General features: G+C 38.7%; 25 protein-coding genes. 16 read left to right on the top strand and 9 right to left on the bottom strand.

Annotated elements, in window-relative coordinates; translation table 11 throughout:
• From ACT8YW_RS09870 to ACT8YW_RS09795, 16 genes are all read left to right on the top strand, one after another.
• Positions 1-381 (top strand): AGE family epimerase/isomerase (locus ACT8YW_RS09870; protein ID WP_444104799.1); only part of this gene is annotated, 381 nt, incomplete at its 5' end.
• 31 nt (positions 382-412) lie between these two features.
• Positions 413-3,535 carry a SusC/RagA family TonB-linked outer membrane protein gene (locus tag ACT8YW_RS09865; RefSeq protein ID WP_444104798.1) on the top strand — a complete coding sequence of 1,041 codons (3,123 nt, stop codon included), beginning with the start codon at positions 413-415 and terminating at the stop codon, positions 3,533-3,535.
• A 14-nt stretch (positions 3,536-3,549) separates the two neighbouring features.
• On the top strand, positions 3,550-5,190 hold the full coding sequence (locus tag ACT8YW_RS09860) for a RagB/SusD family nutrient uptake outer membrane protein (RefSeq protein WP_444104797.1): 1,641 nt from the start codon (positions 3,550-3,552) through the stop codon (positions 5,188-5,190).
• 141 nt (positions 5,191-5,331) lie between these two features.
• Complete coding sequence (locus ACT8YW_RS09855; protein WP_227236087.1) at positions 5,332-5,589, top strand: hypothetical protein; 258 nt, start codon at positions 5,332-5,334, stop codon at positions 5,587-5,589.
• A gap of 13 nt (positions 5,590-5,602) precedes the next feature.
• The gene (locus tag ACT8YW_RS09850; RefSeq protein ID WP_347471612.1) at positions 5,603-6,901 is read left to right on the top strand and encodes a DUF5018 domain-containing protein; all 1,299 of its coding nucleotides are present in this window, start codon (positions 5,603-5,605) and stop codon (positions 6,899-6,901) included.
• Between the two features lie 32 nt (positions 6,902-6,933).
• Entirely contained in the window at positions 6,934-8,178 is a 1,245-nt protein-coding gene (locus tag ACT8YW_RS09845; protein WP_444104796.1) for an alpha amylase family protein, read from the top strand.
• A 33-nt stretch (positions 8,179-8,211) separates the two neighbouring features.
• Positions 8,212-9,195 carry a phosphodiester glycosidase family protein gene (locus ACT8YW_RS09840; protein WP_444104795.1) on the top strand — a complete coding sequence of 328 codons (984 nt, stop codon included), beginning with the start codon at positions 8,212-8,214 and terminating at the stop codon, positions 9,193-9,195.
• Positions 9,196-9,311: 116 nt separating this feature from the next.
• Complete coding sequence (locus ACT8YW_RS09835; RefSeq protein WP_444104794.1) at positions 9,312-10,610, top strand: family 10 glycosylhydrolase; 1,299 nt, start codon at positions 9,312-9,314, stop codon at positions 10,608-10,610.
• A 33-nt stretch (positions 10,611-10,643) separates the two neighbouring features.
• Entirely contained in the window at positions 10,644-12,617 is a 1,974-nt protein-coding gene (locus ACT8YW_RS09830) for a glycoside hydrolase family 97 protein (RefSeq protein WP_444104793.1), read from the top strand.
• A gap of 12 nt (positions 12,618-12,629) precedes the next feature.
• Positions 12,630-14,018, top strand: coding sequence for an SGNH/GDSL hydrolase family protein (locus ACT8YW_RS09825; RefSeq protein WP_444104792.1), 1,389 nt, complete (start codon positions 12,630-12,632; stop codon positions 14,016-14,018).
• On the top strand, positions 14,015-15,487 hold the full coding sequence (locus ACT8YW_RS09820; RefSeq protein ID WP_004308403.1) for a calcineurin-like phosphoesterase C-terminal domain-containing protein: 1,473 nt from the start codon (positions 14,015-14,017) through the stop codon (positions 15,485-15,487). Before ACT8YW_RS09825 ends, ACT8YW_RS09820 begins: the two co-directional genes overlap by 4 nt.
• 25 nt (positions 15,488-15,512) lie before the next feature.
• Positions 15,513-17,516 (top strand): glycoside hydrolase family 97 protein, encoded by a 2,004-nt coding sequence (locus ACT8YW_RS09815; protein ID WP_444104791.1) that lies wholly within the window; start codon positions 15,513-15,515, stop codon positions 17,514-17,516.
• A gap of 7 nt (positions 17,517-17,523) precedes the next feature.
• The gene (locus ACT8YW_RS09810) at positions 17,524-19,707 is read left to right on the top strand and encodes an alpha-N-acetylglucosaminidase (RefSeq protein ID WP_444104790.1); all 2,184 of its coding nucleotides are present in this window, start codon (positions 17,524-17,526) and stop codon (positions 19,705-19,707) included.
• 21 nt (positions 19,708-19,728) lie between these two features.
• A complete protein-coding gene (locus ACT8YW_RS09805; protein ID WP_444104789.1) occupies positions 19,729-21,180 on the top strand; it encodes a calcineurin-like phosphoesterase C-terminal domain-containing protein in 1,452 nt (483 codons plus the stop codon).
• 4 nt (positions 21,181-21,184) lie between these two features.
• Positions 21,185-22,585, top strand: coding sequence for a DUF5009 domain-containing protein (locus ACT8YW_RS09800; protein WP_444104788.1), 1,401 nt, complete (start codon positions 21,185-21,187; stop codon positions 22,583-22,585).
• Between the two features lie 18 nt (positions 22,586-22,603).
• A complete protein-coding gene (locus tag ACT8YW_RS09795) occupies positions 22,604-23,674 on the top strand; it encodes an SGNH/GDSL hydrolase family protein (protein WP_444104787.1) in 1,071 nt (356 codons plus the stop codon).
• A gap of 699 nt (positions 23,675-24,373) precedes the next feature.
• Here ACT8YW_RS09795 and ACT8YW_RS09790 read toward each other — a convergent pair.
• The 9 genes from ACT8YW_RS09790 to ACT8YW_RS09750 form a co-directional block, all read right to left on the bottom strand.
• Positions 24,374-25,786 (bottom strand): DUF5009 domain-containing protein, encoded by a 1,413-nt coding sequence (locus ACT8YW_RS09790; RefSeq protein WP_444104786.1) that lies wholly within the window; start codon positions 25,784-25,786, stop codon positions 24,374-24,376.
• Positions 25,783-28,437 (bottom strand): alpha amylase family protein, encoded by a 2,655-nt coding sequence (locus ACT8YW_RS09785; protein WP_444104785.1) that lies wholly within the window; start codon positions 28,435-28,437, stop codon positions 25,783-25,785. Before ACT8YW_RS09785 ends, ACT8YW_RS09790 begins: the two co-directional genes overlap by 4 nt.
• A gap of 7 nt (positions 28,438-28,444) precedes the next feature.
• Positions 28,445-29,878, bottom strand: a complete 1,434-nt coding sequence (locus ACT8YW_RS09780; protein WP_444104784.1) for a calcineurin-like phosphoesterase C-terminal domain-containing protein — start codon at positions 29,876-29,878, stop codon at positions 28,445-28,447.
• A 22-nt stretch (positions 29,879-29,900) separates the two neighbouring features.
• Entirely contained in the window at positions 29,901-31,304 is a 1,404-nt protein-coding gene (locus ACT8YW_RS09775) for an alpha amylase family protein (protein ID WP_444104783.1), read from the bottom strand.
• A gap of 53 nt (positions 31,305-31,357) precedes the next feature.
• On the bottom strand, positions 31,358-32,356 hold the full coding sequence (locus ACT8YW_RS09770) for a phosphodiester glycosidase family protein (RefSeq protein WP_004297565.1): 999 nt from the start codon (positions 32,354-32,356) through the stop codon (positions 31,358-31,360).
• Between the two features lie 90 nt (positions 32,357-32,446).
• On the bottom strand, positions 32,447-34,150 hold the full coding sequence (locus tag ACT8YW_RS09765; RefSeq protein ID WP_444104782.1) for a DUF5018 domain-containing protein: 1,704 nt from the start codon (positions 34,148-34,150) through the stop codon (positions 32,447-32,449).
• Positions 34,151-34,168: 18 nt separating this feature from the next.
• Positions 34,169-35,830, bottom strand: a complete 1,662-nt coding sequence (locus ACT8YW_RS09760) for a RagB/SusD family nutrient uptake outer membrane protein (RefSeq protein ID WP_444104781.1) — start codon at positions 35,828-35,830, stop codon at positions 34,169-34,171.
• Positions 35,831-35,848: 18 nt separating this feature from the next.
• The gene (locus ACT8YW_RS09755; protein WP_444104780.1) at positions 35,849-39,073 is read right to left on the bottom strand and encodes a SusC/RagA family TonB-linked outer membrane protein; all 3,225 of its coding nucleotides are present in this window, start codon (positions 39,071-39,073) and stop codon (positions 35,849-35,851) included.
• Positions 39,074-39,125: 52 nt separating this feature from the next.
• The gene (locus ACT8YW_RS09750) at positions 39,126-40,289 is read right to left on the bottom strand and encodes an AGE family epimerase/isomerase (RefSeq protein ID WP_444104779.1); all 1,164 of its coding nucleotides are present in this window, start codon (positions 40,287-40,289) and stop codon (positions 39,126-39,128) included.
• Positions 40,290-40,385: the final 96 nt, after the last annotated feature.

The following is a 40,385-nucleotide window of genomic DNA, read 5'->3' as shown; positions in this document are numbered from 1 at the left end:
ACCACCCTTACAATGCTTAATTATGGCTGGGATAAGGAGTATGGCGGCATTTATTACTTTATGGATCGTAATGGCTGTCCACCTCAACAACTGGAATGGGATCAGAAGCTCTGGTGGGTACATATTGAGACGCTTATTTCCCTATTGAAAGGTTATCAATTGACGGGAGACAAACAATGCCTGAAATGGTTTGAAAAAGTACATGACTACACATGGGAGTATTTCAAGGATAAAGAACATCCCGAATGGTATGGGTACCTGAACCGCAGAGGGGAAGTCTTACTCCCACTCAAAGGAGGAAAATGGAAAGGATGCTTCCATGTGCCAAGAGGACTGTATCAGTGCTGGAAAACATTAGAAGACTTGATGAATTATAAATAACTATCTTGTTTTATTAACATTAATATTTAATATGGAGAAACAAATCACATGGAGTATAAGGTTTATAGCCTTATTCATCTGTTCGCTTTCTTTTTTAAACGCTCATGCTCAAAAAAACACGAACGTGAAAGGGACAGTGTATGACTCAAACAATGAACCGCTTGTCGGTGCTACTGTTAGTGTAAAAGAGAATTTGTCCAATGGTACTATTACCAATATTGACGGGCAGTTTAACTTAAATGTACAAGACTTAAAATCAACTTTAGTCGTTTCATTTGTTGGATATCAGACTCAAGAAGTTGCTTTACAGGGTCGTTCAGAGATTACTATCAGATTACAAGAAGATGCAAAAGCATTGGATGAAGTTGTGGTAGTAGGGTATGGAACTCAAAAAAAGAAATTCTTAATAGGTTCCGTTTCTCAAGTTGGCTCTAAAGAGTTGATGATGGCTCCTCAAGCCAACTTGTCTAATATGATGACTGGTAAATTACCGGGGGTAACAAGTGTTCAACGTTCCGGTCTTCCCGGAAACGATCAAACATCTATCAACATTCGCGGTTTGGGTACTTTTTTAGATTCAAGTCCCCTCATATTAGTGGATGGTGTTGAACGTATGTTGAATACAGTAAATCCGAATGATGTAGAAAACATATCTATTCTAAAAGATGCCGCCACAGCATCTGTTTATGGTTTGGCAGCGGCAAATGGAGTAATCTTGGTAACAACCAAGAAAGGTACTGAAGGTAAAGTTACACTTTCATATGACGGTTCTGTAACTTTCCAAAAAAACACAGCTATGCCTGAAATGTTAAATGGTCCTGACTATATCTATTGGTATAATAAAGCTAGTGAACTTGATGGTAATGGTCCATATTATGGAGCTGATATTCAGACAAAAGTAGCTAATAACTATGATCCGGAAGGTAAATATGGAAATACAAACTGGATGAAAGAAGTTTTTAAAAATTATGGCTTCACACACCAACATAACATTTCGGCTTCTGGTGGTAACAAAAACATCCGCTTCTTTACTAGTATAGGTATGTTGGATCAATCTGGTATCATCGAAAATGTAAATTATGATCGTTATAATGTCCGCTCTAATGTAGAAGGTAATATCACCAAGGATTTAACGTTCGAACTTAATATCTCCGGCTTCTATGAAGAAAAGAATTGGCCTGGAATTAGTACAAGTGCACAAGCTGAACAAAATCCAATCCAGCAGGCTGTTTATGCAGCTCCTATTATCCCTATTTATTATCAAGGAGAATACACTGCTTGGATTGGTCCTGGTAGTTCCACCACACAAAGTCCCCTTGCTACATTGAGAAATAGTGGATTCCAGAAAAATCAAAGACATGAGTTTGATGGTACAATGAAAGTTAGTTATGCTTTCCCATGGGTGAAAGGGCTGAAAGCTTCTTTGGGTTTAGTTTACGATACTAGCTATACAGAAGATAATGGTTTTTTAGTAGGATATAACGTCAATGCATACAGTGCAGATTCAAAATCATATAATTTAATGCGTGCATCTTCTACAAGTGAGAAAGGTAATTATACAAAATCGGCCTCTTCTTTCAGAAGATTTATGGTCCGCCCAACTGTTGAATATGCAAATACTTTTGGCAAGCATGCAGTTTCTGCTTTATTCTTATATGAACAGACACAACTGAAAGGTTCTACAATGACAGGAAAGATGGGCGGTTATAACTTCAATGATCCGGTTGACCTTTCATTAGGTACTGAATTTATATCCAATCCTACAGGTAGCCACAGCGATAAAGCTACCATTGGTTATGTAGGACGTTTCAATTATATTTTCGATAAAAGATACCTTGCAGAATTTGCTTTCCGTGTAGATGGATCCTATAAATTCGCTAAAGATAAAAGATGGGGCTTCTTCCCTTCTGTATCTCTTGGATGGGTAATCTCTGAAGAAAACTTTATAAAAAATAACATCTCTTCTATCAACTTACTAAAACTTCGCGCTTCTGTTGGTGAATTAGGTAGTGATAATACAGATGCTTTTTTGCATAGAAGTATTTTTAAGGTAGAGAAGAATGCGTATATATTCGGAGGAGTTCCTTATGCGGGATTAGGTGCATCCAACTCTATTACTTCCAGCTTAACCTGGTCTACCACCCGCAGTTACAATATTGGTGCTGACCTGACAATGTGGAATGGATTACTAGGAGTAGAATTCGATTTATTTTATAAGTTAACAAAAGACATACAAGAAAGCCGGAGCGGTGGTTTCCCTCCTTCACTAGGTGGAAATTATGCTCAAAAAGGAAATACTGGCAAGATCGATAATCGCGGTTTTGAGTTGGTGTTGAAGCATCAGAACCATATTAATGACTTCTATTATAACATAACCGGTAGTGTGGCATGGGCTAGAAATAAAGTTTTATCGCGAATAGAGAGTGAAAGTACTCCTTGGTACCGGACTAACATAGGTGAACCTTTAGGACAAATTTATGGCTATAAAGCTATAGGATTATATCAAACACAAGAGCAATTGGATAACCGTCCTTTCGTTGGCAATGGAGTTCAACGTTTTGGTGATATCATGTATGAAGATATTAATGGAGACGGTAAAATTACACTGGATGGAGACAGAGTTAAAATTGGTCACAGTACTTTACCAGAGCTAAACTACTCTCTGTCTATGGATTTCAATTGGAAAGGCTTTAACTTGAGTGCGTTATGGCAAGGAGCCGCTATTGTAAGTTATACACTGAATGGTACTTATAGCCATGGTTCAATGGATAATACAGTTTATACACGACCATTCTACTCTGGAGGTAATGCTCCTTATTATCTGGTAGAAGATTCATGGACACCGGAGAATGTTAATGCCCGTTATCCCAGATTAAGTGCCATTCATAATGGAAACAATGCATATACCTCTTCCTGGTGGTTGGTAAATGGTAATTTCCTACGTTTGAAGAACTTGCAGTTTGGTTACACCATTCCTAAAAAAATACTTGCTAAAGCCAATATCGGATTATCCAACGTTCGTGTATACGTAGCAGGTACCAATCTGTTAACTTTTACGGAGTTCAAATATTGCGATCCTGAAATGGCTATTATAAATAATGGTTATTATCCCCAACAAAAGAATTATAGTGTTGGACTAAATATCACATTCTAATTAAATCAATAATTATGAAAATAAAAAGATTATATCTATTAGGGATAGGACTGATGTTTACGTCACAGTTTCTAATCTCATGTCATGATTTGCTGGAGAAAGATCCCACAGACTCATATTCAGAAACAGTAGCCTGGAGTTCGGAATCTTCTTTAGATATGTATGTGACTTACTTATATAAGCCTCTTAATGGCTTATCCAACTTTTCTTCTTTATCCTTAACCGATGGATATACAGATTTAGTAAAGTATGGGAATGGAGTTCCACAGACATGGAGTGCTCATAATAAGATTCTGTTACAGCAAAATACAATAACATCAGATAACAACCCGATGTCATCATGGGGACTTTATACTGATATATTTAGAGAAAATGTATTTCTACGTGATGCCGGTATTTATGGAAATAAATTTAGTGAAGATTTTCTCAATATTCGTATTGCCGAAATTCGTTTTATCCGGGCTGTGAATTATGCACGTATGATTAGAATTTTCGGAGGTGTTATACTTCGTGATGAAACCAATGGAGTCGATTCAGAAGGGCAAAAAGATAAAGCGAGAGCAACTGAAGCTGAATCGTGGGATTTTGTTCTGAAAGATTTAGAATTTGCGGCAAGACATCTTCCGAAAGAATGGGATAGTAAATGGGATGGACGTCTAACTAAAGGAGCTGCATATGCTTATATGTGTCGTACAGCACTTTTCGCAAAACGTTGGGATGTTGCTATTACCGCAGCTGATGAGATTAAAAAGCTCAATAAGTATGACTTAATGGACAATTATGAAGATGTATTCAAAGTGGCAGGCAATAAAGAAATTATTTTCTCTATAGCATATAAGATACCAGATATGCCTCATTATTTTGATCGTTACTTTGCTCCTGACGGTAAACAGGGAATAAGAAGAGCTGTCCCGACGAGTGAATTAGTCGATTCTTATGATATGGCCGACGGAACTCCTTTCTCATGGAGTGGCTCTATGGCTAATGATCCTTATGTAGGTCGCGAACCTCGTTTCTATGCATCCATTATATACAATGGAGCTACCTGGAAAGAAAAGAAAATCTATACTTATGTGGATGCTGAAAATGGTTTCGCTGCTTATAGAGATAACATGAATCCGGGAGAAAAACAAACAGTTACCGGATACTTTATCAGAAAATATCTACAAGAAAACAATGCTGATTTTGATGACAAAGGAAGCGATCAATTTTGGATTGAAATGCGCTATGCGGAGGTTTTGTTAAATCTGGCCGAAGCCTTGGCAGAACAGGATTATAGCAAAAATCAGGATGATGCTTTAGAAGCTCTCAACGAAGTCAGAGAACGTGTTAATTTACCCAAACGCACTACAGAGGAAGCTCCGGATAAAGATTCATTTATGAAACTATTACGTAAAGAGCGTATCTGCGAATTAGCGTTTGAAGGATTCCGTTATTGGGATTTACGCAGATGGCGTTTGGCAGGAGAAGTCATTGATGGTAAGCAGGCACATGGGACAAAAATCACCAAAAAAGACGACAATACTTATACCTATGAACAAGTGTCATGTGATGACAATATAAACCGCTTCTTCCCAGAACGCTATTACTTACTGCCTATTCCTGTAGATGAATTACAGAATAATCCGTTATGTGAGAATAATGCTCCTTGGTAATATCAAAAGATTATTATAGTTATGAAAAATTTCAAAGTAATTACATACATCATATTAATGATAACATTTAGCTTTTCCTTTTTTTCTTGTGAAAAGCATGATGATATCCATTATCACTCTGATTGTAATATTGTATCTATTATGGTTCGTGCTAATTCTCCGGAAGATGGTACTACTTACGATGGAGTCATATCAGAGAATGGAAATATAACTTTCGAACTCCCGGCAAAAGTAAAATTGAGTGAATTGTATGTAACGGCAAATTTGCCTGTAGCAGCGTTTGCTTATCCTTCATTGACGGGTGCTAAAGATTTATCTACTCCATTTAAACTAACTATTGTAGCAGGTGATGGAACGCAAAAAGAATATACTCTGGTTGCCAAACACCCGAATAACTAAAAAAGTAGATGTCATGAAAATAAAATATCATAATTGGCTTCAAGTTGCTATAATGGCAACAATGGTTGCATTTTCCGCATGCTCGGACGATCCAACATTATACTCTGATACTGATATAACCGGATTCAAAGTAAGATTGGGGGAGGGAAATTATAAACAAGGTACCGTTAAGGATGGTAATATAATTGAATTCAAGATTACTCCAGACTTAGATTTAAGCAAACTAAATGGAATTACTTGTTCGTTCTTTATTTCTCCATATGCAACAGTTACTCCTACCCCTGATGTACCTCAAGATTTTTCAAAAGATGTACATTATACAGTGAAGGCGCAAGATGGCACAACCACTGACTGGACCGTGAAATGGACTTATGGCGGAAAATTAAACGATGGAGAAGGTTTTGAATATTTCTTCAAGAAATGGGAAATTAGTGTACCTACCCCATCTAACAAAGACAAAGATGGTTTTGGTGCAGTGTTTGGTAATTATATAATAGATACCCAGTTTAACTTCTATGATAAATATACAGGGCAGAAAGTTGATAAAACGCTAAACGTGACAGGAATAGATGCTTCTTTATGCCAGTTAGTAAATGATGATGCCGGTAATCTGATAGGTGTAGTAAAGAATGTAGGATTATACAGATGGACTACTGTTGAAGGAGCTCCTCAAAAAGTTGCTAATGTAACTCCCGGAGCAAATAAAGTTTCTGCAACCGGTGATATTGATAAAGTGGGATATGTCTATGATTCTAAACCTGATGGTGTAGGTACACATGCTGTTTACAAATTTGAAAACGGTTCATATACAAGCACTTTATCCTTAGTTACCGGCCGTCCAAGCAATGATAGTAACTGGCGACAGATTGTAGCTGTACTCGGAGTGTCAGATAACCCACCATTTTATGTTATAGACGCAGTGAATGCAGGAGGTGTAATGGGACCGGAAATCGGTTACAAAGCAAATACGGCAGGGGCATTTAACAACATCACAGGTCCATATATTGATATGTGGAATAAGAAAGGATATGCTGGCTGGGGTAATCATGTGCTTATTTCCGGTAGAGGAATTCCATTCAATGGCAGATGGTATGGTTCAACTATTACTTGTGGTTGGGGCTGGGTTGGACTACACTTGTTAGATCCATCCAATAATAACTCATTACCCATCACTGAAACAATCGAGCCTTGGACTACCAACTCTTGTATCTGGACTACTTGTTCACCAAGTGATGATGGGGAATCATTATACCTCTATTATGGTTATGGTGTAGGTATTCGTTGTTATGAACTTACCAAATACGAAAAATAGACATAATACTCCTAATTATATAGAATTGAAATATGTTGAATAAAAGCATTATATCGTTTTTTCTATTGTTATTTGCTACCTGTTCCTTTGCCGGGAACAGGGGCAAAGAACAACCTAAATATCTTTGGTTTGATGCAGAAGCCAATTTTGAGCGTTTTGCTTCTAAAGATTCTATTTCTTACTATCTGGAAAAAGCTAAATCTGTAGGCTTCAATCAAGTAGTAGTAGACGTCAAACCTATATATGGGGAAGTACTATATAAAAGTAAAATTCTCCCTCCGCTTACAACAGTAAATGGCAAGGTGATTCATCGAGCTTGGGATTACCTGCAGTATTTTATCAGTGAAGCTCGTCGGTTAGGATTAAAGGTTACAGTTTCTACTGCAATGTTTCCCTCCGGACATCCTGCTACTCGTGAAGGCTTAGTCTATGATGAACCACGTTGGGATGGAAAAACATGCTTGGAGTACACACCCGGTGGAAAGATGCTTGACATCAGGGAGGATAAGAAAAAGGTAGGAGCTTTCTTGAATCCGGTTCGTAAGGATGTTCGCAAATTTGCTTTGAGTATTGTTCGTGAAATAGTGAAAAACTATGATGTGGATGCTTATGCATTAGATTATTGCCGATATCCCGGAGATGACAGCGACTTCTCTATTGATAGTCAGAAAGCTTTTGAACGCTACCTGGGCAAGAAAATTCAGAACTTTCCAGATGATATTTTCACATGGAATACAGATGGAACGAAAAATCCAGGCATTTATTATAAAGAATGGTGGGCATTTCGGGCTAATGTTATTACAAGCTTTGTGAAAGAAGTACGTAAAGAAATTCATTCCATTAATAAGAAAGTAGAACTAGAGTATTGGGCTGCTTCCTGGATTCATGGTATTTATGGACAAGGACAAAATTGGGCTAGTCCAAAATCTGATTTCTCATTAAATTATCCATGGGGATCGGAAGCTTATAATGAATCAGGATTTGCACCTTATCTGGATACTTTCTTATGTGGAACGTACTTGGAGCGTATTTACGGAATGAATGATCCGGAATCTATAGAGTATGGCATTGACCGTGCACAGAGGTTGGTCGGTAATGATTGCAAAGTATTTGGAACGATATACGCTTTAAATCATAAAGCTAATATAGCGGATGCTGTTAGTCTTTGTCTTGAAAAATCGGAAGGTTTGATGGTGTTCGACATAGTACAGGTTATTGAGATGAATCTATGGGATGGTATCCGAAAAGGCATAGAACGTGCGGAAGCACAAAAATAAAAAATAAACATTTACGATTAAATCAATATGATAATGAAAAATATATCAAAATATTGGCTTCTTTTCATGATTGCCGCTATGTCAGCGACAAGTTGTTCAGATGATGATAATGAAAAGGTAGTAATGCCGGATCCTGATCCGACAACATTAGGCTGGGTTAAACAGGCAACAGAGTTTGGCACGTTACCTGAGTACATAAGTGTATATAAATCTCCAACAGAACTGGAAGGTATGAAAGCTATTGCTTTTATTGCTGTTGCAGATATGTCAAAAGCTAATTTTGCAACTATAGGAGATCAGATATATTCTAAGACTCCCAATCAAATTTGGCAAGCAGAACAACAAAAATATCCGATAATTATGAATGGCGGATATTTTGTTATGGGAGCTGGAAAGTCTGTTAGTCTGCTATGTCGTGAAGGAGAGGTATTAGCAGTAAATTCACAGGAAGAGATACGCTCTCAAAAAAGTTATTACCCGACACGAGGTATCTTTCAGTTGTCAAAGAATGGTAGTTTCTCCACAGATTGGGCTTATACGACAGCTGATGGCGTGACATATACCTATGAAGAACCTTCTCCTAATAAATCCGGTTATGAACCTCAACCTATACCTTCAGCTTATTTTCCGACTAGAGGCGTAAAACTAAATGCGGAAACAGCTATTGGAGGAGGTCCGATCTTGTTGAAAGACGGAAATGTGAGAAATACTTTTACTGAAGAGCTTTTTGATGAAGAAAGTGGAGTTGCTCCTGAAAATTATCATCCAAGAACAGCTATTGGAGTAACAGCCAATAATAAGGTGGTATTTTTCGTTTGCGAAGGTCGTAGTGTGACGGAGGGTGTAAAGGGTATGAATATGGCTATGATAGCTAATGTTTTGAAAAGCTTGGGTTGTGTAGATGCGATGAATCTTGATGGTGGTGGTTCAACTTGTATGTTGGTCAACGGACAACCGGTGATAAAACCAAGTGCAGGTGCCCAACGTGCTATAACTACGGCAGTAGCTTTAAAATAACGGTCGAAAGATCTTTAGGATAACAGATTTATTTTATTTAGCTTTCTTATTATTCTCGGTTTCAGGCTGTATTTTTTTAATGTCAGCCTGAAATCGGGAAATAAAAACAATAAAGTATGAAATTCATTCCAAGCATTTTATTATTCTTTTTTCTTCTATCATTTAGTAGTTGTTCCACAAAGACTGTAGAACCAGAACTTCCTGATGCAAATCCTCCCGCTCCTGTTATTCCGGAAGAACCGATTCCTGAAAAAGAAAAAATGCTTTGGTTTGATGCAGAAGCTAATTTTGAACGTTTCTCAAAGAAAGAGAACATCACCTATTATCTTGATCTTGCCAAATCAACAGGTTTTAATAAAATTGTAGTTGATGTCCGTCCTGTACAAGGGGATGCCCTGTTTAAAAGTTCTTATTTAACCCCATTGACTGATCTTGCCGGTATACATATTGAAAGAGATTGGGATTATCTTCAATTTTTTATTGATGAGGCCCATAAACGTGAACTTAAAGTTACAGTATCCACCACCATATTTACAGCAGGCCTGCCTTCTTCTAAAAATGGGATGGCATATCGTGATGATACATGGAATGGAAAAACTTGTCTGGAATACACCAAAGATCAAGGGTTGATAGATATAAAGAACGATAAAACGAAAGTTTCCGCCTTTTTGAATCCTGTTTTACCGGAAGTACAAGACTTTTGTTTGAATTTCATAAAAGAATTAGTTACAAATTACGATTTTGATGGCTGTGCTTTAGACTATTGTCGTTATCCGGGAGATGAAAGTGACTTTTCGGAGACTACAAAAGTAGCTTTTGAACAATACATTGGAAAACAACTAGATCGATTCCCGGATGATATTTTCACTTGGAATACGGATGGGACTAAGCGTACAGGGGCTTATTATAAAAAATGGTGGGAATTCCGTTCTATGGTTGTACGCAATTTTGTGGAACAGGTACGTACAGAAATTAAAAATATTAAACCGGATATTCAATTAGAATATTGGGCCGCCTCATGGATTCATGCCATTTATGGGCAAGGACAAAATTGGGCATCCACCGAATATGATTTCTCAAAAGAATACAGTTGGGCTTCATCTGAATATAAAAATGCAGGTTTTGCTGGATTATTGGATACTTTTCTATGTGGAACTTATTTAACCAAAATATTTGGATTAAATGATCCCGAATCCATAGAATATGGTATAGCGCGTGCACAACGCATTGTTCATGGAGCATGTAAAGTCTATGGCACTTTGTATGCTTTAAATCATAAAGACAATATAGCGGATGCTGTTTATGTCTGTCTTTCCCAATCCGAAGGATTAATGGTGTTTGACATTGTGCAAGTAATAGAATTCAATCAGTGGGCGGCCATTAAAGAAGGAATTCAACGAGCAGAGAGTCTTTAAATAGCGAATATTCAATAAAATATAATATATAAAATGAAACGAGTACTTATATTATTACACATTATTTTATGCACATGCATAGTAACTCAAGCCAATAACTACACTGTAAGTTCACCGGATGGAAAAATCAAGGTGACGGTAACAGCCGGAAAACTATTAAGTTGGAGTATTGATTACAATGGTGAACGTATACTAAATCCCAGTCTGATGCAGATGGATATTGAAGGGCAGACTGAACAACCGGGAGTAAATCCGAAAGTAATAGAAGCTAAAACACTCAAAGTAAATTCGGAGCAAACAGCTGTCATTCCACTTAAACAAAGAATTATCAAAGATCAATATAACCAGTTAACTCTGACTTGTAAAGGTAACTACGCAATAGTCTTCAGAGTATATAACAATGGGGCCGCTTATCGTTTTGAGACTTCATTAAAGCAACCTAAAGTTATTATTAATACTGAAACCATCGAACAGAACTGGACTGAAGGGTGTAAGCTATATTGGCCAAGAGAAAAGAATCAAGAATACCTCACACACTGCGAAGCCATTTTTGATGAATTAAACATCTCCTCGCTCACTAAGGATATGAAAGGCTATCTACCCATTTATCTCTCTACTCCTAAAGGAACGAAAGTTGTTATTATGGAATCCGATCTTTTCGATTATCCCAATCTATTTTTGACAGGTGATCGTAATAACACGCTGTCCGGTGAATTTCCTCCTGTAGTTTTAAAAAGTGCCTTAAAGGAAGGTGCCGATCGTGACGAAGTATTATTGGAGAAAGCCTCTTACATTGCTGAAACTGAAGGAACAAGAACTTTCCCTTGGCGTGTGTTAATGATTAACGAAGACGACAAAGCGGTAATTGAAAATAACTTAGTGTATCAATTAGCCTCTCCATCTGTTACTCAAGATACAGACTGGATAAAACCCGGAAAGATTTCTTGGGATTGGTGGAGTACACTGAACGTATACGGGGTAGATTTTAAGGCAGGTGTGAATACGGATACCTATAAATATTTCATTGATTTCGCTTCAAAATACGGAATTGAATATATTTTATTAGATGAAGGCTGGTCAGCCGGAACCTGGAATATTAAGGAGCCAATATCCGGATTGGATATACCGGAACTGGTACGATATGGAAAGGAAAGAAATGTAGGTCTTGTATTATGGACTTTATGGAACCCACTTGATAAAGAATTGGACGAAATTCTGGATGTTTATGAAAAATGGGGAATCAAAGGTATAAAAGTAGATTTTATGCAACGTTCGGATCAATATATGGTTAATTTCTACGAACGGGTAGGAAAAGCCGCAATGGAGCGTAAATTACTCGTTGATTTCCATGGATCTTTCAAACCTTCCGGTTTACAGAAGAAATATCCCAATGTGATGACTTTTGAAGGTGTACTTGGATTAGAGCACGATAAGGATTCAAGAGATATTAATCCGGTACATGACTTGATTCTTCCATTTACAAGAATGGTAGCCGGTCCGATGGATTATACTCCCGGTGCAGTAAACAATGCAACAGCGGAAGACTTTTACATCAATTTCGTACATCCGATCAGTCTAGGTACACGCGCCCATCAGGCAGCTTTATATGTAGTGTATGAAAGCCCGTTACAAATGTTAGCAGATTCTCCCTCAAATTATTATAAAGCTCCAGAATTTGCCTCTTTTATTTCCCGTATACCTACCATTTGGGAAGATACTAAAGCTATAACAGCTAAAATCGGAGAACAATTAGTTATTGCCCGTAAGAATGGTAAGAATTGGTATTTGGCAGGTTTAACAGACTGGAATGCCCGTAATATTGAAGTGAAACTGGATTTCCTTGAAGCATCCAAATATAAAATGGAAATTTTCAAAGACGGTGTGAATGCAGACGTTTACGCCTCGGATTTTAAAACAGAAGAGGTAATGGTTTCAAAAGATGAACTAATTAACATCACCATGGCTAAAGGTGGCGGTTGGGCAGCAATTCTTACTCCAGTTGAATAAAAAGGTTTAGTAATGAAGAAAATACTATTTTTATTATATACCTGTTGCATTTTATCGTTTCCTGTAAGTGCACAGCAAATTCCGTCATTTAAAGCAAATGACAGAATTGTTTTTCTTGGAAATAGTATAACGGAAGGAGGGCATTATCATTCTTATATATGGCTGTATTACATGACGCACTTCCCCAATTTACCTCTTCGTATGTATAATGGAGGAATTGGTGGTGATTGTGTGAGCCACATGGTTTATCGTTTCGATTCAGATATTAAAATCAAAAAGCCGACCTATCTGATCTGTTCTTTCGGGATGAATGATTCCGGATTCGACGGATATAATAAGCCCGGATATGATAAGTATGCGAATCAGCAGGTAGAGTATGCTCACACAGAGTTTGAAAAACTGCAACGGCAGATTCTTGCTGACAAAAAAATAAAAAGCGTAGTACTTCTAGGTTCTCCTCCCTATGATGAGAATGTGAAATTGAAAGGAGTAGAAGCACTACACGGAAAGAATGAGACGATCAAACGAATTATTGAAATGCAGGCAGAAGTTGCCCAAAAGAGAGGATGGGGATTTGTCAATTTCAATACTGTGATGTGCGGGTTGAATAAGCAGATTCAGCTATCTGATTCTACAGCTACTTTCTGTGGCGGTGACCGGATTCATCCTGATAAAGACGGTCATATGGTAATGGCATACTTATTCCTGAAAGCACAGGGACTTGCAGGACAGGAAATCGCTTCTTTCCAAATCAATGCCACTAACAGGAAAGCAATGGAAGAGCGAAACTGCCGAATATCTCATATAAAGAATGAAAATGACACAATATCTTTCAGATATTTATCCCGTTCATTGCCTTTCCCTATCGACACGATTCCTCGCTGGGGAACGAAAGGTACAGCTCGGGATGCTATCAGACAAATTCCCTTTATGCAGGAAATGAATCAGGAAATAATGAAAGTAACTGATTTGCATGGCATTTTCCGGGTTACTATTGATGGAATAGAAATTGGCTGTTGGAGTGGCGACGAATTGAGTAAAGGAGTTAATCTGGCAGAAATAACATGTACGCCCCAATACCAACAGAGTCTGTCTATCATGTATCTGAATGAAGAAAGGTGCGCCATAGAAAAACGTTTACGTCAGTATATGGCTATGCAGTATGTCTTTTTTAAACATAGAGGATTACTTTTTGCAGATAATAAAGCTGCTCTTGATGCTGCCAAAGCGGAACGGGAAAGTCATTATCTGGTGAAGTATTTATATACCAATTATACTCAAGCCATGTTTCCGCAGATACGTGAAGCCTGGCAGGCTGAAATAGCCCAGTTGATAACTCAAATATATAAAATAAACAAGCCTCTTACGCGTTTGATTAAAATAGAAAGGATTAAAGAATGAAATTAAGACTATTATTACTTTTATGCCTGTTCCAATGGAGTATTTCCTGCGTTAGTGTACAGGCTGCAACTACTCCCGTAGTCTATTACGGGAAAGTATTGTCCGGAGGTAAGGGAGTGGCTAATGTACCTGTGACAGATGGTACACAGATTGTCCTTACAGATAAAAAAGGACGATACTCTATGACAAGTACCTCTGATGCAGAATACATCTATATTACCCTTCCTGATGGCTATGACGTTCCGATGAAAGGTAAAGTCCCTGTATTCTTTCAAAAAGTGCCTGCTCAACCTTCAAAGAAAGTACATTTTGATTTTGAGCTGACACAATCATCTACGAATAACCAAAAGCACGTTTTGGTTGTATGGGCTGACCCACAAGTGTATTTTGACGAAGAAATGCCACAAGTACGGGAGGCCTCAAAAGATGTGAAAGAGCTGTTGGCAACTAGTTATCAGGGAATCCCTGCGTATGGAATAGTGTGTGGAGATATTATTGGTGACATCAATAAAAAGCCCAGCTATTTTGCGCCCATGATAGATGCAATAGCCGAAACGGAAATTCCCTTCTTCTATGTAATTGGAAATCATGACTTAGATTTAAATGTACGTTCCAATGAACATGCACGTACTACTTATAAATCTTATTATGGTCCCACTTACTATTCATTCAATAGAGGAAATGTGCATTATGTTGTTCTCGATGATATTTTCTTTATTGCAAAAAGCTATTTGTATGTTGGTTATCTTACCGAACAACAACTCCAGTGGTTGGAACAGGATTTGAAACAAGTCACTCCGGGATCCACAGTAGTAGTTGCTACACATATCCCTACCTATTCAAGAGAAGCACGCCGAAAGGAATGGGGAAAGGAGTCTACTATGAAAGTAATGAATAACCGCTCTCATTTGTATGAGTTGCTAAAACCTTATAATGCTCATATCATGTCAGGACATGAACACTATAATGAAAATTATGTGTTGGCAGACAATCTTTACGAACACGTGCACGCCCCCTTGTCAACACTGTTTTGGCAAGCTCCCTGGGCTTGTGATGGAACTCCGGGCGGATATGCCGTCTACGAATTTGACGGAGGTAAGGTTAACTGGTATTACAAATGCGTAGGAAGAGATAAGGACTATCAATTTGAACTTTATCCGGTAGGTGCCAGTCGAAATAAAAAGGAAGCAGTGGTGGCAAATGTCTGGAATTACGACCCAACCTGGAAAGTGAAATGGTATGAAAACGGTATTGACAGAGGAGAAATGACTCGTTTTTCCGGATACGACCCTGCTATTTATGAATACTGTGATAAAAACAGTTCTACATTTAAACATAAGTATTTGGGAGCAGACATTACTGAACACTTGTTTTATGCGGTTCCTGAAATGAAGGATTCCGAAATACGTGTAGAAGTTACAGATCATTGCGGTAATGTATATACCCGTAAAATGCAGCAACCTAAATAAGCAAAAACATAAAAAAGGAAAGAAGATGAATCGATTAACTGTATTAAGGAGAATATTTTATATTCTGGGAATCACCAGCCTCCTTTCAGCTTGTAGCCAAACTGATAATCTGGTACTAAAGTCCCCGGATGGTAAGATACAACTAACAGTCACAGAGAATGATAATACAATATCATACGCAGTAAATAAAGAGAATGAAACCATGATACTCCCTTCTAAATTAGGGTTTATCCTGGAACATGGAGATAGCTTGAACCATTTTGTAATTAAAGGCACCGAACGTTCCTCCTTGGACGAAACTTGGGAACAACCTTGGGGAGAGAGCCGATATGTACGGAACCACTATAATGAATTGAAAGTACTACTTCAAGAGGTAGCAGGAAAACGTAAACTTAATGTAATATTCCGTCTCTTTAATGATGGTATCGGATATCGTTATGAGTTTCCGCAACAGGAATCCATGGATTCATTAGTTATTATGAGCGAAGCAACAGAGTTTAAAATGCCGCGTATACATAAAGCTTGGTGGATTCCCGCATCCGATCCATATTATGAATGTATAGCAACATTCTCTCCCATAAATGAACTGGATACTGTACGCACTCCTCTAACAATGGAAACTGCGGAAGGAAAGTATCTTGCCATTCACGAAGCTAACCTGACAGATTATCCCAAAATGAATCTGACAGTTAAGGATTCTGCCACACTCTGCGCTTCATTAGTTCCTTGGTCTAATGGAGTAGCAGCGTATATCAAAGCTCCATTTGTTACCCCTTGGAGAACAGTTGTTATTGCTGATAAACCGGGTGATCTGGTTACATCTTATTTGATGTTGAATCTCAACGAACCCTCCAAAATTAAAGATACTTCCTGGATAAAGCCAGGGAAATACATCGGTATATGGTGGGAAATGCATTTGGGTAAAGGAACATGGTATTATGGTCCTAAACACAGTGCTACCACTGCTAATACAAAGAAATATATAGACTTTGCATCAGAGAATGGTATCTCCGGTGTGTTAGTAGAAGGATGGAATGTCGGTTGGGAAGGAAACTGGATGAAACACGGGAATTCTTTAGACTTCACCAAACCTTATCCGGATTTTGATATTAAGGCAATCACTGACTATGCCCGTGAGAAAGGCGTAGAATTGATTGGACATCATGAAACAGCAGCTGCTACCCGAAACTACGAGAACCAACTGGACAATGCCTTCGCTTTCTATCAACAATATGGAGTGCATGTCGTGAAAACCGGATATGTGAATCGTCTGATGGACTTTAAAGAAGCTCACGACGGTCAGTATGGTGTATGTCACTATCGGAAAGTGATAGAAACTGCTGCCAAATATCAAATAGCTATTGACAACCACGAGCCTGTTATGCCTACCGGTATTGAGCGCACATGGCCTAACCTTATGACCCAGGAAGGTGTGCGCGGACAGGAACACAATGCATGGTCTCCCGATGGAGGAAATCCGCCGGAACATACAACTGTTATTCCTTTTACCAGAGGATTAGCCGGGCCCATGGACTTCACATTCGGAACTTTCAACTTTACTAACGAGGCATGTCCGGGGACTCGTGTCAATACTACACTTTGCAAGCAATTAGCACTATTTGTCGTGATCTACAGCCCCTTACAAATGGCCTCGGATTTACCAGAAAACTACAAAGGCATCAAAGCGTTCGATTTCATTAAGGATGTACCTACCGACTGGGATAAAACTCATGTGGTAGATGCCAAAATTGGTGATTATTCCGTGTTTGCGCGGAAAGACCGTAACACCAGCGATTGGTATGTAGGCTGCATCACAGATGAAAATGCAAGAGAGTTGGATGCTCCTTTGAGCTTTTTGGATGCGGATGCGAAGTATACTGCTCAAATATATGCTGACGGTGACGATGCGGAATGGAAAACGAATCCGACTTCTTTCAAGTATGAAGAGAAAATAGTAACAGCTTCTGACACGCTTCATGTCAAACTGGCAACAAGCGGTGGATGTGCTATTCGTTTTATCAAACAGTAATATGATTATGAAGAAAATACTAAGTATACTCCTTTTTCTAGTTGTTGTCTGCCAAATACGTGCGGAAGATGCTAATATCACTACCATGTATAAAATGACACAACGGTTGTTTCCTCAACAGGCTTCATCTTTTGATTTCCGTCTGTTGAATAATACTTCAGCAGACACTTTTACCATCAAAAGTGAAGGGAATAAAATTATTATTTCCGGAAATAACGCTAACTCTATGGCAGTAGGTTTGAATCATTATTTGAAAAACTACTGTCTGACCACTATTTCATGGTATAAGGATGATCCGATAGAATTACCTAAAACTCTCCCTTCCATATCAACAGAAGTCACTATTAAGGCAAATGTCCCGACCCGTTTCTTTCTAAACTATTGTACGTTCGGGTATTCAATGACTTGGTGGAAATGGAGTGATTGGGAACATTTTATCGACTGGATGGCTTTAAATGGAATCAATATGCCTCTTGCTATTACCGGTCAGGAAGCTATCTGGTATAAAGTCTGGAGTAAACTGGGATTGACAGATGAAGAAATACGGGGATACTTTACAGGTCCTGCACATCTTCCATGGCATCGAATGTGTAACTTGGATGGCTGGCAAAGTCCTTTACCTAAAGAGTGGTTGTCAAGTCAGGCAGCGTTGCAGGAACAGATTGTTGCCCGTGAACGTGAATTTAATATGCGACCTGTATTGCCGGCTTTTGCCGGGCATGTACCGGCAGCATTGAAACGGGTTTATCCCAATATAAAAACAACCAGAGTAAGCGAATGGGGAGGTTTTGCCGATCAATATCGTTGTACTTTCCTGAATCCCATGGATTCTTTGTATGCGATCATACAAAAAGAATATCTTACCGAACAGACTCGTTTATATGGTACAAACCATATCTATGGCATCGATCCGTTCAATGAAATAGACCCTCCTTCATGGGATGCCGATTCTTTGGGAATGATGGCTAAGCATATCTATGAATCTGTAGCTGCTGTAGATCCTGAAGCGGTATGGTTGCAGATGACATGGCTGTTTTATGCTGACATCAAACACTGGACCACTCCACGTATCAAATCCTATCTTCGTTCTGTGCCTCAAGACAGGTTGATTCTATTAGACTATTTCTGTGAATATACAGAAATCTGGAAACAGACAGACAGTTATTTCGGTCAACCTTATCTTTGGTGTTATCTGGGTAATTTTGGTGGCAATTCCTTTCTGTCAGGTCCGGTAAATTTGGTGAGCGAACGATTGGCAGATGCTTTAAAGAATGGCGGCAGTAATCTTAAAGGAGTAGGTTCCACTCTCGAAGGCATAGACCTGAATCAGTTTATGTATGAATTTGTTCTTGACAAAGCATGGAATGGAGGTCAGACAGATAAAGAATGGTTCTTTAAACTGGCAGACAGACGAATTGGCAAGATATCTCCCGAAGCGAGAAAAGCATGGGAAATACTAGCAAATAAAGTATACGTTCAACCGGCACAAGTGGGACAAGGCACACTCACCAATGCGCGCCCTTGTTTGAAAGGAAACGGACACTGGACTACCAAACCAACGATTGAATATCAACCCAAAGATTTAGTTGAAGCATGGAGATTGCTATTATCAGTAAAAGACTGTCAACGAGATAGCTATGAGTTTGATCTGGTCAATATTGGACGACAAGTTTTAGGGAATTATTTTAATGTAGTCCGTGATGAGTTCACCCTTGCATATGAAGCGGGAGATATACCGATGATGAAAAAACGGGGGAATAAGATGAGAGAGATTCTTACTGACCTTGATAAACTTGTTAGCTGTCATCCAACTTTCTCATTGCATAAATGGATCACTGATGCTCGTGATATGGGACATGATGCCGCTTCTAAAAACTATTATGAAATGAATGCCCGTTCTCTGATTACCATTTGGGGAGATAGCTATCACCTGACCGACTATGCTAATCGATCATGGGCAGGTCTAACCAATCAATATTATTCTGTTCGGTGGGATCGTTTCATAAATGAAGTAATCGAGGCTGCTGAAAAGAAGAAGAATTTTGATGAAGAAGAATTCTTTAATCAATCACGGATGTATGAAAACGAATGGGTAAATCCGAGTAACAGAATCAGCTACAACGAAGGCGGTGACGGAATAAAACTTGCCCGCCAAATCTATAAAAAATACGCAAAAGAAATCATTCGATAAAATTATAAAGTATACTTCAATATGAGAACGAATAAACTACACTTGTTTTTATTTCTTTTAATGTGTTTCTGCCTGAACCTTTCAGTTCAGGCGGAAGCCTCTATCAACATTATCAAAGGCAAAGTTACCTGCGAAGGTAAAGGAATCGGGGGAGTAATGGTTACCGACGGTCATATATGTGTGCAGACCGACGCTTCTGGGAAATATAGTATCCCCACTTTGGGAGACAGTCGTTTTGTATATATTTGTACTCCTTCAGGCTATCTGACAGACCGGAAAGGAACTATCCCTTCTTTCTATCTACCTATTGATTGTTCTAAAAAGCAAAACTATAATTTTAATCTGAAGAAGAATCCCAAAGATGATGTTTCCCATGTCTTTGTAGCTCAATCTGATATACAGGTTACTTCTAAAGATGAACTGGCTATTTATCAACATGTAGTCGACGATTGTAAACAACTTCTCTCTTCTTATGCAACAACTGAAGTTTTCGGAATTGATTGTGGAGACATTGTAGGTGACCATCAAGAATTATATCCCGATTATTTGAAAAGAGCCGATCAACTGGATATACCTATCTATCGTGTAGTTGGCAATCATGATATGAATTATGATGGTCGCACGCATGAAACCTCCTACAAGACTTTTGAAGATACTTTTGGCCCTTCTTACTATTCTTTTAATAAGGGAAACGCCCATTATATTGTAGTAGACAATAATTTCTTTATCGGACGTGATTATTTCTATATGGGTTATCTGGATGAGAAAACATTTGCATGGCTTGATAAGGATTTATCATACGTACCGAAAGGGTCACTCGTATTCTTTATTATGCATATCCCTTCCCGCCAAACAGAAAAACAAGAAGCTTTTTTGTATAACTATGATATGATTGGTAATCAGATGGTCAATGCAGGTGCACTGCATCAGATGTTGAAACCCTACAAAGCACATCTTATCACAGGACATACTCATTACAATCTTAATATCGTATTCGATGACAATCTGATGGAACATAATACGGCTGCAGTTTGTGGTACGTGGTGGAAAGCGGATATTTGTCTGGATGGTACTCCACGTGGTTATGGCGTATATGAAGTAAATGACAACGATGTAAAATGGTATTACAAAAGTTCCGGATATCCAAAAGAACATCAATTTCGTTCTTATCCTGTAGGAGCTTCTAAGGAGCATCCGTCAGATATTATTGCTAATGTATGGAACTGGGATAAACTGTGGAAAGTGGAATGGCTGGAAGACGGTCAGTTGATGGGAAACATGACACGATATACTGGTTTAGATCCGTACGCATCAGTAGTATGTTCAGACCGGGAAAAGATGGTATATACATGGATTACCCCAAGACCTACCCAACATATGTTTCGGGCAACTCCTAAAAATAAAGATGCTCATATAACGGTTAAAGTAACCGACCGTTTTGGCAAAGAATATATTCAAACAATCAATCCATAGATATATGAATAAACGTGCTTATGCTTTAGATGCCCTACGAGGTTATGCTATCATCACGATGGTGCTTTCGGCAACTGTTGCATGGAATTCTCTACCCGGATGGATGTATCACGCACAAACTCCTCCTCCGGACAGAGCTTTCGATGCCAGTTTATCGGGAATCACCTGGGTGGATCTTGTTTTTCCATTCTTCCTGTTTGCAATGGGTGCTGCTTTCCCTTTCTCGATCAAAAGAAGATTTGAGAAAGGGGACACTAAGTTGAGATTGGTATATGAAGCTATCAAGCGAGGCGTGCAATTGACTTTCTTTGCTATTTTTATTCAACATTTTTATCCACATGTTTTAAGTAATCCACAAGACGTGCGTGCCTGGTTATTATCCATTCTTTGTTTTATTATACTATTTCCTATGTTCATTCGTATCCCTCTGAAAATGCCAGATTGGATGCGTACAGTTATCAAGGTAACGGCCTATGTAATAACCATTGTCTTGTTACTGATAACTCAATATGCAAATGAAAGAACTTTTGATGTATCATTCAACAACATAATCATATTACTGCTGGCAAATATGGCTGTTTTTGGTTCGGTCATATATATTTTCACAATGCAAAATCTCCGGGCACGAATAGGTATATTACTAATATTGATGGCTTTGTTATTAAGTGGACAGGTTGACAATTCCTGGACACAAGCTATATACACCTACACACCTCTACCTTGGGCTTTTCATTTTGAGTATTTACAATATCTCCTCATCGTGATTCCGGGAAGCATCGCCGGAGAGTATTTGATGGACTGGCTGAAGCAGCAAAATGATTCGTCCGCCGAATCTACAAATAAATGGAAAGCTATCGTGATGATTCTTTTGACATTAGCTATAATTATTGTAAATTTGGCAGGACTTTATACACATTGTACAGTCTTGAACCTGATAATAAATATTCCGTTGCTGATAAGTGGAGTCTTTTTATTGAGAAAGGGCACAGGATTTATAAAGCTTTGGAGAGAACTTTTTACAGCCGGAGCTTTCTTGGTTGTTTTGGGATTATGCTTTGAACCTTTTCAGGGAGGTATAAAAAAAGATCCCGCCACTTTGAGTTATTTATTTCTCACTTCAGGTCTGGCATTTATGGCTTTATTGCTTTTAAATGTGATATGTGATTATTTTCGTTGTGTAAAGAGTACCCGTTTTCTTGTAATGCCCGGACAAAATCCCATGATGGCCTATGTAGTAGGAGATCTGTTGATTATGCCTGTAATCCATTTATTAGGAATTGCATCATTGCTTGTTTATTTCAATGAGAATGCATGGATGGGATTTTTACGAGGGGTAGTATTAACGGCATTATCAGTATTGGTAACGATGTTCTTTACCCGAATAAAATGCTTTTGGAGAACTTGAAACAATAATATTCAAAATATGAAAAGAAGAATTTGTTTTTTTATAATGCTTTTTTTGATGTGTCATATATATGCCCAACTAGTATATCATGATGCATCAAAGTTCCCTCTATTGGGGAAAGCCACCGAAGCCACCGGAACACGATATGAAAGACTTCCGGATTCATTGAAAAATATCTCCCGTGCTCCATTATGGAATTTAAGTCGTAATTCTGCCGGAATGGCAATACGTTTTCGTAGCAATTCTACCACGATAGCCGCAAAATGGGAAACACTCATCAATTTTCATATGAATCACATGACTGACACTGGTGCAAAAGGTCTAGACCTTTATTGTCTTCAGAAGAATGGGGAGTGGCGTTTTGTAAATAGTGCCCGTCCGAATGGAAAAACAAATCAAGCAACAATCATTGCTAACATGCAACCGGAAGAGAGAGAATATATGCTTTATCTTCCTCTCTATGACGGTTTGGTTTCCCTATCTATAGGGATTGATTCGTTAGCTACTATCGATCAGCCTTTAATTGATTATCCGATTCGCCAGAAGCCGGTTGTATTTTATGGAACCAGTATTCTTCAAGGAGGTTGTGCTTCACGTCCCGGAATGGCACATACAAACATTATATCAAGAAGATTAAATCGTGAATGTATCAATTTGGGATTCAGTGGAAATGCATTTTTAGATTTAGAAGTTGCCAAAGTGATAGCCGAGGTAGATGCCAGTGTTTTTGTTTTGGACTTTGTGCCTAATGCTTCTGTAGAACAGATGAAAGAACGCATGGAGACATTCTATCGTATCATTCGTAGTAAACATCCGGATACGCCAGTTATTTTTATAGAAGATCCTATTTTCACTCATACACTTTATGATGAGAGAATAGCTAAAGAAGTGCAAAGAAAGAATGACACATTAAAAGAGATATTCAATCGGCTAAAAAAAGAAAATGAAAAGAATATCATTTTTATTTCTTCCAAAAATATGCTGGGAGAAGATGGAGAAGCTACTATAGACGGTATTCATTTCACAGATTTAGGCATGATGAGATATGCAGATTTAGTTTGTCCAATCATTATGAAAGCAATCAAATAAAATAGTGACGCTATCGGCTCGGTATAGCGTCACTATATGAAGCTTATAGCAACGCTATCCTATTGACATAGCGTCACTATTTTTTAATACTCCTAATAGATGGCTTTTTATATGTTATATCGGTAAAAACAAATCTCCAAATATCAAAATGGTAAAATATCATTTTGGTATTTGAATGATGCTATAATTGAATTTATTCAGTTGTTAACTGGACATAGAAAAGAATCGCGTAGATTAAGCATTAGTATTATTCAGAAATTAAAGAAATCCTTCCTTTATAGAGCACAATCATTTCTATTTAATATCATGCATTACATAGTGAATATATTTATCAATCTTTTCGTGCTTTTTGTTTAATAAAACAAATTCATCAAAGCACTTCTAATAAATCGATAAATCATGTTTTTACGAGCAGAATATGCTTCCTTTTAAATGTACGTGACGTTTCTTTAAAACCAACCGTGTGTTTCTTTAAAACTAACCGTACGTTTCATCACAATCAAGCGTGTGTTTTTCTATAATAATACGGTAATTTATATGCAAATGACCGTTCTTTTATTCGTAATTATGCATATAAATACCGTATTTTATTGTTTTCTCTTTCTACTTTCTCTCATTTACAAAAAGTGAGAAATAATAAAATCAAAGAAAGAACGACAGTATGTCGATCAATTTGATATAAACTAATCATATTGATATTTATGTTCTCCAAAACCATTTGATTTTTGTGAAGAACATAGTTACTAAAACAGCTAAAGAAGTAAGGATTGCTCCCTGAAGAAATCCCAACCAGGCATTTTGTTGAAAATAAGATAATAATGAAGCAATTCCAAGTATATTAGCCAATGGCATAATCAACAAATCGCCGACCACATAAGCTATCATCGGATTCTGACCGGACATCACCAAAAAACGAGTACTTTTCACACACCGGAAATAATCACAAACGATACTTAGAAATAAAAGAGCCAGAAAAGCCAGTCCGGAAGTGACAAAGAAATAACTAAAAGTAGTTGGATCTTTTTTAATACCATCCTGGAAAGGCTCAAAGCACAAACCCAGAAGAAGTAAATATGCCCCTGCGTTAAACAACTTTCTCCATAATAAAGCTATTCCATCCACTTTACGTGGAAATATACACTTACCAGCTAATAACAATAAAACAGTAAACACAAGGTTGACAACCAAATTACGAGTGTATAGACCGTAAAGATTGCTAATGATGATAACAACGGATAATATCATCAACATAATACTCATTTTACGATAAGGAGATGTAGCATAATCATCCGTCTCTTTTTGATATGCTTTCATCCACTCCGCTAAATACTCCCCAGCTATACTGCCGGGAATAACGATAAATAAGTATTTCAAATAATCAAACCGATACATCCACGGCAGAGGAGTATAATTAAATACACTCTGTGTCCACGAACCGTCAACCGTACTCCCTACTATCATAGCCATCAGCAATATCAGAATTCCTAAATGCATCCAACGATTATGCATTGTGAAAATGTAAAGGATAGAACCGAAAATAGCCATATTAGCCAACAGCAAAATGATAATGTTGCTGGAGAATAAGCTGAATGTTTTCCCATCCGCATAAGAAGTGGTAGCCAACATAATGGCAGCGACAATGTAAGCTCCCACTTTTATTGAAATATGTACCCAATCCGGCATTTTCAAAGGAATGCGCATGAACATGGGAAATAGAACAGCAAAACAGAGTATAGCCAGCAGCCATGCTCTGATATCCTGCGGAGAACTTAACATATACGGATAAAAATGCTGGATGAAAATAGCAAAGAAAGTCAACTGAATCCCCCGTTTGACAGCTTCATAAACAAGTTTTAATTTTGAATCACCTTTTTCAGCACGCTTCCTTATGGAAAAAGGAAACGCGGCTCCCATAGCGAATAGGAAAAAAGGAAACACAAGATCTACCCAAGTAATACCGGGCAACAGAGGATTAAACACATGATCTGGCGGAGGCGTTTGAGCATGACTCATCCAACCGGGAAGAACATGCGTTACGATGGTAGCCGAAAGCACCATCGTAATAATCGCATATCCCCGTAAGGCATCTAAAGCTAAAGCTCTGTTGTTCATAAAGCTCCCCCCTCGCGCATTCCTTTTTCTACTTCTTTCCAAAGATTCTTTTGGATGATGTGTACTATATCGAATACCATTAGTCCATCCGATCGACGAAGGTTCATCTCTATTGTTTCAGATAATTTCCCCGGATTATCATAGAACTGATCCACCAAGATGCCGCCCATAAACTTGTTGTCTTTAAGAATCTGACGCAAGTGCTGACAGGAACCTTCTACACAGTACCATGTACCGGCTTGAGCCTGCGAATCTGTCTCGTTCCAGATGTTGCGGTTCGTTTTCTTGTATTCCTCTATCGTTATGTCTGTATAGTAATTTCCGGTTGCATACAAATCGATCAGTTCCGCGTATCCGTAATTTTTATATTCGGGAGTGGCCCAACTGAAGTCTTTAGCCGGATCATACTTTTTGCTGGCGAAATTAACTCCCACTTCATAGTAAGACGGATACCAAGCTCCGGTATATGTGCCGAAAGAAACTTTTGGATTGGCGGCTTTCACTTCCTTACGTGCCAATGCCATAAAATCAGTAATGTTTTTCGTTCTCCATTCCATCCATTTCTGGAAATACTTTCCCGGTTGTGTGATAAACTTCCCATCCGTATTCTTCTTCCAAACAAAAATATCTTCGGGGAACTTCGCCACTTTCTTACCTATATACGCTTCAAACTTTTCGCGTGAAAGCGGTGAGAAGTCGGCTGTTATACCATCATAGCGTACGCGGTCGAGCATCAAGCCATCCAAATCAGGGTATTTGGTCACTACTTCTTTCAGTACATTTAGAATATGCGCACGATACTCCTCATTCAGAGGATTAACCATAGCACCATATTTTTGTTTTTCTTCCGTAATCGGAATAATGCCTTTATCGGGAGTATATACCATGGATGCCCAGTCCGGATGTCCACTATATACCATTCCACGATCGAAATAATTGTGTCCGGCACAGAATACATTTAATGAAGCATGAATCTCAAGACCCAATTCGTGCCCTTTTTTAATGAAGTATTGCAAATAATCAAAATTCCCGGCCTTTGCGCCTTTCCACTCTTTCATTTGTGGGGCAAACTGACTTTGATAAAGTACTTCTCCCGTAATGGGCCGTATATCCACTATTGCATGAGTGAAACCTACTGATTTGATTTTCTCCAAATAATAGTCAATCGAGTCTTTATGGCTGAAACGTTCGAAGTTAGCTTCGGCATCGAACCACATTAACGCAGGTTTCTTTTTGATTACAATCCGGAAAGGAGAAGCAGGAATAGCCGCATTATTGCATAATTCTCCCAACATATAATTCCGGAAACAATAACGTACCTCTATGGGGTCATTGATCGAATCATTCCAGACCTTTACAGTAGAAGAACCATTGATAATTTCCGCTTTGGCCGGTCGGAATATACCATCCGTCCCCACTATTTCAAATCCTTTCACGTTTTGATTTTCCGGAGTCAATCCTTCTTCACCATGTTCAAAGTCTATTTCTACTACATTCCCTTTTACCCGGTGGGATTTGTATATAGGACCGGAATATTGAATACCTTTACGATGATACGTTTTTGCCAATGCCCAATAAGCCAGTCGTTCACCGACCTTTATCTTATAGGGCGAATGAATAAAGTTTTCACTCCCGGCATCACCTGTGGTCACCATTCCAACATTTGGAACAGCTGACATCAGCTCCAGCTGGCATTGACGGAACCAAGCCCAATCCAGTTTATCATTGCCTTCCGATTTCCATGGTGCAATCTGTACGTAATAAAATGGCATTTGGGGATTGTTGAAGAATGTTCTCCATTGAGAAACCATTGCAGGAAATAATCTCTTATATAATCCGGGATCGGGTGTGTTTGCTTCACCTTGATACCAAATCACTCCTTTAACAGGAAATCCTTTCCATGGATTCACCATTGCATTCCACAATAATGTAGGAGTCCCTGCCGTCCACCCGAACTCTTTCTGTGCTACATCAGGCAATGCTATTTCCGGAAAGCCCGATAAAGTCTCTTTATTCATCCAAGCCTCTATTTTTGACATGCTCCAGGAACAATGTATCAGACCGACAGGAACATCCAAAGATTGCTGTAACTGATTGCCAAAGAAATAGGCAGTTGCACTGAAATCAGCAACATCTTCCGGAGAGGCTTCTTTCCATTCTCCGTCCACCCCAGCTTCCTGTGGAATGGTACTCCAGGCATTTTTTACAGTATAGAGACGCAGTGGACGTTTGGGATTAGCAGATACAATGTATGGCTGGGAACCAAACACAGGCTGTCCACGGAATCCTTTCACTGGCATTTCCATATTCGACTGTCCGGAACAGAACCAGACTTCTCCTATTAAAATATTCTGCAATGTGAGGTCCTCTCCATCCGAGAACGTAATACTATACGGACCTCCAGCTACCGGTGTTTGGAGAGAAAGTTTCCATTCACCTTTTGCATCAACATTCGTTTGGATTTTTTTATTATTCCATGAAGCGGTAGCCTGCACACGTTTTCCCGAAGTCGCTGTTCCGGAAAAAGTAACTTCCGATTGTTGCTGTAACACCATATTATCCCCCCAAATGGAAGTAAGGGTTACTTTCGCTTCTGTTTTCAGGAGAAACGAGAAGCATATCAATAATATAAAATATTTGGCTTTCAACATACGATTCTTATTTGTTTTCGACAGCTTCAGTATACACATTACCGAAGCGATCTGTTACTTTCACTTCTATTTTAGCATTTTTATTACGGGGAGTAGCATGAAATAGATGTTCGGTAAGAACTGGGGAAATCCATTCATATTTCACCTTTTCTTTGTCAGAACAGATTGCTTTGGCTGCAGGATCATATCCTTTGTAGCGTTGCATTTCTCCCATTCGCTTTCCGTTTTCATACCATTCCACTTTCCACTGTTCATCCCAGTTCCATACGTTAGCAATAATATCGGAAGGGTACTCGTCAGATGATCCGGCCTGATATACATGTAATTGATGCTCTTTCGGGTAGCCTGCACTTTTATATAGCCATTTCACTTGGTTCCCGTCTACTTCATATACCCCATATCCCCTCGGAGTACCATCCACATTAATATCTGCACGCCACCAAGTACCGCATACGGCAGCTGTGTTATGTTCCATTAATGAGTCATTAAAACATACGTTTACATTAAAATGTGTATGTCCGGAAATGATGTGGGCATTATAACCTTCCAATAATTTATATAGTGCAGCTGTATTGACCGTTTCATCTTGATCTAGCGTGTTATATCTTAGCTTCTTCTGAAGACTGGAAGGAATGTGCATCACTACAAAGACAAGTTTGTCTTTGGGCACATAAGAGAGATCTTTCTCCAGCCATTGGAAAGTACGTTCATCAATGTAACCTATATATTGATAATCACGGTTGACATAAAAGCAATTGTCAAGCACGATATAATGAGCATTACCTTTATTTAATGAATAGTAGATAGGACCGAAATAACTTTCGAAAGTGCGATAAGAATATTCAAAAGTACGCCCTCCATACGTCATGTCGTGATTACCAATTGCCCGATAGATGGAAATCTCTAATGATGATACCGTATCTATATAGGAAGGATATAAAGAAGGAGTATCTCCTACGATATCACCACAATCTATGCCGAATACTTCTTTTTTGCCCATATACGGACGAATATATTCTTTCATATCTTGCAGATATTTAGCATAAGCCTTTACGTCATCTTCGGAAGTAACCTGCGCATCTGCCTGCACCAAAAACAAATGATTGATCTCATTTTGCGGATTTCTTACCAATTCGAAGTCGTAAATATCTTGCTTGGCCGGATTCAGCTTCTGATAGAATAAAGGTATTGTTTGTTCTGTTTTCGGTAAATATCCGGAAGGAGTGGATAAATAAATGAAACGAACATCCCTATTAGGGGGGAGAGTATATTGGCCTTGCTGGTCAGTCAAAACACAGTCTATTCCGTCGGTCACTACTACCCTCGGGACTCCTGTCCCATTACAGGTTACTTTCCCGCGAATAGGGTTAGAAGGAATCTGGGCTTGTAAATTCAAGCCCAGACCTATTAATAAAAAGGATTGTAATAAATATATTTTCATAATTAGTTGGTTAGTTCAAACCTCATTCTTCGATAGATTCCAGATATTTATCAAAGCCTGTTTTAAAAGCGTTCCAATAGTCGTATTTCTTAACGTGGCAAAGGTCGAAGGCAAAGAAGCCGTCACTATTACTGATACAAGCATCAATAGCATCCGGAATTTTTGCAGATTGTCCTCCGTCAGTCCATCCGGTACTGTTACCGATATCTGGTCCGCCTGCAAAAGGTACATCTCCTTGTAACAGTTCACGTCCATTCTTACAAAAACCTTCCATGGTCCATTCGCCACTTCCATATATATTGTTCACGGAAGCATAAGCACCCAAAAAGATATAGTCCAAATGGTCCGCATATCCATAATTCTTATAATCGGAAGTAGCCCATTTCGGATAATAAGCGGAGGTGTTGTATTTAGGACTGGCCCAGTTCACGCCTGATGTATAGTACGTTGAATACCAGGCACCAACATAAACTCCAAACTTGATATTGTTATTGACAGATTTAACTTTCTCGCGTGCCTTTACTATGAAATCATGAATAACTTTCGCTCTGAATTCCAACCACTTCTTAAAATAAACAGACTGGTCAGAAGGTATTTCATCCGTACCGGGTGCCATAATATCTGCCGGGAAGTTTGCTACAGTTTCACCGATGTATTCTTCGAACTTCTGTTTGGAAATATCTGAAAAATCGCTTTCTAAGCCATAGTCATCATAACGACAACGATCCAATATGATGCCATCCAAATCATATTTAGCCAAGTCGGCCAACAACTGTAAAACAAAGTTTTGTACATCATCATTAGCGGGATTGAAGAATTTCGCTCCATAATCGGTTTCATCATCCAACAAATCCATTGTATTCGTTAGCCCATCAGTCAGATTAGCTACACTTGCCCATCCTTTTTTTGATTCATCACGGAACAAGACTCCATCATGTCCCAAATTATACGGACATAAATAGCCTCCTACAAATGTATTGATAGAAGCATTCACTTTTAATCCTTGTATACGAGCCTCATCAATAAATGCCTGTAAGTAATCCCAAGTTTCCGTCCTTTCATAATAACTATATCCGGAATTACCCCATACATCCATACGTTTCACCTGATCTACAACATTAGTATTGAATAATACATCTCCTGTAGTGGGACGTACATCGACAATAATATCAGTGAATCCTGCCGCTTTTATCTTTTCCATATCTTTGGCTATGTTTTCCTTACTATTGGCATAGTCAGGAAAATTAGCAGCCGCATCAATCCAAATATATCGTGGCTTAGCTTCTGCAACATCCGGCTCGTCCGGCTTTTCTGTCGAATTATCGTTCCACGGCCATCCGGGAATTCCATCAGAATCATCACTACAGGAGGTTATTGTAACTGCTCCCAAGAAAGTCAGTATTAGTATTTTTAGAAATTTTCTCATATCATACTTGTTTTATTAGGTAGATACTGCCTGATATATCCGCAGTACATTTTTTATTTAAGAGTGACTACTGATGCTACGGATCTTTCGTCTCCGCTGGAGTCACTTGTCTTGATAGTCTCTTGCCCATTGACTAACATGCAACTGGAACCACCGCCATCCAAATTGATAGCATCCGTACATCCCAGTGTTTTCATGATATTAGCTACATTTTCGGTGGTCATACCGGCAACTCCCGTTGTCATTCCATCTCCTTCACACACAAAAAGAATCATTTTCTTATCATTGGTGATACCAATAGCCGAACGAGGTCTGTTCACCGTGGCCCCAATATCTGATAAGATTTCTTCTTCGTATGTATTCTTTATGTTTCCATCCAACAGAAGTACGGGGCCACCGCCTATTCCTGTTTTAGCATTTAAGACAGTTCCTGTAGACGGAAAATTTTCGTCAGGAGTTGTTTCTGATTTTACCGGTGAGGGCTCCGAATACCAATAAGTAACATTGGATAGTGTTGTGTAAGTCCACATTGATTTGAATGAGCCATCATTCATTTCACAGAATGCAGCTAATACAGGATACCAGAATGGACCGTTAGTCCAATCTTCTGCTGTTACATCATTGTTCTTACACACCATTTCACCGTTACGCCATATTAGGCTTAATGAACCCTCATAGAAGAAACCTCCATTGATTACAATCGTGGAGTTATTTTCTTCATAAAATTCTTTTGGCTTTTTCAATCCTGTTTTTTCTCCTAATACACCAAATGTTGCTTTACTCATATTACCCACAGCAATATAAGCTATCGCCTTTTTGCCTTCCAATGTTTCCGGTGATTTATATACGTTGATATGTTCAGGTAAAGTTCCATAAGTGTCTTTTACATTAGTCCAGCCCAAATTTACAATATCAGGATTGGCTTCAACAGGTTCAGTTGGAGTCTCCGGCTCTGCCCATGGCCAATCCGGAATATCAGTGTTATCATCACCACATGCTATAAAAAAAGGTAGTAATAATAACAACCATGACATTTTTTTCTTTGTTGACATATAGCTACTCCTTTAAATGATTTACGGATTTCTTTATCCCATATATGACGAGTAGATACTTTCTCATCATATATGAGATAAAGAGATTAATTATTTGTCGATACAATCAAATTCATATCCTCCGATAACCTTACAGTTGTTATCCACATAGTAAACACGGAGTTTATATCCATCGGTTGTCGGTGCAAGCAATACATCGCCTGTTGCAGCTACACCATCAGCTGAATTGTATGAGGAAAGTGAAGGATTGAATGACAAAGCATCTGAACTAGACACTGTACCAGTGAATGAACCGTCTGATGTTACGTCATACATATATAAGCATGGAGTTCCACCCCATTGCGGGAAGTGAGCTGTACATACCAATACAAGATATTGTGCATTATTGAAGCTCCTTGTATCTAGACAGTTGTTATTCATAGCCCAAGAATTGCCATTATCGGAGTCTTCCAAAGATTTACTTGCATTATTATTTGCTCCATTCACCCAATAAAGTATGTTAGGATCATAGTATGACAAGAAATAATCACTTTGAGCAGTAGTTCCTTTAGTCACAACTTTAGTGTTTGATGCGGGAGCTCCCCAATTACCTACACCATTCACTGTTACTACTTGAGGACTTCCCAATACACCGTCTGTTATAATCCAACGAACAAACTTATTGGAACCTGAACTGGCTGTTCCGTCACAAGTGGCAATAATAGAGGCATTAGTATTAATATCTCCTTGAACAGACACTTTCGTACCCATATCTAACCCTGTATTATTAGTATAAGTAGTCAATAAAGTTGGAGCAGTCGTAACAGAAGAAGTCTTATAGATTGAGAAAGACTTGCCATTAGTAGCCTTCGTTGCTAATAATATATTTCCCCTACTATCACTTGTCATACATCCTAAAGATGCAACACTCACACTACCCAAAGTTACATTACCAATCTTATTTCCCGTAGATGCATTGTAATATGCAGGAGTTGTGGTACCATCACCCAAGCAAACTACCAGATTATTTCCGGAAACAGCTAAAGAAGGTGCATTTGCTCCAGTCCAAGGTAAGCCGATAACTCCCATATCCAATTTAAATAATTCTGTCTCACTACCTTTTCTATATCCGTAAGGAATCTTATCCGGTACTGCTTTTTGAATAGTATAAGTTTGCTTTGTCACTCCATCGTGAGCAATCACTGTAAGCTCAACAGGTGAATTAAAATTAAGAGGCTCTGTTTTAGGATCCGGTGACATGGTCGCATGAGCCGACAGTGAATAATCTGCCAAGCAAGAAGATAAATCTTCCGCAGAGATTAAAGATACAGTTTTGTGGTCTTCATCAATAATACCTGTAATGTCTTCAGACGGTATTGAGAAACTTAATAACTGACACTTAGTAGACTTAACTCTTTCGCCTGTGATGCAGATTTGTTTCTTATATCCTTGAGCGTCTGTATAAGTGAAATAATTCTCTTTAGTCAGATCGAGAATTGAAAGAACCGGTTCAATAGTACAGTTTGGTGCCAACTTTGCCTGAATCCTCATCGCTTTCATATATTCTGAAGTTTCATTATCACTATTTTCCGGATAATACCATGGCATAGGAATTACATACTTATCTACAGAAGCATCTGCAATAGTATATACCACAGCCTCTTTATCCACGTATGGCCCAGAAGTAAAGAGTGCAGTCAAGCTCGTGATTCCCTGTCTGTCCGCAGTAGGAAGCACATATTCCGGATCCTGGCAAGAACTCGTGAGAGCCAAAATCCCTAATAATAGATATGATATAGTTATATTCTTTTTCATAATGTTTTCATTTTAGATTTATTGCCATTCTGCATATTGAGTTACCGCACCGTTATTGTCCAACTCTGTCTGTGGCATTGGGAAACGATACATCTTAGTCGGGAAATTACGATCTTTATCATCACATTCTGTATAAATGTAAGTGAAAGACCCATTTGCATTTTTCTCTATTTTCATTCCATGAAGACGAATACCGGTAAATGCTGTCGCAGATAATTTCCAACGACGCATGTCCCAATAATAATGTCCTTCATAAGCAAGTTCTACTTTGCGTTCCTGACGGATGGCTTTCATTAAATCATCCCCACTTTTGTCTGTGTAAGACAATCCCACTCTGTTACGAATATCTTTTATGTCTTTATTTGCCTTATCCGTATAGCCATTCAGATGATAACATGCTTCTGCATGATTCAGTAATACCTCTGCGTAACGAATTTCGGTCCATGGCTGTGTACTGGCTTGTATGGAAGTAAAATTATGAGCTTCATCTACCAGTTTACGTAAATAATACCCGGTAGTAGAACGTCCTTCCGGTTTGGCATCTGTTTTCCATGCAGCCCAACCATCAGTACCGTTTACGAAAGATTCTATCGGTCTGCCTTTCCATGTTGCTCCATTATAGAGAATGGTAGCTTTAAAACGTGGTTCCAATTTGGCATAAGGAGGAGTCGTTGTAGTACCTTCAGCAGTATGCCATGTACTCCAATCGGGGAAGCCACTACCATCTGCATATTCATACGATTCAACCATTTCTTGTGTCGGGGTACCGAATCCTCCGGTCATGGAATTGCCGTCGAGCGCTTTATCACCTCCAGGAACCATATATCCATCAAAGTCATGAGTCACAGTGGAACTCTTATCATAACAATATTGTAGAATGGCTTCTTTGCTTCCTGCTTTAAAGGCATTTGAATAGTCTTCTTTTGCTTCTAATTCATAACCCATTCCCATCACCTTTTCAGCTGCGATACGAGCGTCATCCCATCTTTCCGCATACAACATAGCTCTCGATAACATTGCATAAGCAGCTCCGCTAGTTAAACGTCCGTTAGGAGTTTTATCAACAGGCAAATGTTCACCGGCATATTTTAGATCATTATATACAAAATTCCATCCGTCGGCTTCCGAACTAACTGGCATATCCTTTTTTATATTATCCAGATTCTCATCGTATATAATCACTTCTTTATAACGCTTTAATAAATCTGTATAGAGATACCCTCTGAAGAAACGCATTTCAGCTTCCAAGCGTTCTTCATCAGCCTGAGCAAATGAAGCATATTTCTTTAATTTGTTGATACCTTCATTGACACGGCGCACATATTCGTACATCGTCCCCCAGTTGCCAAGGTAAGTACTAACATAATTCACTGTGAGAACAGAACCTCCATAAGCAATTTCACTAGGTATCTGACATTTAGCCATATAGTTGTAGGAACCATATTTAAGCTGATCTGTCAGAGCTTCTGTCATTCCTGCCAAACATTGTCCATCCCTGTAGACTCCTAAATAATCTATATAGCGATAGAAATCGTTGACTGCCTGTTCTGCATAGTCGAGTTTACTCCATACAAGTTTATCTGATGCTCTGTCTGTTGGAGTCATGTCCAGATAATCACTACATGAGCCAAGCCCTAAAGAGGCTCCCAACAATATGATACTTAATACTTTTGTTTTCATAATAGAACTTTTAAAGGTTTAGAAAGTCAAAGTTATACCGCCCATAATGGTGCGTTGTTGAGGATAGTATCCGTTGTTTACTCCCGGAGATTCAGGATCGATTCCATCAGGAAGACCGGAAATCGTGAATAAATTAGAACCTTCTACATAAATTCTAAGATTCTGAATGCCGACAGGACTCATCCATCTCTTGGGGAATGTGTAACCCAATTGTGCGGATTTGAGACGAAGGTATCTACCGTTACGCAACCAGAAAGTGGAAGCTAATCCATTATCTCCTCCGTGTCCTTGATTACCCAGTGTAAGTCGTGGGAATGTTCCATTCGGATTTTCTACTGTATATGCATTCTGAACCAGATATAGTGGTGAGTTGGCACCTTCTTTAAATGCCTGTGTCCAGACTGTATTATCGTCATATCCATTGTAATAAGTTCCTGTCAACGATACATCAAACAGTGCACCTCCAGTAAATTGTGCACTTAAATCGAATCCATTCCAAGCACAATTCAGATTCAAACCGTAAGTTAACTCGGGACGATTGCCACGTCCAACACGTGTTCTGTCATCTTCGTCTATTTTACCATCACCATTTAAATCTCTGTATTTGATATCACCGACATTAGGACGAGTGCCATACCAGGCTGAATTGTCTATTTCTTCTTCCGAACGGAATAAGCCATCTGCAACCCACACAACAGAAGCATCGACACTACGTCCTGTGCGTTTTCTCCACTCTACTGTGTTCGGACTATCCGGATAACGGAGATAACGGTTTCTTGCAAATGTCAGATTGAAGCTTGCGCCATAGGAGAATGGCTTACCTGCCAAGTTTAATTTATTACGATGGCTCACCGTTACTTCAACGCCTTTGCTATCCACCTTATTATAGTTGGCATAAGTATAATAATATCCTCCCATAGATGGCGGGTAATCGCCTCCCATTGCTGTCAAAATATCATAGGTATAATTATAGAATGCGTCAAACTCCATTCCCAACAGACCATTCCACATCGTAAAGTCAAATCCTGCATTGTAGGTTAAGGTGTTCTCCCAAGTTAGAGTAGGATTGGCAATTACAGAGGCGCGTAATGCTTGCATTACTTTTCCATTCAGAATTGTCTGGTATGCATTTTTGTTACCATCCATCAAATTGTAAGTACTAAGGAAAGCATACGGACTCACTGCATCGTTTCCTAATAAACCGACAGATGCACGTATCTTCATATCATCCAGAAATGTCAGACTAGACATAAAATCTTCTTTAGATATTCTCCACGCTACTGACGCTGACGGGAAGAATGCCCAACGTTTCCCACTAACATTGCCGGCAAATTTGTAAGAACCATCATATCGACCTGTAAACTCTGCCAAATACTTATTGTCATAGTCATATTTCAAACGAAAAACATAACCAATACTACGGTTTGCATCACTGTATCCCGAGATTGGAGAGTCTGCCGGTTGTCCAAAGCTCAATTCCGGTAGTTCAGAGAAACTCATGTTCTTATTATAGCCGGAGAAACTGTTTTCTTTATAATCCCGGATTTCTGCCAATACCATTGCTTCTACATTATGTTTTCCGAAGGAGCTTGCATAGTTTATACTTCCTTGGCCTACCATTTGATGAGAACTATACTGTCCTTCACCTAAATTTATTCCATTTGCTGTGCCGCGAGGATCGTCTGCTTTAGACCAAGTCCAATCTGCTGTCGAAGTCGGCATTTTATGTATATATGTAGAGTAAGGCGTATTCAAATTCTTATTATGAGAAGTTGTATAGTCATAAGCTCCGGTTACTTTTACACTCAAACCTTTAACCCAAGGCACATTGTATTGCAATGAGATGTTGGTCTGCAAATCAAAGCTATTGGTATGCTTGTATCCGGATTCATAAATAGCAGCCAACGGACTGTTGGGCAGACTTGTGTTATTCTGTGTAGTAGCAGTATAAAGTCCGTCATATGTTTCCGGCAAATAGGGATGCATCATTATAGTCTGATGAGCTACTGACAACCAACCTTGTTCACCCAATTCGGAATTAGAATCCGTACCGCCTGAAGCATATCCCGGAGTTTCACGTTTACCGACATTTCCTGCAATACCTAAACTTAACTGGAAGTTCTTAGCCAGTTGAGTCTCAAGATTAGTTCTTAAATTGTATCTCTTGTAAGAGAAATTGTCAATGTTACCTTTTTGACCTAAATAACCCACAGAAGCAAAGTAACGCATCTTATCACTACCTCCCTGTATTGTTACATTGTGTTTCTGATTAATACCGGTTCCGAATACTTTATCAATATAGTTAACATTATCCCATCCGTCAGTAGGATCACCATTCAACATAGCTTCCACATTCGCCTTTGTAAAAACGGGATTATATTGACTAATGTTTGAAATGCTTCCATTAGCCATTTTATCCATCATGTCAGCCATATTATAATAATATGCAAATTGAGGTCCATTCATAAACTGCGGAAAGTTTGCATTCATAGATGCTCCTATTGAACCATTATAAGTGATTTTGGATTTTCCTTCCTGACCTTTTTTTGTAGTTATAATAATAACACCACCGGCTCCTTTTAATCCATAAACAGCTGCAGAAGCTCCATCTTTCAAAACAGATACACTTTCGATATCATTAGGGTCAATATCATTAATAGAACGAGGCATTCCGTCTACTATATAAGTAACATTATAAATAGAGCCACGAACTCGTAATGTAGCCTGATCGTCTCCGGGTTCACCAGATACTTGAACAGATGAAATACCTGGCAAACGTCCACCTAAAAGACTCGACACATTGGTTGCCGGTGCTTTCAGCAGTTCGTCGCCTTTCACCGCAGATACGGCTCCGGTTAAAGATTGCTTCTTGGCAGTACCATATCCTACCACAATCACTTCATCCAAAGCTGCCACATCATCTTTCATAACCACATTAATGGTCGTCTGACCTGCTACCTTTATTTCCTGATCTGACATTCCAACATATGAGAATGATAAAATGTCTTTTGCGGTGGCCTGAATGCTATATTTTCCATTTACATCTGTAATAGTGCCATTAGTAGTTCCTTTTACGACAACACTTACTCCTGGTAGCGGTTCTCCTATACCATCAGTAACAGCTCCTTTCACTAAACTCTGTGCATGACTACTGATAGCACATGCAAATAGCGCGCAGATTGAAAACATAAATATTTTCAATATACGAGAGTTCTTCTTGATTTTTGAGTTAAACTCTGTCATAGAATTAATTTTTAGATTATTAATATAGATTGGTTAACATATCCATTATTGTTTATAGCTGTTCCAATACTTTCCAGCATTGGTATAACCCTCTTGGTACATGGAAACATCCTTTCCATTTTCCTCCTTTGAGTGGTAGTAGCACTTCACCTCTCCGATTTAAGTATCCATACCATTCGGGATGCTCTTTATCTTTAAAATGGGTCCATGTATAATCGTGTACTTTTTCAAACCATTCCAGACATTGGTTATCTCCGGTCAATTGATAACTCTTCAAAAGAGATATGAGTGTTTCAATATGCACCCACCAGAGTTTCTGGTCCCATTCCAGTTGTTGGGGAGGACAATCGTTACGGTCCATAAAATAGTAGATACCTCCATATTCTTTATCCCAACCATATTCAAGCATTGTAAGAGTGATGTTCTTAGCCTTTTCGATTAATTCCGGACGGTTTAGGCGTTTCCCTAAATCCATTATAAACCACATGGCTTCAATCGCATGGCCAGGGGTAATCTGCCGTCCTTCAAAGCAATCTATCAGATTACCATTCACATCTACATTCTCAACAATGATACCACCAAGTTCGGGACGATAGAAGACAGACATAACTTCATGAATACAAGTATCCATCGCTTGTTCCAAATAGTCCTTGCCTAAAATATGCTCAATTTCCATTGCAAGATTGCATAGTATCATCGGCAGGGCAAAATTTTTTAGATTACGAGTGCCCGGATGAAGTTTATTCCATTTACCTTTCGGATTATCTACTTTGGAAAGGATAATATCGAAGGTTTTCTTAGCAATGTCAGCATATTCCTGATTACCGGTTGCAAGGCTTAATTGCCCGAAAGCCATGGCAGCGAATGTATATGAAAAGATATTGTATGGTTCTACCAATGGTCTACCCAAACGGTCGAGGGAAAAATACCAGTTATAGTCTCCATCATGTCCATATTTTTTCAAAAACTCACCACCTTGAACGGCACAATCCAGCCATTCCTTACGTTTTTCCACTTTATTGTAAAGCATAGAGAACATCCACACTTCGCGGCCTTGCAGCCAGATAAACTTATCTGTATCGAAAACTCTTCCTTCACGATCCAAACAAGTGAAGTAGCCTCCATATTCATGGTCTTGTGAGTTTTCAAGCCAGAAAGGAAGAACATTATCCAAGAGTTCATCCTTGTATTGATTTGCCAGTTTCTTAAAATCCATACATCTTTTATTATTAAGTTATTAAGGTCTTTTTGTTTTACTATTCCGAACGGGTCCAATATCTTTCAATCTCCTCCAGCGACTTCCCGGTAGTCT

This window comes from Bacteroides sp. (assembly GCF_052357945.1).
Taxonomy (GTDB): Bacteria; Bacteroidota; Bacteroidia; order Bacteroidales; family Bacteroidaceae; genus Bacteroides.
This window is presented reverse-complemented; position numbering and strand designations above follow the sequence as displayed.

Bases quoted from the DNA above. Each gene is read 5' to 3' on its own strand.
- ACT8YW_RS09865 (WP_444104798.1), top strand. From the start codon at position 413: ATGGAGAAACAAATCACATGGAGTATAAGGTTTATAGCCTTATTCATC.
- ACT8YW_RS09860 (WP_444104797.1), top strand. From the start codon at position 3,550: ATGAAAATAAAAAGATTATATCTATTAGGGATAGGACTGATGTTTACG.
- ACT8YW_RS09855 (WP_227236087.1), top strand. From the start codon at position 5,332: ATGGTTCGTGCTAATTCTCCGGAAGATGGTACTACTTACGATGGAGTC.
- ACT8YW_RS09850 (WP_347471612.1), top strand. From the start codon at position 5,603: ATGAAAATAAAATATCATAATTGGCTTCAAGTTGCTATAATGGCAACA.
- ACT8YW_RS09845 (WP_444104796.1), top strand. From the start codon at position 6,934: ATGTTGAATAAAAGCATTATATCGTTTTTTCTATTGTTATTTGCTACC.
- ACT8YW_RS09840 (WP_444104795.1), top strand. From the start codon at position 8,212: ATGAAAAATATATCAAAATATTGGCTTCTTTTCATGATTGCCGCTATG.
- ACT8YW_RS09835 (WP_444104794.1), top strand. From the start codon at position 9,312: ATGAAATTCATTCCAAGCATTTTATTATTCTTTTTTCTTCTATCATTT.
- ACT8YW_RS09830 (WP_444104793.1), top strand. From the start codon at position 10,644: ATGAAACGAGTACTTATATTATTACACATTATTTTATGCACATGCATA.
- ACT8YW_RS09825 (WP_444104792.1), top strand. From the start codon at position 12,630: ATGAAGAAAATACTATTTTTATTATATACCTGTTGCATTTTATCGTTT.
- ACT8YW_RS09820 (WP_004308403.1), top strand. From the start codon at position 14,015: ATGAAATTAAGACTATTATTACTTTTATGCCTGTTCCAATGGAGTATT.
- ACT8YW_RS09815 (WP_444104791.1), top strand. From the start codon at position 15,513: ATGAATCGATTAACTGTATTAAGGAGAATATTTTATATTCTGGGAATC.
- ACT8YW_RS09810 (WP_444104790.1), top strand. From the start codon at position 17,524: ATGAAGAAAATACTAAGTATACTCCTTTTTCTAGTTGTTGTCTGCCAA.
- ACT8YW_RS09805 (WP_444104789.1), top strand. From the start codon at position 19,729: ATGAGAACGAATAAACTACACTTGTTTTTATTTCTTTTAATGTGTTTC.
- ACT8YW_RS09800 (WP_444104788.1), top strand. From the start codon at position 21,185: ATGAATAAACGTGCTTATGCTTTAGATGCCCTACGAGGTTATGCTATC.
- ACT8YW_RS09795 (WP_444104787.1), top strand. From the start codon at position 22,604: ATGAAAAGAAGAATTTGTTTTTTTATAATGCTTTTTTTGATGTGTCAT.
- ACT8YW_RS09790 (WP_444104786.1), bottom strand. From the start codon at position 25,786: ATGAACAACAGAGCTTTAGCTTTAGATGCCTTACGGGGATATGCGATT.
- ACT8YW_RS09785 (WP_444104785.1), bottom strand. From the start codon at position 28,437: ATGTTGAAAGCCAAATATTTTATATTATTGATATGCTTCTCGTTTCTC.
- ACT8YW_RS09780 (WP_444104784.1), bottom strand. From the start codon at position 29,878: ATGAAAATATATTTATTACAATCCTTTTTATTAATAGGTCTGGGCTTG.
- ACT8YW_RS09775 (WP_444104783.1), bottom strand. From the start codon at position 31,304: ATGAGAAAATTTCTAAAAATACTAATACTGACTTTCTTGGGAGCAGTT.
- ACT8YW_RS09770 (WP_004297565.1), bottom strand. From the start codon at position 32,356: ATGTCAACAAAGAAAAAAATGTCATGGTTGTTATTATTACTACCTTTT.
- ACT8YW_RS09765 (WP_444104782.1), bottom strand. From the start codon at position 34,150: ATGAAAAAGAATATAACTATATCATATCTATTATTAGGGATTTTGGCT.
- ACT8YW_RS09760 (WP_444104781.1), bottom strand. From the start codon at position 35,830: ATGAAAACAAAAGTATTAAGTATCATATTGTTGGGAGCCTCTTTAGGG.
- ACT8YW_RS09755 (WP_444104780.1), bottom strand. From the start codon at position 39,073: ATGACAGAGTTTAACTCAAAAATCAAGAAGAACTCTCGTATATTGAAA.
- ACT8YW_RS09750 (WP_444104779.1), bottom strand. From the start codon at position 40,289: ATGGATTTTAAGAAACTGGCAAATCAATACAAGGATGAACTCTTGGAT.